Below are 56,323 nucleotides of genomic sequence, written 5' to 3' on the forward strand. Positions count from 1 at the left end.
ATCTCGGAGGTGGTGATGGCGCGGATGTTGATGTTGCGTGCCGCCAGCGCCGCGAGTGCCTAGGCGACGACGCGGGCATGTCTTACCCTCTCAGGCCGAACTCCCTTGTCTCGCCCGCCTTACTATTGTCCATTTTGGACTTTATAATGTCTAAATTGGACGACTAATAGTCTATTTTGGACATAAGGAAATTCTCACGATGATAAAATATGCTTTCTGGAACAATAAGGGCGGCACTGGTAAAACAAGTTTAGCATTTCAGGCAATAACCCTTTACGCACAAAAACATCCGAAGAAACGCATTCTTGCTATCGATGTCTGTCCACAAGCCAATCTGTCTGAACTGCTGCTGGGCGGCTTAAATAACAAGGGTAGTGACAAGCTATTGGCACGACAGGGGCTACTGCCGAGGTGCAGCGTCGGCGGATATTTTCAGCTTCGATTGCCTTCGCCCTACGTAGCCCCTGTGTTTAACGCCGCGGACTTCATCACGAAGCCGAGCACTATGAACAAGGCCATCCCTGAGAATATTGATTTGGTTTGCGGTGATCCTCTGCTCGAATTGCAGGCCAACGCTGTTAACACACTCGCGAACAACCAGATTCCCGGGTCGAATCCTTGGATCGCTGTAGTTGATTGGCTTTCTGATTTCCTGAAAAAGATCGAGAACGATTACGACACCGTCTTCATGGATTGTAACCCCAGCTTCTCACTCTATACGCAAATTGCGCTTGCCGCATGCGACCGCATCGTATTGCCGGTGATGGCGGATGATTCGTCTCGTCGCGCAATTCAAAACGCCTTCTCACTTGTCTATGGGCTTAAGCTTCCTTCCGAAATTTACGCAGCTTACGCCTTCGCCACCAAATTGAAGGCAGCAGAACGACCGCTGCCGAAGGTGCATCTGATCGTCAAGAACCGCCTCACCCAGTATATGGGAGCTGCATCAGCGTATGCAGCGGTATTGGATGCGATCGAAAAGGACGTTGGCAATCTGCTCAAGTCCAATCCAGAAATCTTCAACTTCAAGCAGATCAGCAAAGGGTTTGTTGAAGTGCGGGATTTCCAAACAACAGGCGTCGTGGCTTTTGCGAAGGGGCTACCATTCTCGAAAGTCCAAGTTGGGAAGCAAACGATCAACGGGCACCGAGTGCAGGTAAAGAAAGACTACCTCGACAACGCTAAGGAAGCGATGAAAGGCTTGGTAGACTGTCTCTGAGCTCGGGGCACGCTCCCCCTGCCCTGCGGCGGGAACGCGCCACCCCTTTAGCGATTCTAAACTTGGTCCAGCCCGTATAATGTATGCAGCGTCCGCACCGCCAGTTCGGTATAGGCGGCGTCAATCAGCACCGAAAACTTGATCTCGGAGGTGGTGATGGCGCGGATGTTGATGTTGCGTGCCGCCAGCGCCGCGAAGGCCTGCGCCGCGACGCCGGCATGGCTGCGCATGCCACTGCCGATCACCGAAACCTTGGCGACGTCGGTCTCGCTGTCGAATCGCGCATAGCCGATCTTGTCCTGCGCGCCGGTGATGGTCGCCTTGGCGCGGGCGAAATCCGACGCCGGCACCGTGAAGGTCAGATCGGTGGTCTTGCCGTCTTCGGAGACGTTCTGCACGATCATGTCGACGTTGATATTGGCCTCGGCCAGGGGGCCGAAGATCGAGGCCGCCACCCCCGGCTTGTCCTCGATCCGGCGCACCGAAATCTGCGCCTCGTCCTTCGAAAAGGCGATGCCGGTGACGACGTGGTTTTCCATGACTTCCTCCTCGCTGCAGATCAGCGTGCCGGGCGGGGTGCCGAAGGGATCGATATCCTCGGGCTTGTCGAAACTGGAGCGGACGAACACCGGCATGTTGTGCACCATACCGAGCTCCACCGAACGGACCTGCAGCACCTTGGCGCCCTGCGACGCCAGTTCCAGCATTTCCTCGAACGCGATTCTGTTCAGCCGACGCGCCTTCGGCACCACCCGCGGGTCGGTGGTGTAGACGCCATCGACGTCGGTGTAGATGTCGCAGCGGTCGGCGTGGATCGCGGCGGCGATCGCGACCGCCGAGGTGTCGGAACCGCCGCGGCCGAGCGTGGTGATTCGGCCGGTCGGCGCATGGATGCCTTGGAACCCGGCGATCACCGCGACTTCCTTGTGCTCGGCGAAGCGCTTGATGATCTCTCCGCCGTCGATCCCGACAATCCGCGCCGAAGCGTGGGCGTCGCTGGTCAGAATCGGGATCTGCCAGCCCTGCCAGGATCGGGCCGGAATCCCGAGCGATTGCAGCGCAATTGCAAGAAGCCCGGAGGTGACCTGCTCGCCGGAGGCCACCACCGCGTCGTATTCTCGCGCGTCATGCAGCGGCGATGCCTCGCGGCACCATTCGACCAGTTCGTTGGTCTTGCCGGACATCGCCGACACCACCACGGCGACCTCGTGGCCGGCGTCGACTTCACGCTTGACATGCCGCGCGACGTTGCGGATGCGCTCGATATTGGCGACGGACGTGCCGCCGAATTTCATCACCAGCCGGCCCATGACGAATAGTGCAATCCCTGAAAACAACGAGTAATGATATCGCGGATTCCGTGGACCGCGGGCGCCGATTGGCGCGTATACATAGCGGCGCGGTTCCGGGCAAGCAACCGGGCTTCCGCGAGGCCGCCGGGCAATTCCATTACCGCGCGATAGGAGCACGGCGCACCACATGGCAACACCACCGAATTCCGCCGGCGCACCGGCTTCCACCGTCGATCCCGCTGAAATCGCGAAATTCTCGCGGCTGTCGGCCGAGTGGTGGGACCCGAACGGCAAGATGGCGCCGCTGCACAAAATCAATCCGCTGCGGCTGGCCTATATTCGCGACGCCGCCTGCCGCAAGTTCGAGCGCAACGCCAAGAGCCTGAACTGCCTGTCCGGGCTGCGGATGCTCGACATCGGCTGCGGCGCCGGCCTGCTGTGCGAGCCGTTCACCCGGCTCGGTGCCCAGGTGATCGGGGTCGACCCCTCCGCCACCAACATTGCCGCGGCTAAGCTGCACGCCGACAAGTCGCAAGTCTCGATCGACTATCGCAACACCACGATCGAGCAGATCGACCCGCGCGAACGCTTCGATATCGTGTTGGCGATGGAGGTGATCGAGCACGTCACCGACGTCGGCGCGTTCCTCGGCCGCTGCGCGGCCATGCTGAAGCCGGGCGGACTGATGGTGGTCTCGACCCTGAACCGCAACTGGAAGAGCTTCGCGCTGGCCATCGTCGGCGCCGAATATGTGATGCGCTGGCTGCCGCGCGGCACCCATCAATGGGACAAGTTCGTTACCCCGGCTGAACTCGCCCGCCATTTGCACAACCACAAACTCACCATCACCGAGCAGGCCGGCGTGGTCTACAATCCGCTCGCCGACCGCTGGAGCATCTCGTCGGACATGGACGTGAACTACATGGTGGTGGCCGAGGGTGCCGGCTAGCAAGCCGTCTGCCGTCTAATCCGCTAGGCCGCTCCCGCCGTACGCCGATCACGCCGGGAAAACAGCTTGGCGATGTCCGCGGCAGGGATCGCCGGGCTGAAAAGATAGCCCTGCATTTCGGTGCAGCCGAGCCTGCGCAGCTCGATGCGCTGTTGCTCGGTCTCGACGCCTTCGGCCGTCGTCGTCATGTTGCGCGAGGCGGCGATGTTGACGACGGCCTGCACGATGCAGGACGACTCACCGGCCCCGGAAATGTCCTTGATGAAGCTCCGATCGATCTTGATTTTGTCGAACGGAAAGCGCTGCAGATAGCTCAGCGAGGAATAGCCGGTGCCGAAATCGTCAAGCGCAATGCCGACGCCCAGCCCGCGGAGCTGGTGCAGCATTTCGAGCGCCGCCTCGTCGTCGTGAATCAGAACCGCCTCGGTGATTTCCAGCTCCAGCCGTCGCGGCGGCAGGCCCGAGGCAGCGAGCGCGGCCGCGACCTTCAAGGCGAATGCCTGGCTGCGGAACTGCACCGGCGAGACGTTGACCGCCAGCTTGATATCATCCGGCCAGGTGACGGCTTCGGCACAGGCGGTCGTCAGCACCCATTCACCGAGCGGATTGATCAGGCCGGTCTCTTCGGCTACCGGAATGAAGTCCGCCGGCGAGATCATGCCGCGCTCCGGATGACGCCAGCGCAACAGCGCTTCGCAACTGTTGACCTCGTTGCTTTGCAGATTGACCAGCGGCTGATAATAGATCTCCAGGTCGCGACCCGCGATCGCGAGACGCAAATCCATTTCCAGCGCGCGGTGCGCCTTCGCGCACTCCTCCATCGACGCTTCGAAGAAGCGGTAGGTCCGCCGACCATCGGCCTTGGCCGCGTACATTGCCAGATCGGCGTTCTTCAGCAATTGATCGATGTCCCCGCCGTCGCGCGGCGCCACCGCAATTCCGATGCTGGCGTCAGTGGTCACCTGGTGACCATTGCATTCATAGGGCTCACGGATGGTTCGGTAGATTCGTCCGACCAGATCCGTCGTATCGGACGGCTCTCGCACACCGGTCTGGATGATGGCGAATTCATCGCCGCCGATCCGCGCGGCGAAATCGGCCGTGCCGAGACATCCGCGCAGCCGGCTGGCCACCGCCTTCAACAACTCGTCACCGATCGGATGCCCGAGCGAGTCGTTGATGCTCTTGAACTGATCGATGTCGATGTAGTGCACGGCCAGTTGCTCGTCGGGCTTCATCAACTGCAGTGCGAGATCGAGCCGCTCGCTGAACAGCGTCCGGTTCGGCAAATCCGTCAGCGCATCGTAATGCGCCATGTGGATGATCCGTTCTTCGTCGGCCTTGCGCTGGGTAATGTCCTCCATGGTCGTCATCCAGCCACCGCCCGGGAGCGGCTGATTCAGAACCTGGATCAGTCGACCGTCGGCGGCCTCGAGGTTGATGCGGCTCACCTTACCCAACGAGACCTTGTACCGGATCGATTCACAATGTTCATCGACGTCGCCCTTCAGCGATCCGACCGCCTTGCGATGCGCGATCAGCTCGCGGAAGCTGCAGCCTGGCTTGACGATATCAGGCGAGAGCCCAAACATTTCGATGTAGCGCTGATTGACGACGGCGAGCCGCTCGGTGCTGTCGAACAGCAACAGGCCCTGAACGATGTTGCTGACGGCGTAGTCGAGTCGCTCCCGCTCCTGCGCCTCCAACTCCTGCGCGCAACGCAGCTTCTGATTGAGATCTTCGATGGCCTGCCGCTGGGCCTCCAGCGATGCCGCCGTGCCGTTCAGCACGCTCATCAGCTTGCCGAGTTCGCCGCGCGGAAAGGGCGGCGGGATCCGCACGCCGAGATCGCCAGCACCAAGGCGTTCGGCCATCGCGGCGATCCGGCCAATCTGGAAACGGATGCTGAGCTCCGCCAGCAGCCAAATGCCGGACAGAAACAAAAGCAGCAGCGCGACCAGGATGGCAATTTCCTTGGCGAGGCGCTGGTTCGGCGCCGCCACCAGTTCCGATTTGGAGCGGCCCGCCAACACATGCAGACTGCCGCTGCCGACCTGGAGGGCGTGCGCCACCGCCCATACCTCGCCTTCGCCATTGGCATTCACCAGTTCCCTGGTTTCGCCATCCGTTTCGGTGGCAAAGCGCAGCAGCCCGGAATTCGCCAGTGTATGCCCCTGGCCAACGCCCCGGGGCTGCGGGGATGACCGACCCAGCACCCTGCCCTCGCTATCCGCAAGCACCACATCGACGCCATCCGGAAGATTTTTGGCCTGCGCTGCCATGAACCTAGCGAGATCGAGCGATGCCAGCAGAACGAACCGCAACTGCCCCAACTCGTCGCGGGCGGGATAGGCGATTTGCAGTACCGGCGCCCCGGTGAGGCGACCGAACACCGGCTCCACGATGACGGCGTTGGTCGTCTCAAGCGCACGCTTGAAATAGTAGCGGTCTCGCAGATCCAGGACCCGCCCGGTCTGCAGGGAATCGCAAAACAGCTTTCCATCCGGGTTGATCGTCAGGATCCCTGTGAACTGGGGATTTTTCGCCAGCACATCGGCAAGGAATGCGGAGCATTTCGCCTTGTCGCTGACGGCGAGGTCGTGGGCCTGCGCCAGGCCGAAATGAAGTTGGCTGGTTCCCTGGATCTTGGTGTCGAGGTTGGCGGCGATGATGCGCGCCATCGGCGCCAGGCTGCCGGTCGCGGCCGCGATGTCCCTGCCGCGATCCTGATAATAGTGCCAGCCGACGAAGAAGGCCGGCAACAAGGCTGAACCCAACACCAGCAACAGTAAGCGGAGGCGGATACTCACGTCTATTCTCGCATCGGGCCGAAACACACCAGCCGAAATTCCGCCGCACTCACGATGCCGCACCGCAAGACTAATCGTTAGCGACTTCCGGAACGTTAACCCGTTGCCCTGGTAAAAATACCTAGTCCGGCCGGTGGTCGGGCCGGACCGCGCCTCGAACCGAGCGGCGACCGGGACCCCATGCTGCGACGCAATCGTGGCCGGCGGCGATGCTGACGCACTGCAGCATCTGATTGATCGGCGTTGCTCCGATCCGCGGCCGACCGGCGGCCGAATTGATGTTGGCTGATATTCGCGGTCTGATTGGCGCAAGATTCGCCGACCGGCGCTAACCGAGGACATCATGGACAGCTTCGACTATGTGATCGTCGGCGCGGGCACCGCCGGTTGCGTGCTCGCCAGCCGCCTCGGCGAAGATGCCGGCGCCAGCATCTGCGTGCTCGAGGCCGGGCCCAGCGACTGGCATCCCTATATTCATCTGCCCGCCGGCTTCATCAAGACGTTCTACAATTCGAGCGTGAACTGGTGCTATTCGCAGGAGCCGGGTCCGTGGACGGCGGGCCGCCGCATCTATGCGCCGCGTGGCAAGACGCTGGGCGGATCGAGTTCGATCAACGGCCACATCTATAATCGCGGCCAGCGCCAGGACTTCGACACCTGGGCACAGCTCGGCAATCGCGGCTGGGGCTATGCCGACGTGCTGCCCTATTTCAAGCGGCTGGAACAGCGGATCGGCGACGCCGACGCGACCTTCCGTGGCCGCGACGGTGCCCTTGCGGTGACCGACATCGACTGGCAGGACCCGCTGTGCGAGGCGTTCATCGTCGGCGCCGTCAGTCTCGGCATCCCGCGCAATCCCGATTACAACGGCGCGCTGCAGGAAGGCGTCGCCTATGCCCAGCGCACCATCCACAACGGGCGGCGGGTGAGCGCGGCCACCGCCTTCCTGCATCCGGCGATCAAGCGCGGCAATGTCGACGTCCGCACCAACGCCCATGCGACGGAGATCGTGTTCGAAGGCAAGCGCGCGGTCGGCGTGCGCTACGCCAAGGGCGGCAAGGGCGGCGGGGCGATCGAGGTTCACGCCCGCAAGGAAGTGATCCTGGCCGGCGGCAGCTACAACTCACCGCAATTGTTGCAGCTGTCCGGCGTCGGTCCGCCGGCGCTGCTGCAAACGCTCGGAATCGAGGTGCACCATGGGCTGGCCGGCGTCGGCGAGGGATTGCAGGACCACTACGCGCCGCGTTCGGTCGCCCGCGTCAAAAACACCAAGACGATCAACGAGCGCGCGCGGGGCATCAGCTTGGCGATCGAGGCGCTCAAATGGGCGACGACGCGGCGCGGCATCCTGGCGCAGTCGCCGACCCTGGTCTATTGCTTCTGGCATTCGGGCGAGACTACCGAGAGCTCCGATCTGCAGCTGACCTTCACGCCGGCGAGCTACAAGGAGGGCGTCCAGGGCCAGCTCGAGGACGAGCCCGGCATGACCGTAGCGTCGTGGCAGCAGCGCCCCGAAAGTCGCGGCTATGTCCGTTGCCGTTCCGCCGATCCGTTCGCGCCGCCGCTGATCCAGACCAACTATCTGGCCGAGGAGCTCGACCGCCGCGTCGTCGTCGCCGGGATGCGGCTGGCGCGCCGGCTGCTGTCGTCGGCGCCGCTCGCCCACTACCATGAACGCGAGGACTTTCCCGGACCCGACGTGCAGACCGACGACGAATTCCTGGCCGCCGCAACCCAGCGCGCGACCACGACGTTTCATCCCGGCTGCACCTGCCGGATGGGTCCGGCGAACAGTTCCTGGGCGGTGGTCGACGATCAGCTGCGGGTGCACGGACTACAGAATCTGCGCGTGGTCGATGCCTCGATCATGCCGCGGATGATCTCCGCCAATCTTAATGCCGCGACTATGATGATCGCCGACAAGGCCTCCGACCTGATCCGCGGCCGCAGCGCGCCGGAGGCCGATCAACTTGTCAGCCGCATGACCGGCTGAGGCCGATCGTCCGGGGTCGCGAAACGCACCTCACACCCCGTCGAGAATGATCACCGTCGGGGTCCGCGGCAACTCACCCAGCGACATCGTCAGGCTGCGCTCGGGACGAACGTCGATCGCAAATTGCTGGCCGATCCGGCGCATGAAATCGTCGAGTGGCGTCATGAAGCGGTGCATCGGCAGCACCACCGAGGCGCGCAGCCGTTTGGTGATCTCGGAAACGCCGTCCAGCGACATCGTGTAGCCGCCGTCGATCGGCACCATCAGGATATCGAGCCGGCCGATCGCGGCGAAATGGCTGTCGTCGAGCTTGTGATGCAAATGGCCGAGATGGCCGATGCACAGCCCCGCGACCTCGAAGATGAAGATCGAGTTGCCGTCCTTGACCAGCGCGCCGGCGCCGTCGGCGCTAATATAGGGACGAATGTCGGTGGTGACGTTGCGGATCAGCACGTCGCCGACCCGTTCCCTGATTCGTGCCGGCTGGCCGTCCTCGCCCCAGCCGTGCAGCACATGCGGGATGCGCGGATCCGGAACCAGCGTGTAGTGGGTGCTGTGGGCGCGGTTCATGGTGGCGACGTCGGGCAGCCGGCCAAAATTATAGTGGCCGCTGTAGTCAGTGGCGATCCGGACCCCGCCGGGCGTGTCGATCAGATAGGTCGCATGCCCCGCATAGGTGATGGTGACCTGCTCGGCCCTGGCCGCGGTACGGCGCAAGCTGATCGGCGTGGCACGCGGCGGCGCTTGCGCCATCGCCAGACACTCGCTGCCATGCGGCGCATCCTGCGCCGCCGCTGCCCCGGTCAGCACCCCCAGAACGGCAATCACCGCGGTGAGATATCGCAGCATGGTAGCCCGTCTCCGGTTGACCAGAACCACATTGTACCGCCGAATCCCGCGCCCGTCATCGCGGCAATCCGCGCGGAGGGGCCCCGCAATCCTGTCATGAGGCGCCCTCGGTTGACCGCGGCGGCCGCGACGGTCACGGTGCCGCGCGTTCCTCCCCTCCGGTCCATTCCCCATCCCATGTTCAGCATCGCCTCGCTCTGGATTCCGTTCACGATCGTCGCCGCACTGGGGCAGGTCGCGCGCAATGCGATGCAGCGGCAATTGACCGGGCCGCTCGGCACCTGGGGCGCCACCAACATCCGTTTCCTGTTCGGGTTTCCGTTCTCGATTGTGTTCTTCGCCGTGGTGATCTTCGCCAGCGGCGACGCCGTGCCAACGCTAGGGCTGGTGTTCTGGCCATGGCTCTTGCTCGGCGCGCTATCGCAGATTCTCGCCACCGGGCTGATGCTGGCGGCGATGAACGACCGTTCCTTCGTGGTGACGACGGCCTATCTGAAGACCGAGGCGATCCAGACCGCGATCTTCGGCTTCGTATTTCTCGGCGACCATCTCACCACGCTGAAGGTGGTGGCGATCCTGATCGCCACCGTCGGCGTCGTGGTCACCGCGCTGCGGCCGGGTGCCGAGAAGGGATTCGTCAGCCTGAAACCGACCCTGCTCGGCCTGTTCGCCGCCGCCGCCTTCGCGTTGTCGGCGGTCGGGTTTCGCGGCGCCATCATCGTGGTGCCGGGGGTGAGTTTCGTCACCGCGGCATCGTTCACCCTGGTGCTGGCGCTCGGTGTGCAGACGCTGGTGCTGACGATCTACCTGCTGGCGCGGGCACCGCAGGTGTTGCGCGGCATCCTGCGGCTATGGAAGCCGTCGATGCTCGCCGGCTTCGTCGGCGCGTTCTCCTCGCAATTCTGGTTTCTCGCCTTCGCGCTGACCGCGGCCGCCAATGTCCGCACGCTGGCGCTGGTCGAGGTGCTGTTCGCGCAGGCGGTGTCCTACTATTCGTTCAAGCAGCCGTTGTCGGCGCGCGAATTGTTCGGCATCCTGCTGATCGTGATCGGCGTGGCGATGCTGGTCGCGGTGTAGCTATTTCTTCCACACGATCAGCACCGCGCCGGCAGCGATCAGCGCGATGCCGAGCCAGCCGTTGAGCGAGGGCCGTTCGCCGAGAAACACCACGGCGAACAGCGCCACGAACACCACGCTCAATTTGTCGATCGGCGCCACCAGCGTCGCCGGGCCGAGCTTCAGCGCGCGGAAATAGCACAGCCACGACGCCCCGGTGCCGAGCCCGGAAAGCACCAGAAACACCCAGCTCCGGGTCGAGATCGGCCCCGTCGACGCGAACTGGCCGGTCGCGAACAGCACCGCCGACAGCGCGATCAGCACAACGACGGTGCGAATGAAAGTGGCGAGATCAGAGTTGATATCGGCGACGCCGATCTTGGCGAAGATCGCGGTCAGCGCCGCGAATACCGCCGACAGCACCGCCCAGACCTGCCAAGACCACAGCGTTTCGGCGTTCATCGCTGAATGACCTTGCGACAACCACTGACCTCATCCTGAGGAGCCGCGCCTCTTGGCGCGGCGTCTCGAAGGATGATGCGTCCTGGCCTCATGGTTCGAGACGCCCGCGAAGACGCGGGCTCCTCACCATGAGGGACAACATCCGCGTCCGAAGCGGACGAATCAATTCCGGTCTTCCGGCAGCACCGGCAGCGGCGCGACTTCGACGCCTTCGTCGATCAGCGCGCGAGCCTCGGCCGGCGAGGCTTCGCCGTAGATCGGCCGGTGCTCGATGTCGCCGTAATGCATCTTGCGAGCCTCAGCGGGAAACTTCTCGCCGACATTGTCGGCGTTCTTGACGATGTGGTCGCGCAGCTCTTTCAGCTTGCTCCGCAGCTCGCGCTCCTGCGCCAGCATCAGCGGCATCGCCGACGGCGAGTCGGTGGCCTCGGCAGGGGCCGCGGGCGGAGTCGACGCATCGTGGCCCTTCTTGCGCGCAATCTGCGGCGCCATGATCGCCTTGTCGACCTTGACCGAGCCGCACACCGGGCAGCTCACCAGCTTGCGCCGCGCCTGCGAATCATAGGCCGACGAGCTCTGGAACCAGCTCTCGAAGCCATGACCGCGGTCGCAGCGCAAATTGTATCGGATCATACCGTGCCCCGTACCAGGTGCAGATGTTCCGGGCCGTTCTTCGGATCGGCGATGCCGAACCGCCGTCCGTGCTGCAGCGACGGGATTTTGCCCCGGACCTTGGCGACCTGCGCCGGATCGATCTTGGCGAGGATGAAGCCGGGCTCGATGCCGGCCTCGGCTAGAACCACGCCCCACGGATCGATGATCAGCGAGTGGCCGAAGGTCTCACGCTTGTTCTCATGCATGCCGCCTTGTGCCGCCGCGAACACGAAGCAGCCGGTTTCGATGGCGCGGGCGCGCAGCAGGATGTGCCAATGCGCCTCGCCGGTCGTCTTGGTGAAGGCGGCCGGCGCGGTGAGGAACGAGGCCCCGGCTTCGGCCAGCGCGCGGTACAGCGCCGGAAACCGCATGTCGTAGCAGATCGTCAGACCAATCCGGCCCCACGGCAGGTCGGAAATCACCGCGGTCTCGCCGGGCTGGTAATTGGCGGATTCACGGTAGCTCTCGCCATTGTCCAGATCGATATCGAACATATGGATCTTGTCGTAGCTGGCGAGGATCTGGCCCTCCGGGTCGATCAGGAACGAGCGGTTCACCGCGCGGTCCGGCGTCGCCCGCAGCGCCAGCGAGCCGATGTGAAGGTGGATCTTCAGCTCGCGCGCCAGCGCCCGATAGGCTTTCAGAGACAGGTCGTCGGCCTCATCGGCGAGCTGCTCGAACAGCCCCTTGCGATTCTCCTGCATCATGTTGCTCACCTCGGGCGTGAGCACGTAGTCGGCACCGGCCGCAGCGGCGTCGCGGATCAGCCTGGACGCCTGTTCGAGATTTGGCTCAGGCTTCAGTCCGCTGCGCAGCTGCACCATCGCCGCGGTGAAAGTCTGGTCATCGCTCATGAGGAGGCCTTTTCACCCGCGAGCAGGGCGTCAAGCTTGCCCTCGCGGTCCAGTGCGTAGAGTTCGTCGCAGCCGCCGACATGGTACGCGCCGATGAAGATCTGCGGATAAGTCGCGCCCGGCCCGACCCGCTCCGCCATCCGGTCCCGAAACGTCGGATCGACCGCGACATTGAATTCAGTGAACGCCGCGTTCTTGCGGGCCAGCAGCGACTTTGCGGCGCCGCAATAGCCGCAGCCGGGGCGCGTGAAGATCTCGATCGCAGCGGGCATCTCGCGGCCTCTGGTGAGAAGGATCGGGTGAGCAGGATCGGCTCAAGGAATGAACGGATTATATGGGAGATCGCAAGCTGTCCACAACCCGGGCGAAAACCAGCACATCGACCGAGGCGGCCTTGGCCCTCAATAGCGCCCGCGCGCAGGCATCCACCGTGGCCCCCGAGGTCAATACGTCGTCGACCAGCACGATCCGGCGGCCCTGGACTTGGGCCTTGTTATCGGGCGGAACCTGGAACGCGCCCTGCACATTGGCGGCGCGCTCGGCGCGCGACAGCCCGATCTGATGCGCGGTCGGCCGGATCCGCTTCAGCGCATTGGTCGCCACCGCGACGCCGCTGTGCTTGCCGATCGCCCGCGCCAGCGCGCCGGACTGGTTGTAGCGCCGTGAAAAGCCGCGCCGCCAATGCAGCGGCACCGGCACCAGCAGATCGGCGTCGTCGAGCAGCACCTGTCCGGCACGCGCCATCCAACGCCCCATCGTCGGCGCCAGATCGATACGGTCCTGGAACTTCAGCGCATGCACCAGCGTCCGCGCCACGTCGTCATAGCGCACCGCGGCGCGGGCGCGCTGATAGGCCGGCGGATCGGCGATCGCCTGCATCGACAGGATGCCGGGTCCCGGATCGTAGACAAAGGGAATGCCGAGTCGTTCGCAGTAAGGCGGTGCGATGAACGACAGCTTCGACCAGCACGCGGCGCAGCCCCCCTCGCCGTCGACCGGCTCGCGGCAGGCCACGCATAGCGTCGGCAGCGCAATATCGAGCGCAATGCGAGCGGTATACGCCAGCGCGCCGCGACACCGCTGCAGCGCGCCGCGCAAGCTGCCGGAGAAAGAATGCGAGGATGAGGCTTCGACATCCATGGTGAAAGGCTATCGCCGACTTTGCCACCGCTCAAGCGGCAAAGCTCCGCCTGCCCCGAATGCTGCATCGGCAGATTGCCTCCACCCCGCCATTCGGCGTACCAGATCGCATGGCCCAGAACGTCAGCACCGCGCCAAGACTTTTCGACCGAGCGCTGCTGCGCGCGCGGCAGGTGCGTGCGGGGAAGCAGGGTGCAGCGACCTTCCTGCTCGATCGCGTCACCGAGGAGATGCAGGACCGGCTTCACGCCGTCCTGCGCACTTTCACCAATGTCGCCGACATCTGGACGCCGGGCGCGGCGCTGCCGCCGAATCGCTACCCGTCGATCAGCCATATCGGCCTTGAAGCATCAGGCGACGAGGCGTTGCCGTTGCAGCCGGAATCGCTCGACCTTGTCGTCTCAGCGCTGGCGCTGCAATTCGTCAACGACCTGCCCGGCGTGCTGGCGCAGATCCGCCGCGCGTTGCGGCCGGACGGGCTGCTGCTGGCGGCGATGACCGGCGGCGATACGCTCACGGAGTTGCGCCAGGCGTTCGCGCAGGCCGAAGCCGAACTCGAGGGCGGCGTGTCGCCGCATGTCGCGCCGACCGCCGATCTGCGCGACCTCGGCGCGCTGTTGCAACGCGCCGGCTTCGCGCTGCCGGTCACCGATGTCGACCGCGTCGTGGTGCGCTACGATGACGCCTTCGCGCTGATGCAGGATCTGCGGCGGATGGGCGCCAGCAACGTGCTGGTCGAGCGCCGGCGCACGCCTGCGCGCCGCGCCACGCTGTTGCGGATGGCGCAAATCTATGCCGAGCGCTTCGCCGACCCCGACGGCCGCATCCGCGCCACTTTCGAGGTGATCTGGCTGTCCGGCTGGGCGCCGCACGAGAGCCAGCAACAGCCACTGAAGCCCGGCTCGGCGACTGCAAGTCTCGCGGATGCGGTAAAGCGGCGCCCACCTTCCCCTGAAAGGGAGGGTGAAGTACGCCGCCTCAGAGTAACAAATCGATCAGATGTGGGATCAGCGGCAGATCCGCCGGCGGCATCGGGTAGTCGCGTAGCTTGTTGGCGCGGACCCAGGCGAGTTGCTGGCCTTCGCGCGCGATCGCCTGGCCTTCCCAGCGCCGGCAGATATACAGCGGCATCAACAGGTGAAAATCCTCATAGGCGTGGCTGGCGAAGGTCAGCGGCGCGAGGCACGCCTCCTTCACTGTGATGCCGAGTTCCTCGTGCAATTCGCGGATCAAGGCCGCTTCCGGCCGCTCGCCGGGGTCGAGCTTGCCGCCGGGAAACTCCCACAAGCCGGCCAATTGCTTGCCTTCCGGCCGCTGCGCGATCAGCACCCGATCGTCGGCGTCGATCAGCGCCACCGCGACGACGAGCAGGAGTTTCATGACGCTTGCCCGAAGCGACGCACCGCCGTCGCACCAATCTCGGCGTCATGCCCCGCGAAAGCGGGGCACCCAGTATTGCAGAGCGCCAACGATCCTCTACGAACGACACGGCGTACTGGATCGCCCGCTTTCGCGGGCGATGACGGCAATGGGTGTGGCGAGGTCGAAGGCATTACGACCGGTAGTCGCCGTTGATGGCGATGTATTCCTTTGTGAGGTCGCAGGTCAGCACCCGGTCGCGGCCCTTGCCGAGGCCGAGCGCGACCTTGATCTGGATTTCCGGATGCTTCATCGCCGCCGAGACTTCGGCCTCGTTGTAGGACGGATCGCGGGCGCCGGATTTGGCGACGCGGATGCCGTTGAACGAGATCGACAATTTATCGCGGTCCGCGGGCTCGCCGGCCTTGCCGACCGCCATCACCACGCGGCCCCAATTGGCGTCCTCGCCGGCGATCGCGGTCTTCACCAGCGGCGAATTGGCGATCGACATCGCGATCCTGCGCGCACTCGCCTTCGAGGTCGCGCCCTCGACGATGATCTCGACAAGTTTTCGCGCGCCTTCGCCGTCACGCGCCACCTGCTCGGAGAGGTTCGCCAGCACGGCGTTGAACGCTTTCACGAACGGCTTCAGCCGCGGATCGGCGGCGCGGGAAATCCTCGGCGCGCCTTGCGCTGCCGCCGCTCCGGTCGCGAACGCCAGCAGCGTGTCCGAGGTCGAGGTGTCGCCGTCGATGGTAACGGCGTTGAAGGTGTCGGTGACGCCGGCCTTCAGCAGCGCCTGCAGCGCCGCCGCCGAGATCGGCGCGTCAGTGAACACGAAGGCCAGCATGGTCGCCATGTCCGGCGCGATCATGCCGGCGCCCTTGGCCATGCCGCTGATGGTGACCTTGGCCTTGCCGAGTTTCACCGTGGCGGTGGCGACCTTGGGGAAGGTGTCGGTGGTCATGATCGCCTTTGCGGCGTCCATCCAGCCGTCCGGCGCGGCACTTTCCGACAGCTTGCCGAGCACGCCGTCGAACTTGGTCGCATCGAGCGGCTCGCCGATCACCCCCGTGGAGGCGAGGAAAATCTCGTCCGGCTTGCAGCCTACGGCCTTCGCGGCGATGTCGCCGGTGAGCTTGGTGGAGGCCTTGCCGGTCTTGCCGGTGAAGGCGTTGGCGTTGCCGGAATTTACCACTAGCGCCCGGGCGGTGCCGCCCCTGAGCTTCGCGCGGCACCATTCGACCGGCGCCGACGGACATTTCGACTTGGTGAACACGCCTGCGACCGTCGTGCCCTTGTCCAGCGCGACCAGCAGCACATCGGTGCGGCCCTTGTAGCGAATGCCGGCGGCGGCGGTGGCGAGCCTGACGCCGGCGATCGCCGGCATCTGCGGAACATTGGCGGGCGCGAGCGGAGAGACGGCGGTGGACATGGGCGGCCTTCGGATTTCCAGCTCTCGCCGCGGGCGAGAGAACCAGCACCCTCTCCCACACCGCGCGGAGGAAGAAAAGTGGAGAAATGCCCGCTGTCGCTGGCCTACACCCGGTGCATCGACACCGAGACCTTGGGGCCGTTCTTGATGGTCTGATACACCACGCAATAGCGTTCGGTGAGCTTCAGCAGCAGATCGAGCTTGTCTTGCGGCGCGTCGGTGCCGACGTCGAAACGCAGCCGGATCTCCGAAAAGCCGACCGGCGCCTCCTTGTCGACGCCGAGCGTGCCGCGAAAATCCAGATCGCCCTCGACGGTGACATGGCCAACGCTCAGCGGCAGTTCGATCGCGGTGGAGACTGATTTCAGCGTCACGCCGGCGCAGGCCACCAACGCCTCCAGCAGCATGTCGCCGGAACACAGTTCGAGCCCGGAACCACCGGTCGCCGGATGCAACCCCGCCATCGCCAAGGCACGGCCGGTCTCGAGCTTGCAGGCAATGCCCTCAGCGTCGATCGAGCCTTTGGCCTTCAGAGTGATGAAGGCAGCCTTTGGATCCGACTTGAAGCGTTCCTTGATCGGGGCTTGGGTGGCGCGTAGCGTGGCGGCGTCCATGGTGCTCTCCCTGATTTGGTTGAAGGTATTAAGGCACGGGATGGGCCGATGTTGCCAACAAATCGTCTGGCCGATTTCTGCGTCTTGGCCGAGCCGCCTCAGCCGACGCCCCGAAAAAACTAAAACAACCATCTTTTTCAAATGGTTACGCAACTCCACCGGGGCGAGCAAAGCCGCCGCCAAAGTCCGCTCGCAACAAGATGATTTCGCCATAACGCTAAAATGCGGCATCGACCGGCCGTTGCCCAACAATGGCCCGTGACAGCGCGGGCGCCGTCCGATATCCGGATAGTTGATGGATACAATCGTGAACCCTGCCCGCCCCACCGTCGACGATCGTTTCGATACAGCCCGGATCACCGGCGAGATCGACGCGCTGGCCGTCAAACATGTCGGGCACGAGGACACCTTCCGCGCCGCCCTGGCGCAGCTGATGAAGGCCGAGCTGCTGAAGGCGCGCGACAGCACCCAGGCGTTGCTGCTGACCGACCGGCACGGGCGACGTTGCGCGGAGCGGCTGTGCTTCGTCCAGGACGAAATCATCCGCATGCTGTTCTCGGCAGCGACGCGGCATCTCTATCCGTCGCCGACCCCCTCCAGTGCCGAACGCATGGCGGTGGTCGCCACCGGTGGCTACGGCCGCGGCCTGATGGCGCCGGAGTCCGACATCGATCTGCTTTTCATCCTGCCCTACAAGCAGACCGCCTGGGGCGAGCAGGTCGCCGAAGCCATCCTGTATTGCTTGTGGGATATCGGCCTGAAGGTCGGTCACGCCACCCGCTCGGTCGACGAATCGATCCGGCAGGCGCGCGGTGACATGACGATCCGCACCGCGATTCTCGAAACCCGGTTCCTGACCGGCGACAAGGCGCTGTATCAGGAACTCGTCGACCGTTTCGACAAGGAAGTGGTCGAAGGCACCGCCGCCGAATTCGTCACCGCGAAGCTCGCCGAACGCGAGGAGCGTCACCGCCGCGCCGGGCAGTCGCGCTATCTGGTCGAGCCCAACGTCAAGGACGGCAAGGGCGGCTTGCGCGACCTGCATACGCTGTTCTGGATCGCCAAATACGTCTATCGGGTGCGCGAAAGCAGCGAGTTGGTGGCGTGCGGCGTGTTCGACGCCCAGGAGTTCCGCACCTTCCGCCGCTGCGAGGATTTCCTCTGGTCGGTCCGCTGCAACATCCATTTCGTCACCGGCCGCCCCGAGGAGCGTTTGTCGTTCGACCTGCAGCGCGAGATCGCGGTCCGGCTCGGCTACACCTCGCATCCCGGGATGCAGGACGTCGAACGCTTCATGAAGCACTACTTCCTGATCGCCAAGGAGGTCGGCGACCTCACCGCGATCCTGTGCGCCAAGCTCGAGGACCAGCAGGCCAAGCCAGCGCCGGCGTTGTCGCGGATGATGGCACGGCTACGGCCGAGCACGACCCGGCGGCGGGTGCCGGACAGCGACGATTTCGTGATCGACAACAACCGCATCAATCTCGCTGCGCCGGACGTATTCAAGCACGACCCGGTCAACCTGCTGCGGCTGTTTCGCCTCGCCCAGAAGAACAATCTGGCGTTCCATCCCGATGCGATGCGCAGCGTCACGCGCTCGCTGCGGCTGATCAACGCGCAGCTGCGCGACAACCCGGAAGCCAACCGGCTGTTTCTCGAGATCCTGACCTCGGACAATGCCGAGCCGGTGCTGCGACGGATGAACGAGACCGGCGTGCTCGGCCATTTCATCCGCGCCTTCGGCCGCATCGTCTCGATGATGCAATTCAACATGTATCATCACTACACCGTCGACGAGCACCTGTTGCGCTGTGTCGGCAACCTCCAGGAGATCGAACGCGGCGGCAACGACGAATTCATCGTCGCCTCCGACCTGATGCGCAAGATCCGCCCGGAACACCGCAGCGTGATCTATGTGGCGGTGCTGCTGCACGACATCGCCAAGGGCCAGCCGGAGGACCACTCGGTCGCCGGCGCCAGGGTGGCGCGCCGGCTGTGCCCGCGGCTCGGCTTCAATGCCGCCGACACCGAACTGATCGCCTGGTTGATCGACAAGCACCTGGTGATGTCGACGGTGGCGCAGTCGCGCGACCTGTCGGACCGCAAGACCATCGAGAATTTCGCCGCGGTGGTGCAATCGGTCGAACAGATGAAGCTGCTCACCATCCTGACCACCGCCGACATTCGCGGGGTCGGCCCCGGGGTGTGGAACGGCTGGAAAGCGCAGCTGTTGCGTACGCTGTATTACGAGACCGAGCCGGTGCTGACCGGTGGTTTCTCCGAGGTCAATCGTGCCGAACGCATCAGGGCCGCCCAGACCGAGTTTCGCAACGCCTTCACCGAATGGCCGGAGGCCGAACTCAACGCCTATGTGGCGCGGCACTATCCGGCGTATTGGCTCAAGGTCGAACTGGCCCGCAAGATCCGCCATGCCCGGTTCCTGCGCGCCTCCGAGCAGGCCGGCCACAAGCTCGCGATCAATGTCGGCTTCGACGAGGCGCGCGGCGTCACCGAGCTGACAATTCTCGCGGTCGACCACCCCTGGCTGCTGTCGATCATTGCCGGCGCCTGCGCCTCGGCCGGCGCCAACATCGTCGACGCCCAGATCTACACCACCACCGACGGACGCGCGCTCGACACCGTCGCCATCACCCGCGAATACGACCGCGACGAGGACGAGGGCCGCCGCGCCACGAGAATCGGCGAGATGATCGAGGACGTGCTGGAAGGCAAATTGCGGCTGCCCGAAGTGGTGGCGCGGCGCGCCGCCGGCCGCGGCAAGCTGAAGCCGTTCGTGGTCGAGCCGGAAGTGATCATTAACAACCAGTGGTCGGACCGCTACACCGTGATAGAGGTCACCGGCCTCGACCGCACTGGACTGCTGTACCAGCTCACCACCGCGATCTCGAAGCTCAACCTCAACATCGCTTCGGCCCACGTCGCCACCTTTGGCGAGCGCGCCCGCGACGTGTTCTACGTTACCGATCTGCTCGGCGCCCAGATCACCGCGCCGACCCGGCAGGCCGCGATCAAGCGCGCGCTAATCCATTTGCTCGCCAACGGCGACGCCGAACAGAAGCCGGCGGCGTAGCGGCGGCGGCTATTTCGCCGCGACCGCGACCTCGCCGTCGAGCACCAGTCGCAGCATCCGGGCCAGTTCGGCGCGGCGATACGGCTTCACCAACAGGTGGACGCCGGCGTCGAGGCGACCGTGATGCACGATCGCGTTCTCGGTATAGCCGGAGGTGAACAGCACCTTGAGCCCCGGCCGGCATTTGCGCAGCGTGTCGGCGAGTTGCCGGCCGTCGATGCCGCCCGACAGGATCACGTCGGTGAACAGCAGGTCGAATTCGAGGTCGTCATACACCATGGCCATCGCCTCGGCCGCCGTCGTGGCCGCGTAGGCGGTGTAGCCGAGCGCCGCCAGATGGGTCATCACGTAGTTGCGCACCAGCAGGTCGTCTTCCACCACCAGCAGCCGTTCGTGGCCACCTTGCCCCTGCGGCGCAGCCGCATTGGCCGCCTCCGGATCCCGCACCGAGGCGCACGGCAAATACAACCGGATCGTGGTGCCGTGGCCTTCCTCGCTGTAGACCTCGATATGGCCGCCAGACTGTTTGACGAAGCCGTACACCATACTGAGACCGAGCCCGGTACCTTCGCCAATCGCCTTGGTGGTGAAGAACGGCTCGAACACCCGATCGCGAATCGCCGCCGGGATGCCGGAGCCGGTATCGCTCACCGCCAGCATCACGTAGCGCCCGGCGGTGACCTCATTGTGATGATCCGCATAGGACTCGTCGAGGTCAACGTTGCCGGTTTCGAGCAGCAGCTTGCCGCCGCCGCGCATCGCGTCGCGCGCGTTGATGGCGAGGTTGATCAGGGCGTTGCTGAGCTGCGACGGATCGGCGAGCGCCGGCCGCAGATCCGGGGCCGGGTCGATAACGATCTCGATCTGCTCGCCGAGGGTGGCGTGCAGCAGTTTCGCGGTGTCGGCGATCAGCGCGTTGACGTCGATGCTGCGCGGCCGCAGCGGCTGCTTGCGCGAGAACGACAGCAGCCCGTTAGTCAGATCGCTGGCGCGCCCGACTGCCTGGTCGAGCATCGCGGCGACCTCCTCGAGTGCCGGCTGACCGGCGACGGCATCGGCCAGCATTTCGATGCAGCCGGTGATCACGGTGAGGGTGTTGTTGAGATCGTGCGCGACGCCGCCGGTGAGCTGACCGATCGCTTCCATTTTCTGGGACTGGCGAAGCTGCCGCTCGGTCTCCCGGAGCGCGGTAACGTCGCGATAGACGATCACCGCGCCGGCGAACGTCCCGTCGGCGTTCTCGATCGGCCGACCGCTGGCGGCGAGCTGCACCAACACCTGGTCGCCACGCCTGATTCCCAGCTCGACATTGTCGAAGCTCTCGCCGCGACGGGCCCGCGAAGCCGGGCTTTCCTCATCCGGCATCGGCGTTACGCCGTCGCCCAGATAGCGCTTGTACTTGTTCTTCCAGCGCTCGGAACCTATCTCGGCGGGCTCGCCAAACAGCGCAATGCAGGTCGGGTTGGCGAATACCCGCCGTCCTTCCGCGTCGATCACCACGACCGCGTCGGCCATGCTGGCAATGGTCTTGTCGAGCAGCTCCGACTTGCTGCGCAGCGCCGCGCTCGTCTCCTCGATCTTACCGACCACTCGGGCGAAGGCGGAGGCGAGGGTCCTGGTCTCGCCGCTGAGGCCCGACGGCACCGCGAGCTGCCCGGTCCTGGAGAAATCGTCGACCGCCGCGGTAATTCGCACGAGAGGCCTCGCCAGCGAGCGCGACAACAGCACCGCCAGCAGCACAGCGCCGATCGCGGCGAACAGCGCGACGATCAGGCCGGAGCTCTGCAGCGCGGTCGCCGGCGCGATGATCCTGTCGAACGGTTCGGTTTCGATCACGCCGGCGCGCAGGCCGCTCGTCAGAGGCGCGACCACGATCGCCGCGGCGGTGCGCCGGCCGTCCGGCGCGGTGAACACCGTCGCGGTGCCCTGCTTGTCGCCGAGCGAGGCGGCCAACTGCGGAAAATCGTCCTGCCAGCGGCGGCCCTGTTCGGCCGGCAGAATTCGTCCTTCCACCAGATTCATCAGATAGGGACCGCTGGCGTCGACGTAATACACCTCGGTATCGTGGCCCAGCGCCGCGCGAATTCGCCCGAAGGTCGGGCGCAGATCGAAATCGAGCACCAGCACGCCGAACGCTTCCCCGGACGGGCCGCGGACCGGCGCGGCGACCGACATCTGCGGCACATCGGAACCATCGCCGCCTCCGGCGGCCTTCATGAACCGGATCGGCGAAAAATACACTTCCTCGTCAGGCAATGCGAAGGCGCCGCGAACAAGTTCCAGGTCGTCCTGGCGTGTCGGCTCGACATCCGACGCCACGCGGATATGGCCATCGGGACCGCCGCGATCGACCCTGATCAGCTCGCGGCCGCCATCGGCGGCGGCGATCAGGCGATAAGCCGTGACGCCGGATTTGGATCCCATCACCGCCGTGTAGTCGGCCGCCAGATGACGCAGCCATGTGGCCGCTGACAGCCCGTCCTGCGGATCGACGCCGCCGTTCAGCTGCGCCCGAATCAACCCTTGATGCGCCGACAGGCCGCGCGCGGACAGAATTTCGTTGCGCACGATTCGCAGGATCGATTCGAACCCGCTGAGCCGAGCCTTGGCCTCGCCGGCTAGTTGCATCAGGCCGGTCGGCACCACCGCGCGCCCGACATTGTAGTAAGCGAGTACGCCGACCGCGGCCACCGCACTCAGCACAAGCGCGGTCATCGCCAACGACAGACGCACCGACAATCGCATGGCTTCAACTCCCCGACCGGGTGGATGCGAGCTGAGCGTCCAAGGCTATCCGATGGCCATCCGATGCGCCACTGCACCGCCCTTGATCCGAGCCGCCTGTGGGCAGCCGGCGACACGGATCAGGCTCTGCCGGAGCGGTCATGCCGGAATTTCCCCAAAGCCCTTGCCGACCGGCAGCGGTCTGGTGCGGATCAGCCGCGAATCCTCGACCGCGGCCTGGCGATGTTTAACCGCCTCGCGATACAGCGGATCGCGGATCATCTCGACGAAGGCGCCGACGCTGGGATATTCCGCGATGAAGCAATGGTCCCAGCGCTCCTCCGCGGGCCCGATCAGCATCAACTCGAACTGGCCCTGCCACACCACCTTGCCGCCAAGCCGGATGAACACCGGAGCGGATTCGCGGCCGTAGGCGGCGTAGGCCTCGGCACCGCTGGCCTCGCGGCCGTCTGGATAGCTTGCGCGCTGTTTCAGCCGCACCAGGTTGAGCATCTGGATCGGACCTGCGCGGTTGTTGTCGCGAAACTGCGCGAACACGTCCTTGGTCGGATCGATATGGCCGGTCATGCTGGCTCCCTGTCTCGATTGTTTGCCCGGCCGCCGCATATTCTGCATATGCTAGTGTCGCGCAGTCGACCAGTCTGGCTTTTGTCTTCAGAGGAAAACGCGATGAATGCAATCGCCAACGGTCTGGTCGCGCTGGTCGCCGCACTCCATGTCTATTTTCTGGTGCTGGAGATGTTTCTCTGGACCAAGCCGCTGGGCCTCAAGACCTTTCGCAATACGCCGGAAAAGGCGCGGGATTCTGCGGTGCTCGCCGCCAATCAGGGGCTCTATAACGGCTTCCTCGCCGCCGGCCTGCTCTGGGGCCTGATCCATCCCGACCCTTACGTCGCGCTGCAGATCAAGGCGTTCTTTCTGCTCTGCGTGATCGTCGCCGGCGTCTATGGGGCGAAAAGCGTCAGTCGCAGAATCCTCTATATCCAGGCGGCGCCCGCGGCGTTGGCGCTGATCCTGGTTTGGCTGGCGTAAGCCGCTGTCGAGCTGCTCGTTACGAGCGGCTGGTGCGATAAGGCAATCCCCATTGCCTTCACAAAACGGCTGATCCACACTCCTCACAACGGCGGCTTCCGTATCGACGGATAAGACCGCCGGCCGATCACATTGGAGGAAACGACCTGATGAAAACCATGTTCCAAGCGACCGCCGCGGCTGTGACCGCGATCGCGCTGTCGGCCGCTCCAGCATTCGCGCAAAAGAAATACGATACCGGCGCCACCGACACCGAAATCAAGATCGGCCAGACCACGCCGCTGTCCGGCCCGGCGTCCGCCTATGCGACGATCGGCAAAGCCCAGGCCGCCTATTTCAAGATGATCAACGAGCAGGGCGGCGTGAACGGCCGCAAGATCAATTTCATCCAGTACGACGACGCCTATTCGCCGCCGAAGGCGGTCGAGCAGGTCCGCAAGCTGGTCGAGAGCGACGAGGTGTTGCTGACTTTCCAGATCATCGGCACGCCGTCAAACGCCGCGGTGCAGAAATATCTCAACCAGAAGCAGGTGCCGCAGCTATTCGCCGCCACCGGCGCCACCCGCTTCACCGACCCAAAGAATTTTCCCTGGACCATGGGCTTCAATCCGAACTACCAGACCGAGGGACGGATCTATGGCCGCTACATCCTGCAGAACTACCCAAATGCCAAGATCGGCATCCTGTACCAGAACGACGATCTCGGTCGCGACTACATCACCGGGCTGAAGGCCGCGCTTGGCGACAAGGCGGCGAAGATGATCGTCTCGGAATCCTCTTATGAACTGGCTGACCCTACGATCGATTCACAGATCGTGAAGATGAAGTCGCTCGGCGCCGACCTGGTGTTCAACGCCTCGACCCCGAAATTCGCCGCCCAAGCGATCAAGAAGATCGCTGACCTCGACTGGAAGCCGGTTCACATCCTCGATATCAACGCAACCTCGGTTGGCGCGGTGATGAAGCCCGCCGGCCTGGAGAACTCCAAGGGAGTGATCAGCGTAACTTATGGCAAGGATCCGCTCGATCCGACCTGGAAGGACGACGCCGGCATGAAGAAATATTTCGACTTCATGGCGAAGTATTATCCCGAGGGCGACAAGGATTCCTCGTTCAATGCCTACGGCTATTCGACCTCGCAGCTTCTGATCCATGTGCTGCAAGCGTGCGGCGACAATCTGACCCGCGAAAACGTGATGAAGCAGGCGACCTCGTTGAAGGCCGTGCAACTCGACCTGTCGTTGCCGGGAATCGTCGGCTCGACTTCGCCCACCGACTATCGCGTCAACAAGCAGTTGCAGATGATGAAGTTCAACGGCGAACGCTGGGAGATGTTCGGCCCGATCATCGAAGACGACGCAGCGGGTTAGCTGGCGGCGTTTGTCTCCGACGGATGCCTTCGGGCCATGACCTTGCCGCCGCTGGTCTTCAAGACCGGCGGCGTAGCCACTCCTCCCGTTGCGGATAGGGGGTCGTGCGTGGCGGCACATCGCGGTACCGGTCGGTTGGTCTGCTCAAGGCAGTTCAGGATACCGCGCCACTAACCCGCAACCGTCGGTTTGGGCAGCGACGCAACCACTCGCTTCTCAAGTTTCCACCATCCGTTCAATATTGAGCAGACGCGAAAACTATCCGTGAAATACTGGCCAGTGATCGCCAGCTAGGTGGCTGAAGCGCGATCAATTGGAAGGCGTCGCGGCGCGGCGAATACACGATGAAGGCAGAACCCAGGCCGTATTTCACCGTCGAGCAATTGGAAGAGCTTGCGGTCGCCAAATACATCGAGGCGGCATTGACCCCGGAGGGGCCCGAGCGCAGCGGTTTGCTGGAAGAAGCCAAGGGCTTCGCAAGCCGTGCCAAAATGAAGAGCTGGCTAATGGGCGAACTGGAATTGCCCGACCGCTCTTATCATTGACAGTACGCGGTTTCACATCCCGCGCGGTAGTGGCGCGGCAATCTTGAGCCACGCGCCGGCCTGTGCCGCGGCTTTGCTCATTCCCAAGGAATCGCGTCGACTTCGCGCTGCAGTCGGTCCATCGCGATGACAACAGCTGCGCTGGTGAATTCCCGGCTGGCCTGCCCGCAATCGACCGACGCCACGGTCCAGTTCGCCCGGTTGTTGTCTTCGTCCGGCGGACAGCGCCGGATCCGGATGCCCTCGACCTTGTCGCAATGACGTTGCTGGCGGACATCCTCCAGCAGCAGGGCTTCGATTTCTTCGGCGGACTTGAGGGCGCGCGGCATCCGGATGTCCTTGGGAGCAGATGGGTTGGTGTCGGCCAGACTTAGCGCAGCCGATCGGTCGGCGCTTGCGGTGCCTCAATTGTGGACGGATCGGCCGCGCTGCAAAGCGCGCGGGAACCCGGCCTTAACCATCGCTTAACCCGACTTTAAACCCGCTTCGCTAAAGTCTGCCATCAGTCGGCGTGGGCGTTGCGGATGGCGTTGGGCAAGAAGAAGACCGCCGTGAGACGGGAGCCGCAGTTCGGCCTTTCGGCATCGCTGGCCGGACTGCGCCTCAGTCCGCAGGATCGTGTCGCGGTCGCCGACGACGACAAGCCGAAGCGGCCGAAACCCGCGCGCAAGTCTAGTGGGGCGGCCCCGCGCGACCAGAAGCCCCGCGGCGGCAAGGCCAAATCCAGACGCAAGACCGGCGGCTGGCTATACCGGCTGTTCTACTGGGGCGCAGTCGCCGGGATCTGGGCGGTGCTCGCCGTGGTCGGCGTCATGATCTGGGTCGGCGCGCATCTGCCCGCGATCCAGGCGCTGGAAATCCCGAAACGACCGCCAACGATCACCATCGTCGGGATCGACGGTAGTCAACTCGCGACCCGCGGCGAAATGGCCGGCACCAACGTCGCGCTGAAGGATCTCCCGCCCTTCCTGCCGAAGGCCTTCATCGCGATCGAGGACCGCCGCTTCTATCAGCATTTCGGCGTCGATCCGCTCGGGATCGCGCGCGCGATCGGCGCCAACATCGCGCATCGCGGGGTCTCGCAGGGCGGCTCGACGCTGACCCAGCAGTTGGCGAAGAACCTGTTCCTGACCCAGGAACGCACCATGGCGCGCAAGCTGCAAGAGGTCGAGCTGGCGCTGTGGCTGGAGCGCAAGCATTCCAAGGACCAGATCCTGGAGCTCTACCTCAACCGGGTGTATTTCGGCTCCGGCGCCTATGGGGTGGAAGCGGCGGCGCAGCGCTATTTCGGTAAATCGGCGAAGAACGTCTCACTGGCGGAAGCCGCGATGCTGGCCGGCCTGGTGAAATCGCCGTCGCGGCTGGCGCCGAACCGTAATCCGGACGGCGCGGAAAAGCGCGCGCAAACCGTGCTCGGCGCGATGGCGGAGGCCGGCTTCATCACCGACAAGCAGGCCCAGGTGGCGATCGCCAATCCGCTCTATGTGGTGAAGCCGACCGGCGCCGGCACCATCAACTACGTCGCCGACTGGATCGGCGAGGAGCTCGACGATCTGATCGGCCAGATCGACCAGAGCATCATGGTCGAAACCTCGATCGATCCGAAGCTGCAGGCGGTCGCGGAAGCCGCGGTGATCGACGAGCTGGCGGCCAAGAGCGTCAAGTTCAACGTTTCGCAGGGCGCGCTGGTGGCGATGACCCCGGACGGGGCGGTGCGCGCGATGGTCGGCGGCCGCAACTACGCCGATAGCCAGTTCAATCGCGCCGTCACCGCCAAGCGGCAGCCCGGCTCGGCGTTCAAGCCGTTCGTCTACCTCACCGCGATCGAGGCTGGCCTCACGCCGGAGACGATCCGGCAGGACGCGCCGCTCGACGTCAAGGGCTGGAAGCCGGAGAACTACACCCACGAATATTTCGGCGCGGTGACGCTGACCCAGGCGCTGGCGATGTCGCTGAACACCGTGGCGGTACGGCTCGGGCTGGAAGTCGGCGCCAAGAACGTGGTGCGCACCGCGCACCGCCTCGGCATCTCATCTAAGCTCGAAGCTAACGCCTCGATCGCACTCGGCACCTCGGAAGTATCGCTGACCGAACTGGTCGGCGCCTATGCGCCGTTCGCCAATGGCGGGTTCGGCGTGTCACCCCACGTGGTCGACAAGATCCGCACCGTAGACGGCAACAAGGTGCTTTATGCGCGGTCGGCCGATCAATCCAACCAGGTGATCGACCCGCGCAGCGTTGCGATGATGAACACCATGATGCAGGAAACGCTGCTGTCAGGCACCGCGCGAAAAGCCGAGATCCCGGGCTGGTCGGCGGCCGGCAAAACCGGCACCAGCCAGGATTTCCGCGACGCTTGGTTCATCGGCTATACCGCCAACCTCGTCACCGGGGTGTGGCTCGGCAATGACGACAATTCGCCGACCAAGAAGGCCACCGGCGGCGGACTGCCGGTCGAAGTCTGGAGCCGCTTCATGCGGACTGCGCATCAGGGCATCACCATCGCGGCGTTACCGGGCGGTGCAAGGGGCGGATCATTCTCAACCGTCACCCAGGCGGCGGCGCGCGGCGAGACTTCGGGCGAAGATTTCGCGATCTCGCAACGCGCCGGACCGCCGACGACCCGCGCTTCGGTGCGCCCGGAACCGGCCAGCGGTATCGACGGCTGGCTGATGGACCGATTGTTCGGGCGTTAGGTGACGGCGCGCTGGCGCGCCTTCAGTCGGTGATGCCGTAGCGGTGCAGGTCGTTACCGTGGGTGTCGAGCCAGCTCTTGGCGCGCTCGGTATGCGGGCAGGCCTTGGCGACCACTTTCCAGAACCGCGCCGAATGGTTCATCTCGACCAGATGTCCGACTTCGTGCGCGGCGAGATAATCCAGCACATAGGGCGGCGACAGGATCAGCCGCCACGAAAATGACAGCGAGCCGGCCGAGGTGCAGGAGCCCCAACGGCTGGACTGATCGCGGATCGAGATCCGCTTCACCTTGACGCCGAGTTCCAGGGCGTAATGCCCAGCCGCCTTCTGCAGATCCTTGCGCGCTTCGCGCTTCAGGAAGTCATGCACCCTGCGATCGATATGTTCGTGCTCGCCGGCGACGCAGATGATGCGCTCACCGGAGTCGCGGATCTCGGTCCACACCGTGCCGCGGGTCGCGGCGCGATGCACGATCTTGTGGTCGGTGCCGCGCAGCGGCACCAGGGTTCCGGGATGGAACGGCGCCGCCTTCGGCAACCGGCCGAGGCGGGCGGCGATCCAGGCGCCGTGACGCTGCGCGAAATCCTTGGCGTCGGCGAGCGTGCCGCGCGGCGGCATCGTCAGGATCGCTTCGCGATCGCTCGGGTGAATTCGCAGCGTGTAGCGTCGCGCGCGCCGGTGCCGGCGCAGGCGAATGGCGAAAATTTGCGAGCCAAATTTGACTGCGAGGGTTTGCGGTTCGGTGGGGCGTCGATAGAGGAGTGCGCGAAAGGCCATATCTGCAGATCCGGACATCAGGAATTCGCCGGGATTCTGCCATATCCGCCGCCAGGGAAACCGCTCGGCGCAAAAACAAATCATTTGCCCAATATACAGGGTGATCAGCGAATCACGCCCCTATGGGATGGGCCTCGGAACACAATTTTTTAGCGAATAGAGATTCAATCCTATTCTTCAAAGAATGAAATAATACTCATTTTTTTAAATAGTTCTGAATCGCGATTTCCATCGGCCAATTCAGGGGCTTACGCCGAACTCCGATCCCAATCAGAACTCCGCATTCCCAACAGCGGTCGCGCCGCGCGCGCGAAATTTCGCACGCGGCGGATCGCAGAGCGCGCGGAATTATTCCGCGGCGTTCGCCGGCCGCGCATGCGCCGCCGTCTGCATGAAGTCCGAGATGCGAGGCACGATCTCAGAGCGGAAACGCGAGCCGTTGAACACGCCGTAATGTCCGACGCCCTTCTGCACATAGTGCACCCGGCGATCGTCCGGGATCGAGGTGCAGATCGTATGCGACGCCTGGGTCTGGCCAAGACCGGAGATATCGTCGTTCTCGCCTTCGACCGTCATCAGCGCCACGCGCTTGATCTTGGAGGGATCGACCAGCTTGCCGCGATGCATCATCTCGCCCTTCGGCAGCGCGTGCTTGACGAACACCACGTCCACGGTCTGCAGATAATATTCGGCGGTCAGATCCATCACCGCGAGATATTCGTCGTAGAATTCGCGGTGCTTGTCGGCGAGGTCGCCGTCGCCCTGCACCAGATGATTGAACAGGTTCTTGTGCGCATCGACATGGCGGTCGAGATTCATGCTGATGAAGCCGTTCAGCTGCAGGAATCCCGGATAGACGTCACGCATCACGCCCGGATGCGGAAACGGCACCTTGGTGATGACGTGGGCGCGGAACCAGTCGATGCCCTTTTCGGCGGCGAGATTGTTCACCGAGGTCGGATTGCACCTGGTGTCGATCGGGCCGCCCATCAGCGTCATCGACAACGGCACGAACGGATCTTCGTTGGCCTCCATCACCGAAACCGCAGCGAGCACCGGCACCGAGGGCTGACAAACGGCGATGACGTGGACGTTGCCGCCCAGCATCTGCAGCATTTCGATAACGTAATCGACGTAATCGTCGAGATCGAACCGGCCTTCGGTCAACGGCACCATGCGGGCGTCGGTCCAGTCGGTAATGTAGACCTCGTGGGTCGGCAGGAACGCCTCGACGGTGCCGCGCAGCAGCGTCGCATAATGGCCCGACATCGGCGCCACGATCAGCACGCGCTGCGCCGGCGCCCGCAACGGCCGTTCCAGCTTGCGTTCGAAATACAGCAGCCGGCAGAATGGCCGCTCCCAGACATTGTGGATTTCGATCGGCACCCGCATGCCGTTGACTTCGGTGTCGTCAAGACCCCATTCCGGCTTGCCGTAGCGGCGCGTGGTACGCTCGAACAATTCGCAGGCGGCAGCGATGGACTTACCGAGTTCGGTCCGCGACCACGGATTGAGCGGGTTCTTCAACATCAGCCTGGTCGTGTCCGTCAACACCCGAGCCGGGTTGAGCGACGCATGGGCCATTTCGTAGAACCAGTACATCGGCGTGGTCATCGCCGGACTGACTTCGGACGGCAACTCCGGCGGGCGGCCAAATTCACCAATAACGACTGGCATCGCGTCCCTCAAATCTTGCTTGTTTGCAGCGCAGCATAGTGACCGCAGCGTAGTAAAGCGTCAATGCACAGATGCAATTTTGAGCAGGATCAATTCGTATTAGCTGCCCAAAACAGAACTATTCACCACTCTGAATTAACGATCCGTGCTGGCGGGCGCTGGTCAAAAGCAGCAAAAACGACGCGAAACTGGCTGCAAACAGCCCGATATTGATCGCCAGTGCCTCGATCATCAGGTCGGCGCGGAAAATTTGCTGGATCAGCAGCGCCCGCATGCCCTCGAAAACATAGGTCGGCGGCAACGCCCATGCCACATATTGAAGCCACCCCGGCAGCACGCTCACCGGGTAATACACGCAGGCCAGCGGCATCACCCCGAACATCAGGGTCCACACGATGCTCTCGGCGCCGAGCCCGTTGCGCAGCACCAGGCCGGACACGAAGATGCCGAGCGACCAGCTGGTGAAGATCAAATTGCAGAAGAACGCAATCAGCGGGAGCCCGAAGCCGAGCAAATTGAAGTCGAACAACAGCATCGCCAGCAGCATCATCGGAATCACGCCGATCGCTAGCCGGATCAGGCTCATGATCATCAGCGAGATCAGAAACTCGATCGGCTTCAGCGGGCTCATCATCAGGTTGCCCAGGTTGCGGGCCCACATCTCCTCCAGGAACGAGATCGAAAAGCCGAGCTGGCCGCGAAACAGGATGTCCCACAGGATCACCGCGCCGATCAGCGTGCCGCCGGCCTGGGCGAAGAATCCCGCGTTCGACGAGATGTACTTCTGCAGAAAGCCCCAGGTGATGATCTGCAGCGCCGGCCAGTACACCAGCTCCAGCAACCGCGGCCACGACGACATCAACAGGTACCAATAGCGCAGGATCATCGCGTTGATGCGATGCAGCGCGATGCCACGGTGAAGGTCAACGTTGCTCATGCGCTCTCTCCCGCGGGACCGTGGGCGGCGGCACCTTCCGCCGCTGCACCGATCGGCGCGGAGCCTTCGTGGACCCGGCCGCGCGCGACGTCGAGAAACACCTCCTCCAACGTACTGCGGTTGTAACGCGCCATGATCCCGGCCGGACTGTCGTCGTCCTCGATCCGGCCGCGCTTCATGATGATGACGCGGTCGCACAGCCGCTCCACCTCCAGCATGTTGTGCGATGCCAGCAGGATGGTCGCGCCATGGGTCTTGCGGTAGGCCTCGAGATGCGACCTGATCCAGTCGGCGGTATCGGGGTCGAGCGACGCGGTCGGCTCGTCCAGCAACAGCAGATCGGGACGGTTGATCAGCGCCTTGGCCAGCGCCACCCGGGTCTTCTGGCCAGCCGACAGCTTGCCATTGGCACGATCGAGGAATTCGCCGAGATCGAGATCGGCGGCGAGCTGACTGATCCGCTCCCGCAGATCCGGCACCGCATAGAGTTTTCCGAACACGGTAAGATTCTGCCGCACCGTGAGCCGCATCGGCATGTCGACATAGGGGCTTTCGAAATTCATCCGGCCGAGCACACGGTCGCTCTGCTCCGGCATCGGATAGCCCAGCACCTGGACCCGGCCCGAGGTCGGCAGCACCAGCCCCATGATCATCGCGATGGTGGTGGTCTTGCCGGCGCCGTTGCCGCCGAGCAGCCCGGTGATGCTGCCGCGCGGGATTTTGAACGAAACGTCGTCGACCGCGCGCGTGGCCTTGTAGAACTTGACCAGATGCGCCACGTCGATCGCCGCGGAACCGGACGGATCGGGCTGCGGCAGGCCGGGCAGTGCTGCGGTCTCGATGCTCATGAAGGCCGTTCATTGACGATCGCAGCGGCGAGCGCAAGCGTCTGACGAATGGTGGCGCGACCGCCGGTCGAATTGTGATCGGCCCGCCACGCGGCTAGAGTCGGCGGATGACCGATACGATGTCCTCCGATTTCCGGCACCCGCGCCGCCATGTCCGCCTCGATACCATCCTGCGGCTGCGCTGGCTCGCCGCGATTGGTCAGATCGCGGCGATTTTCGTGGTCGCGCAGGGACTTGAATTCGAATTCCCGGTGCTACCCTGCATCGCCATTGTCGGGCTTTCCGCGCTCGTCAACATCGCCCTGCAGGTCGCCTTCAATCCGATGCAGCGGATGGAGCCGATCCATGCAGCGGCGCTGTTGGCGCTGAACATCGGAGAACTGGCCGGGCTGCTGTTTCTGACCGGCGGCTTGCAGAATCCGTTTTCGTTTCTGTTTCTCGGCCCGGTGCTGATCGCCGCCACCGCGCTGCCGACCCGGATGACAATCTGGCTCGGCATCTTTGCCGCGGCCTGCGCCGCCTTGCTCGGCTACTACCATTTGCCGCTGCCGTGGGACGGCGCCGAGCCGCTGGAGCTGCCGCCGGTCTATCTGCTCGGCGTCTGGCTCTCGATCCTGCTCGCGATCGGCGTCACCAGCCTCTATACGTTCCAGGTCACCGAGGAGGCGCGCAAGCTCGCCGATGCGCTCGCCGCCACCGAGCTGGTGCTGACGCGCGAACAGCATCTCACCCAGATCGACGGCCTCGCCGCCGCCGCCGCGCATGAACTCGGCACCCCGCTGTCGACCATCTTCCTGATCGCGCGCGAGCTGGAGAAGACCTCGACTGACAGCGCGATTGCGAGCGATCTGAAAATGCTGCGCGAGCAGGCGCAGCGCTGCCGGGAAATTCTCAGCAAGATCACCCAGCTATCGGCATCTGGCGCGCCGTTCGACCGCATGCCGCTGTCGACGCTGATCGAGGAGGCGGTGGCACCGCACCGGGATTTCGGCATCACCATCAAGGTGCGGATCGCGGTTGCCGGGGTGCCGGAGCCGGTCGGGATGCGCAATCCGGCGATCCTCTATGGCGTCGGCAACATTCTGGAAAATGCCGTGGATTTTGCCCGCGACACCGTCGAGGTGAATGCCTGGTGGAATGCCGACACGGTGCAGATCGTGATTTCCGACGATGGTCCCGGCATCGCCCCGGACATGCTGCGGCGGATTGGCGAGCCCTATGTGTCGCGCCGGCGCAGTTCGGACGACCCGCAGGGTGCGCATTCCGGGCTCGGGCTCGGGGTGTTCATCGCGCGGACACTGCTGGAGCGCACCGGCGCCAAGGTGTCGTTTCGGAACAAGGTATTTCCGGACCATGGCGCCGTGGTTCAGGTCACGTGGCCCCGCGACCGTTTCGAGACCGCGGAAACCCCCATTGAAGCAGATGCTTGACGTCGGGCGTGCGCACCTGTCGCAGGCTCGGCCCTTGGCAGGCGGAGGTTGTCGCGCCATATCTGAAGCAACTGCCATGAGGATTACCCGCCGTGAATGTCATCCCCGAACTTTCCGGCCATGCTGATCGGTCGCTGCTGATCGTGGAGGACGACAAGCCGTTCCTGGAGCGGCTGTCGCGCGCGATGGAAACCCGCGGCTTCACGGTGACAGCCTGCGACAGCGTGTCCAGCGGTCTGGCGCAGATCGGCAAGGCCGCGCCGGCCTTCGCGGTGGTCGATTTGCGGCTCGGCGACGGCAACGGGCTCGACGTGGTCTCGGCGCTGAAGCGCGAGCGCCCGGATGCACGGGCGATTGTGCTGACCGGCTATGGCAATATCGCCACCGCGGTGACCGCGGTGAAGATGGGCGCGGTGGACTACCTCTCCAAGCCGGCCGACGCCGACGACGTGGTCGCGGCATTGCTCGCCAGCGGCACCGAAAAATCCGAGTTGCCGAGCAATCCGATGTCGGCCGACCGGGTGCGCTGGGAGCACATCCAGCGGATCTACGAGATGTGCAACCGCAACGTCTCGGAAACTGCGCGCCGGCTCAACATGCACCGCCGCACTCTGCAGCGGATTTTGGCCAAGCGCGCGCCGCGCTGAGCACTGAATTCAAATCTGTCATTCCGGGGCGCGAGCCCATCGAGCGAGCTAACTTTCCGCAAACCCCTGCGGGTCGTTCAGCCGGTTCAACCGCTGCGCGGCGGCCAGCGCGAAGCGCAGCATCATGACCTTGCGGGTCGGCGCCGCCAGGCGATGTTCCGGCGCCTCGCAATGCAGATGCGCGCTGTAGCCGTCGGCCACGATCAGCCCGGTGTCAGGCGGAAAAATCTCGCACGGCAGATCCTGGGTGACGGCAAAGAACAGCCGGTCGCAATGGGCGCGATAGTCAGGCCATTTCTGGTCGGCGCGCAAATCTTCCAGCGATGACTTGATCTCGATGATCCAGATCTCGCCGCGCTCATTCAGCGCGACCAGATCGGCCCGCCGGCCGGACGGCAATGGCAGCTCCGCCACACAGGCAAAGCCGAGCGAACGCAGCAGCCGCGAGGTGCCGCGCGCGATTTTCAGCGCGGTCTCGGACTGCCGACGATCCGGCAGCAGCATGGCGATGTGAACGGCTTCCGATTCCATTGCGACCAAGCTTAGCCGGATTCGAGGCCGCGGCCCAATGCGCCGCCGACTTGGATTCGGCCGCAAATTTGTACCTCGGCCGCCCAGATTTCGACCTCACGGCAACGTGAAGGCAGCCTATCCTTGGCTCCGAGGGACGCCACTCTGGAGGAGAACTTCATGAAGCCGGTCAAAATGCTACGCGCCCTCGTGCTCGCGGCCACCACCCTGCCGTTCGCCGCCGCGATGTCGCAGGCGGTCGCAAGACCCGTCGTCGAAGTCGCGTTCGTGCTCGACACCACCGGATCGATGAGCGGACTGATCGAAGGCGCCAAGCGGAAGATCTGGTCGATCGCCACCTCGATCCTCGACAACAATCCCGACGCCGAGATCCGGATGGGCCTGGTCGCCTATCGCGACATCGGCGACGACTACGTCACCCGGACCATTGAACTCACCACTGACATCCAGGATCTTTACGCCAACCTGCTGGAGCTGCGCGCCCGCGGCGGCGGCGACTGGCCGGAGAGCGTCAATGAGGCGCTCGACGTCGCGGTCAACAAGCTGCACTGGACCCAGAGCGGCGACACCAGGCGGATCGTGTTCCTGGTCGGTGACGCGCCGCCGCATATGGACTACGTGCAGGACACCAAATATCCGAAGACACTGGCGGTCGCCCGGCAGAAGGACATCATCGTAAACGCGGTGCTGGCCGGCACTGCGCGCGACACCGAGCGGGTGTGGCGCGAGATCGCCCAGGCCGGCGACGGCCGGTTCATCGCGATTCCGCAGGACGGCGGTCAGGTCGTGGTGATCGAAACGCCGTATGACGGCGACATCATCATCCTGCAGAACGAGATCAACCGTACCGTGATCCCGTACGGGCCGGCGCCGATGCAGAAGCGCACCGAGGACCAGACCCGGCAATTGTCGAAGGTCGCAGCCGCCGCGCCGGCTTCCGCCTCCGACATGGCAAGTTACATCAACAAGCGCGCCAAGGTCTCCTCCGAAGCGGTCACCGGTGGCGGCGACCTGGTCAGCGACGTCGCAGCCGGCCGGCAGAAGCTCGAGGCCGTCAAGGAGGATGAACTGCCGGTCGCCCTGCGCGAGCTGGCACCGGAGCAGCGCATGGCCAAACTCGAAAGCGAAATGAAGCAGCGCAAAGCGCTGAACGAGAAGCTCGCGGCGCTGGTCAAGAAACGCGATGCGTATGTTGCCGCCCAGCACGACACCGCGAAGCCTGCGGCATCGTCATTCGACCGCGAGGTCGAAGCGACGCTAAAGGCGCAGCTGAAGCGGTAGCTCGCCTCAAATTGCGACGTCATATGAGGGCTTGCCCCGCGTAGCATGGATGGCTGGGCCTTCGCCCCGCCGACGGGGCTTCGGCCCCGCAGGCGGGTCAAGTGCGGCCAGGGCGCGGAGCCGATCCGCGCCAATTCCCTCTTGGCGGGCACGCAAAAATCGGCATTGTGCGGGCATGACAAACCAGACCGAGAGCAAAGCCAAAGCCGGCGCGGCGATCATTCCCGTCACGCTGTTCCAGCAGAACTGCACGCTGCTGTGGTGCGAGACCACCAAGAAGGCGGTGGTGGTCGATCCCGGCGGTGACGTGCCGGAGATTCTGGCGGCGATCGAGCACGCCGGCGTCAGCGTCGAACAGATCTGGCTGACCCACGGCCACATCGATCATGTCGGCGGCGCCGCCGACTTGCGCGACGCGCTGAAGGTGCCGATCGAGGGCCCGCACATCGCCGACAAATTCCTGCTCGACAATGTCGTCAACAGCGGGCGAACCTTCGGCATGACCGGGGTGCGCGATTTCACGCCGGATCGCTGGCTCGCAGACGGCGACACCGTCAGGATCGGCGAACTGAGCTTTGCGATCCTGCATTGCCCCGGCCATTCGCCGGGCAGCGTGGTGTTCTTCAACGACGACATGCGCTTTGCGCTGGTCGGCGACGTGCTGTTCGCCGGCTCGGTCGGGCGCACCGATCTGCCGGGCGGCAGTCACGCCACGCTGATTGAATCGATCACTCAAAAGCTATTGCCGCTCGGCGACGATGTCGGCTTCATCTGCGGGCACGGCCCGGGCTCGAGCATCGGCCATGAACGCATCACCAATCCATTTTTGACCGGCGGCATGTAACGCACGCGAATTCGGCGCCGCCGGCAACATTCGCCGCGACGCCGCGGTCGAATCCGTTTTGCCGCAGACGCCTGCGCAATTACTGAAGCAGCACGGTGAAACTGCGCTGGATCAACCTCTCGACATTCGCCGCCGTTGCGAAGCGGGGGGCCGGGTCGCCATCCCGGTCCAACAACGAACACACCCTCTTCACTTTTGCGAGATTGGTCGACAGCCGCACCGCCGTCATCCGCGCCGCGGACAACTCCGCAGCGATCCGCATCCGATCCTGTCGCAGCTCCGGCGCATCGGGACTCCCTCGCAGCGTGCGTTCGTTCCGATCCAAGATCGATTCGATCAGATCGATGGCGGTGAACACCGTCTGCAAGGTCTGGCCGTACAATTCTGCCAGCAGGCCGAGCAGTCGGCGCGGTTCACACGCGTGCGGCGTGTACAGTGAGCAAATTTGATCAGGATTGGGTGGGCTGAACGCGGCGATAGGGAAAACAGTATCCATCTTCGACATTGCAAGCATTCTCCAGCGTGAGCCCTGTCTGCAACTGCCAATCAAAAGCATTTCTTTACACGAGCATTGTGGCTCCAACTTCTCGAAAGAAGTGTTAGTCCATTAAATGTACCGCCTGCTCAAGATTGACCTTCGGCTTCGTTTGTCGAGAGACGTCTTCGGTATCCGGCAATTTGTAGTTGTCTATCAGGTTGTCATTGCAAGCTTCACCGGCACGCATCAAGATGAGTCGGGGAAACGACTCAATGATGAAAACTGAAATATATGAGACTTGAGCTTCTCGGTGAGCCGCTCAATCGGTTTCCTGCGGTCAATACATTTGACCCAGAAGAGTTCGGACACGCACTCAAGACGATCTATGGCGCGATCCGTTGTGAAATTTCAGTGCGCGATGACTTTGAGGCGCGTGGAAACTTGGTCCAGATGCAGGACCTTACACTTGGCTTTAACTCATGCGTGGCGCCGGCGACTGTGGCGTATGGCGAATCCGACTTCGCCAGACTGCAGATCGCGGTTACCGGCTCAGCCGCCACAACTGTCAATGGTGTAACGACCGCAATCGATATCCGACAGTCCTGCATCACCTCGCCAGGGCAAGCGGCGACGATGGAGTACGGCGCGGGCTATCAGCAGTTGTTGCTTCGAATCAAGACGCGGGCGCTGGAGGAAAAACTCATCGCGCTGATGGGAAGCAAGCCGAAGGGATCGCTTGAATTCGTCGCGGCGGCGAGCAACGAAAATCCCCAGGCAACGAACCTTCGCCAATTGGTCACGTTTCTGAGCGGCCAGCTCAACTCGTCGCCGGTCGCGCTGCCGTCGCTGGTGCTGGGCGAACTGCAACAGGCGGTCACCTTGTCGTTCTTGAGCGCTTACCAGCACAGCTTCAGCCGCTTTATGGAAAGCGAGGTTCCCGCCGCCGCGCCGCGGCACGTGCGCCAGGTCGAGGAATACATCGAAGCCAACTGGAAGCAGCCGATCACCATCGAAAAGCTGATGGCGGTCACCGATATCAGCGCACGCGGCATCTTCAAGGCGTTTCAGCGTAGCCGCGGCTATTCGCCGATGGCCTTCGCAAAACGAATCCGACTTCAGCATGCGCGCAAAATGCTTGCCGAGCCCGGCATCGGCGTCACCGTCACTGCCGTGGCGTTCGCCTGCGGGTTCTCTAACCTCGGTCACTTCGCCAAGGATTACCGGGAGATGTTTGGCGAGAAGCCGTCCGACACGCTAGAGCGCGCACGACGCTCGCGCGACGCCTGACACTGCTTGGCGCTCGGACGGCCCGGCACATTGCTTGATCTGCATCGCGAATAGCTTGGCGTCTGTTTCCGACTCGAAGGTCTCGGTCGAGCAAACCACACGTGAAGCCTGTTCGTTGGACTTCACAGCCATGCGTGCCGCGACCGACCTCATATCCGAGGCGACCCGCCTCTCACAACTTAAACGCGATAATATGAGCAACATCATCTTTTTCGGAGGGGTGAGCGCGCTCCTACGTCACTTTGGATTGTAGCTGCGCAATGAAAGTAGTTACTTGAGCCAATGAGTTGTCGGTACACCTCGTAGAAATACTAGTCCGATGGCTGCACCGGCTGTCCGACAACGGACTGATGTCGTTCAGTATTCGGCCAATTGCAGGTTGGTCATCAGGTTATGTTTGCAAGTGCTGGGGACTCACCTAAAAGTCAGAGTGGAAGTGGGGACATGACTGATGCGAGTTGGACTAGATGACACCTGAGCTTCTCGGTGAGCCGCTCAAACGGTTTCCCATATTCCGCACCTCCAATCGCGACGAATTTGGAAACGCCGCCACATCGGTCTATGGCGCCAAGCGTTTCGATATCCCCGAGCCGGAGAATTTTTTTGCATTCGGAAACTTCGTGCAACTTCGGGAGATCGCTATCGGCTTCAGTTCGCTGGGCGGTCGAGTCACGATCGATTTTCCGGAGGCCGATTTTGCGCGCCTGCAGATGTCTCTCTCGGGCGCCGGCACGACAACGATCAACGGCATCACCACCGAGATCAACGCCGAGCAATCTTGCGTCACCTCTCCCGGACGCGCCGCGCTGCTGAGTTATGCGCAAGGCTATCAACAACTGCATCTGCGGGTCGGACTCAGTGCGATGGAGCGAACGCTGACCGCGTTGCTGGGTCTCAGGCCGAAGGGGCTGCTCGAATTTGACGCCGCGGCCCCAGCCAGCAAACCCTACGCCCAGAATGTTAAGGGCTTGGTGCTGTTCGTCAGCACACAGCTGGATAGCTCGCCCCCTCAATTGCCGCCGCTGGTGCTCGTCGAACTGGAGCACGCCATCACCCTGTCGTTTCTTTACGCTTACCGGCACAGCTTCAGCCGCCTTCTCGAAGGCGAGACGCCCGGCGCGGCGCCGCGGAACGTGCGGCAGGTCGAGGAATATATCGAAGCCAACTGGGATCGGCCGATCACCATCGAACAGCTGATGGCGGTCACCGACATCAGCGCACGCGGCATCTTCAAGGCGTTTCAGCGCAGCCGCGGCTATTCGCCGATGGCGTTCGCCAAGCGGGTCCGCCTTCAGCATGCGCGCAAGATGCTTACCGAATCCCGCATCGACACCACCGTCACTGCCGTGGCGCTGGCCTGCGGGTTCGCCAATCTGGGACACTTCGCCAAGGATTACCGGGAGATGTTCGGCGAGAAGCCGTCCGACACGTTGGATCGATCACGCCGCTCGCGCAAAGCCTGACACGGCTCAGCGCTCGGAAGGCGCGGCCCATTGCTCGATCTGCGAAGCCGGCACCATCCGTTTCGGCTGATGCGGATTGAGCGTACCCGCATTGGCCGACCAGCCCTTGGCCAGAATCTGCGCCGCGAACACTTTGGCGTCCATTTCCGACTTGAAGGTTTTGGTCGAGCGCACGACGCCCGAGGCTCGATCGTCGGATTTCACCGTCTTGTCCGGGCCGAAGGCCACATACCAAATATCAGGCTGGGTCATGTCGCTTTAACCGCGATCGGAGAGATAGGTTCCATCGGGGTTGCGTTCTGGATGCCCGTTGCACGAACGGGGCCGCCCGATCGAGCGGCCCCGTTTGCGCAACGACCGGGAATCCGGAGCGGGACTTTGGATTATTCGACGATCTCGACAATCCGGCGGGTGCGCGGATCGACCAGAACGGTGCGACCGTTGACGACAGTGTAGCGATACTCGCGCGCGCGACCGTATTCTTCCGGCACATCGTAATAGGTGACACCATCATCCGGCAGCACGACGCCGACGCGAACTTCATCGCGATATTGATAGGACGGACGGCGCTGGTCGACCACATAACTGCGGAAGCGCGGACGCTCGTCGACGCCCAGGACGCCGGCAACGCCGCCGAGCACGCCACCGACGGTGCCGCCAACGATCGCGCCGATAGGACCGGCGGCGCGTTCGCCGTCGCGTGCGCCGCGTTCAATACCGCCGGGAACGCCCTGGGCTTGAACTATAGCGGGAGTGGCGAGGGCCATAATCACGGCGGCGGTTCCGATCAGGCGACGAATCATCTTGAACTCCGGGAGTTGTTGAAAGGCACAGGACAAGCCCCAGCCCGCCGCGGAGTTCCGGCACCACAACCAGCGACGGCGATTAGATGCCGGTCGCGGCTGCCGCTTGCGTACGACTTAGTTCGCCACCATGTCGCGAACGCGCCGCGCAAGATCGTCCAGATCGAACGGCTTGGTGATCATGTCCATCCCGGGCTGTAGGAAGCCCTTCGCGATCGCCGCGCTCTCGGCATAACCGGTCATGAACAGCACCTTCATCGCAGGTCGGGATTCCAGCGCCTGATCGGCGAGCTGGCGCCCATTCATCCCGGGAAGTCCGACATCGGTGAGCAGCAGATCGATCCGCTCGCCGAGCCGCAGGACCGCAAGCCCGGCCGGACCATCGACCGCTTCGAGGACGCGGTAGCCCTGATCCCGCAGCATTTCGACCACGATGCCGCGGACCACCGGTTCATCCTCGACCACCAGCACGGTTTCTCCGGTCGCCGCATGATCCGCGGCGACCACGGCCGGCGCTGCTTCGTCGGCAATCAGGCCGAGCTGACGCGGCAAATAGAGCCTGACCGACGTTCCCTGCCCGACCTTGCTGTCGATCATGACATGGCCGTTCGATTGCTGCGCAAAGCCGTAGATCATCGACAACCCGAGCCCGGTGCCCTGGCCGAGCGGCTTGGTCGTGAAGAACGGATCGAACGCGCGCGCGGCGATCTCCGCGCTCATCCCGGTGCCGGTGTCGGTGACGACGATGCAGACATAGTCGCCGGGCAGCAGGGCGGGGGTGTCGGCGGTGACGGCGTCGAACCGTGCGTTCTGCGTACTGATGGTAATCCTGCCGCCATCCGGCATCGCATCGCGGGCATTGATCACCAGATTGAGCAGCGCGCTTTCGAGCTGGTTCGGATCGCACAGCGTGAACCAGAGGTTCTCGGCGGCGACAATGTCCAGATCGATGGATTCGCCGATCGTCCGGCGCAGCAGATCTTCCAGCGACACCACCAGCAGATTGACGTCGACCTGTTTCGGAATCAGCGGTTGGCGCCGCGCGAACGCCAGCAGCCGATGGGTCAAAGCCGCCGCGCGATTGGCCGACGTCATCGCCGCAGTAATATAGCGGGAGATATTTTCGGTGCGGCCCTGATCGAGCCGGATCTGCATCAAATCCAGCGAGCCGACGATGCCGGTCAGCAGATTGTTGAAATCATGGGCGATGCCGCCGGTCAGCTGGCCGACGGCCTCCATCTTCTGCGACTGACGCAGCGCCTCCTCGGCGGATTTGAGCCGCTCCGCCGCGGCCTTCTCGGCAGTGATATCGCGAGCCACCGCATAGATGGCCGTGGCGTCGGACACGCCGACCCAGGACAGCCATCGATAAGAGCCATCCTTGTGTCGAAACCGGCTTTCGAATTTAACGCTTGTTTCCCCGGTACTGAGCGCTTTCGATTGGCTGCGGGTCAATTCGGCGTCATCGGGATGATCCAGCCATCCCGAGGTGCGGTTCAGCAATTCCGCCTCGCTCCAGCCGAGCGTCTTTGTCCACGCCGGATTGACCGTGCGCCAGACGCCATCGCGGTCGGCAACCAGCAGCAAGTCCTGCGAGACGTTCCAGATCCGGTCGCGCTCGCGGGTCTTGTCCTGAACCCGCTGCTCCAGCGTTTCGTTCAACTGCACCAGCTGATCGGCGAGTTTGCGGTAGGCCTCCTCGCTTTGCCGCAGCGCCTGTTCAGCCAGAACCTGCTCGGTGACATCGGTGTGAGCGCCGACCAGCCGGATCGCCCGGCCGTCGTCGTCGCGCTCGATCACCGATCGGACCGAGATCCAGCGAACCTCGCCGTCGCTCGGACGAATAATTCGGTATTTCGCGCGATAGTCACGGACGTCGCCGCGCACCGCGTCGCGGAACTGCCGTTCGGTCGCCTCACGATCCTCCGGATGGATCCGCCGCACCCAGTCTTCGTGGGTCTCGTTGGCCGCCTCCGGCGGCAGGCCGTGCACCAGCAGATATTCCGGTGAACGCCGGTTGCGGAAGCCCACCCGAAGATCGACCTCGAGCCCGCCGATCCGGCCGATCTGCTGCACCCGCGCCAGTTCCGCCTCGCGTTCGCGCAACGCCGCCGCCGCGAGATACTCCTTGGTGACGTCGCGGCAGACCACAAGTACCCCGCCGATCGCGTCGTCCTGATCGATCGGGCTGTAGCCGTAGGTCCAGTACACCTGCTCGAGCCGGCCGTGACGGGTCACCGGAACCAGCTGGTTTTCATGCCAGGTCGCGCCTCCGCCGCTCATCACCTGGTCGATCTGCGGCCCGATGATGTCCCAGATCTCCGCCCAGCATTCGCGGCCGCGCTGGCCGAGCGCGCCGGGGTGGCGCTCCGGTCCCATGGTCTGGCGATAGGCGTCGTTGTAAAATTGAATGTGTTCCGGACCCCAGAAGATGAACATCGGGTGATTGGTGTTGAGCAATATGCGTAGCACCGTCCGCAGGCTCTGCGGCCAGCGCTCCGGTGGCCCAATCGGACTCGACGACCAGTCGAAAGCGCGCGTCAGCTCACCCATCTCGCCGCCACCGGCGAGAAAGTCTTCAGACGGCGATCTATTGGGATCCAGCATTCGGCAACGATCTAGCACGCCACAGTCTGCCAGCGGCAGAGTGCTTCAGCCTAACATCGGTGATCGCCCCGGCAAACACGCGGCACGAGTTCCATCGCGACGCCAGCCAGTCCCAAGACCGCCAAAAAGGAAAGGACAATCCCCCAGGCGCGGGGGCGCTGGCCCCGGGGGATCGTGACCATCACCGCACCTCGAAAAGAGGCGCGGTGATGAAGCATCAATTGGTCAGATGGGACTCGGGATTTGCTGCCTTTTGGCCGCCACAGTCTGTTCGACGACCAGAAGACGAAGCAAGAGCGTCAGCACCCGTTGCTGTTCTGCATCGGTGCTGGAAGCCAGCGCCCTGCGGTACAGCTTGAGGTTCTCGTCGCGGATGAAATCCTGCATCACACAGTTCCCCCGTTGGATCAGGCGGGAGCGTTACCGAACTCTCAGTTACCCGAAATGGCCGATAGCAACAGCGCGATTATTCGTAAGTATACGAGCGTCTAACCGCTGTCTGAGCAATAAAGCTCACTCTTGCCTCCCGAAACCATTGCGATAGCGGAGTGCCCGACAGTTTCGCGACGCGACGCTATTTCATCAGCCCAGCGGCGGTCAGCGCGCGGGTGATTACGGCGTTGACGTCGATGCCTCGGCGTCCGGGCTGATCGCGCGGCTCGGCGCGGCGGTCGCCCTTGCCGCGGGCCTTGTAGGCCTGCGCGACCTCCTCGACCTGCTCCAGCCGCGGCGCGGTCAGATCCGGCATCGCGATCGCGGTGGAGGCGCTACGCCCCGGCGACGGCTGATGAATTCGTCCAGTGAGGCCAAAGAAATTCGCGATGTGGTAGGATGACGAGATCCCGGCCTCGATCAGGAACGCGCCTTCGACGCCGTAGCGCTCGTCGTTCGCCGCGACGCCCAGCGGGGTGCCGTGCGGCATCCGGGTGATGGTGTAGGATTCGACCACGGTCTCGCCATCGGCGTTCCACCAGATCTGCCGCGGATAGCCGTCGACCTTGCCTAGCGCCATCGGCGTCTCCGGCAATTGATGCAGATCGAGCCATTGCTTGACGATTTCATCGGCGTTCGACGGATGCACGGTGCGGTCGGCGCTGCCATGCCACACCGACAGTTTCGGCCACGGGCCGCGGTGCGGCGAAGCCTTGCGGACCAGATCGCCGAGTTCGCGCGCCGAGCGTGGCGGCGACTGCATCATGCCGTTCAACGCCTGCTGCACATTGTTGGCGATGCCATAGGGCAGCCCGGCGATGATCGCCCCGGCGGCGAAGACCTCCGGATAGGTCGCGAGCATCACCGCGGTCATCGCGCCGCCGGCCGACAGGCCGGTGACGAAGATCCGCTGGCGATCGATGTTCTTGGCGCCCGCGATCTGCTCGATCATCTGCCGGATCGACGCCGCTTCGCCGCCGCCGCGCCTGGTATCCTCCGGCACGAACCAGTTGAAGCAGCCGTTCGGATTGTTCGAGGACTTCTGTTCCGGCATCAGCAGGGCGAAGCCGTAGCGTTGCGCCAGCGTCGACCAGCCCGCGCCGATCTCGTAGCCGGCGGCGCTTTGGCCGCATCCGTGCAGCACGACCACAAGCGGCATCTTCTGAAGCAGGCCGGCGGGCACGAAGGAAAACATCCGCAAATCGCCGGGATTCGGCCCGAAGCTCGCGGTCTCAACCAGCCTGCTGCCGGCGCCCGGCGCTTTCCCGCCCCACAGCGACGGATCCAGCCCGTTGATCCCGTTCATTTTTCGCAAGCGATTCAGGAATTCGATGTTGTTGCTCAGCGACACGGCGGCTCCTGGTCCAGGCTCTTAAGGCAATCCCGTCAGACCGATATAGTTGCTGCACTGCAAAATAGAAATGATTCGATCGATTTATTGGCCGCTGGCGTGGCCGCCCGTGCACCGCGAATGTTCGAACGCTGATCACACCCGCCCCAGCGCATGCAGCGCCAGACCCGCCGCCGCGCAGGCGATCAGCGTCTGCAGCATTCCGACCTTGAAGCGGAACACCGCGATGATTGCCGCCGCCGACAACAGCGCGGCCCAGGGATTGATGCTGGCCAGCACCGGCGCATCAAAACCGATGCCCAAGGCGCGCAGCGGCCTCACTTCGCGGAACACGGTGTGGATCGCAAACCAGATCGCCAGATTGAGGATGACGCCGACCACCGCGGCGGTGATGGCGGCGAGCGCCGCCGACAGCGCCTTGTTGCCGCGCAGGCGCTCGACATAGGGCGCGCCGAGAAAGATCCACAGAAAGCACGGCGTGAAGGTGACCCAGGTCGCGAGCAATCCGCCGAGCGTGCCGGCAAGCAACGGCGGCAATGCGCCGGGACTGCGGAACGCGGCCATGAAGCCGACGAACTGCAGCACCATGATCAGCGGCCCCGGCGTGGTCTCCGCCATGCCGAGACCGTCGAGCATTTCGCCGGGCTTCAGCCAGCCGTAGTTCTCCACCGCCTGCTGCGCCACATAGGCCAGCACCGCATAGGCGCCGCCGAACGTCACCATCGCCATTTTGGAAAAGAACACCGCAATCTGGCTGAATACATTGGCGCTGCCGAACGTCAACAGCAGCGCGGCCACCGGGGTCAGCCACAACAGCAGCCAGACTGCCGCCACGCCCAGCGACTGTCGCCATGGCGGGCGCGTGTGCGCGCCAAGTTCATCGCCGAGCAGGCTGTCGGCATCGTCATTGCTCGCGGCCCCGTGTCCGCCGCCGACGTTGAACGCGGCGATCCCGGCCTTGCCACCGAGATAGCCGAGCAGCCCGGCGCTGAACACGATCGCCGGGAACGGCACGTCGCAAAAGAAGATCGCAAGAAACGCGATTGCCGCCAGCGCGCGCATCACGTTGTTCTTCAGGGCGCGGTGGCCGACCCGAACCACCGCCTGCAGCACGATCGCCAGCACCGCGGCCTTCAGCCCAAAGAACAAAGCGGCGACGAAGCCGACATTGCCGAACGACGCATAGATCAGGCTCAAGGCCATGATGGCGACGGCGCCCGGCAGGATGAACAACCCGCCGGCGACCAACCCGCCCCTGGTCCCGTGCATCAGCCAGCCAAGATAAGTGGCGAGCTGTTGCGCCTCCGGTCCCGGCAGCAGCATGCAATAGTTCAGCGCGTGCAGAAACCGGCCCTCCGAGACCCAGCGCTTCTCGTCGACCACGATCCTGTGCATCACCGCGATCTGTCCGGCCGGTCCGCCGAACGACAGCAGCGCGATGCGCAGCCAGACCGCGAACGCCTCGCTCGGCGAGACGCCGTGGGACGTCGGCGCGCCGAGCTCGCGCGTCAGCGGCAACGCGTCGGTCATGCGACGCCCTCGCGCTTGCTGACCGGCCAGTTGTGGGTTTCTCCGGCGTCGTCGCGGCACCAGCGATACAGCGCGTCGTACAGCAGCATCCCGGCCTCGAGCTGCGCGAGGTCGTCGTCATGCATCCGCGACAGCCCCAATGAGACCGCCAGCAGTCCGGTGGCTTCCGGCGCAAGGTCGAGCCGTCCGGTGTCGGCGCCGCGGACGATGGTGGCGAGCCGCAGCAGCGGCTGGCCGCCGAGTCCCCACTCCTCGATCAGGGTGTCGAAGCTGCAGGTGTCGCCGCGATGACTCCAGAACACGCCTTCGATATCGAACGGCGTCGCGCCGAACTTCTCAGCAACCGCCGGGACTTCGCCAGGCGCGACGAACAGGAACACCGCATCGGGATCGACAAAGCGACGGATCAGCCACGGACAGGCGATGCGGTCGATCTTCGGTCGCTCCCGCGTCACCCAGATTGTGCGTCCTTGCAGGTCGCGCGCCGGCAGCTTGGCGACAGGAACGCGCGGCAACGCTGCCTGCTCGCAGGCCGAATAGCCGCCCTCGAGAACCGAGGCGGCGACGCCGTCGGCGCGCAGCCATGCGGCGACGCCCTGACTGAGCTTGAGCCCGCGCTGGCAGATCACGATCGCCGCGACACCGCGATAGTCCGAACTCCAGGCGGCCACGTCGTCATGGCACTGCCGGCGCGAACCGGGCAACAGACAAGGCGCAAGTGCGAAATCGTCGTCGGTCCGCACATCGATCAGCGCCGGACAATCCGGCATGCCGATCAGGCCGGCCAGATTTTCGACGCTGATGCTGTTGAAGGATGAAAAAGTCTTGAAAGATGACATGCCGCGTCCTTGCATGACAGCGGACGCGATACTTGGGCAACACGGATGGTGCCGCCTGATGGGGAGATCGCACGTCCCCATCGCCTATCTCAGGATATCGCGACCCGCCTGTCAAGGCGAGCTGGCTTCGGCGGGCGGATCAATCGCCCTGTCCGGCGAGCGCCTGGTCGACCGTGCTCACGCCGATCTCGCACATCACGTCCGATACGGTGTCACCGGACTTCCTGAACTCCTTCGCCAATGATTCGAACTGCGCCCGGAGCGACAGCAAGGTCGAGACCGGGACAACCGTATGGGTGTCGCCGACGGAGGCGAACTTGGCCTGCATCTGTTGCAGTTCGTCGGATACTTCCACCAGCTCCGCCTCGGCGCGTTGGTACCGTTCGGTCAAGAACCGTCTCTCCGCTGCGAGACTTTCCGCAGCGGATTTCAGCTTCATTGCGTCCTCGGCCCGTAGCGCCTGCAGCTTACCGATTTCCAGCTTGACGGTTTGAAGTTCGGCCTCCGCCATGCGGCGGCGCGCGATATGCTCGGCACCGATCATCTGCTCGTCTTGCAGAAGCTCCTCGGTCTGCTTCAGGCGGCCGACCAGCTCGTCGATCAGACCGGCGGCATGGCGCAGATAGCTGGCGCTTTGCCCGACCGAGATCAGCTCCGAAAATCGTCGCAGAAACCGTGCGGTGTCTCGCTCATCCGGAGATTCGGGTAACAATTGGGGATGGTTCATCGAGGTCGCTGTGGTTCAACGCGGTGGGCATGCAACCAACACGTACGCCATTCCAACGACAGAAATCTAACGAACGCAAACCCAGCCCTCAATTCCGGGCCGAACCGAACCGACGCGCCCACCGCTTGGATTGGCGCTATTCGGCGTGCCGGATCTCCGTAATCCAGCGCGCCAATCTTGCCAGTGAAATTGATTCGCCGCCAGCAAAGCAAGCGGGCGGCAGCGCGGCTCGCCTCAGTCGCAGCCGCGACGTTGCTCCATCGCCCTGATATCGGCGATCCGCTCGCGAATTCCCCGCGACAGCGGCACGTCCGCCTCATATTCGTAGCTGCAGCCGCGATTGCCGAAATACGAGATCGCGCGCCTGGTCTTGAAGCAGTAGCCAGCGTCCTTGTAGTAGCTGTTGCGCTCGACCCACAACTCCTGGCAGCTCTGGGCCCGGGCGGCCGACGCCGACAGCCCTGCCGTGGCGATCAATATGCTCGCGCCAGCCATCAGGCGGCGGAGACCGAAATAGCGACCGACGATTACTGGATACGGGGACTTACGCTTAGACGCCATTTTACTCATCCTTGCGAATAATCCGCCATGCAGCGGCGGGTTTGCAGAAAGATCAAATGCTGAATCGGCCGGCGGCCAAGGCATCGATGCTCAAGCGGATGAGTCGCCGATCAAATCGCGGGGCGCAGCCAAGAGTTGACTGCGCCCATGGCCATTACCAAACTTTAGTCTCGATAGTACCGGCGTTGATTGCGACGGTAGCGTTGCTCCTCCCGGTATTCACGTTCGGCCTGCTCACGGGCGCTTTGTTCAGCGGCCATGCCGACGATGCCGCCAATGATGCCGACCGCTGCTGCCGCGCCAGGATCGAAACCGCCTCCGCCGCCGCCACGGCGACCGTTACCGCCTCCGCCAAAGCGCTGACCGCCGCCGCCGCGATTGACACCCGCACCGCCGCCGCCACCGCCACGATTGACGACCGCGCCACCCCCGCCGCGACGAGCGACGCCCGCGCCACCGCCGCCAGACCCGAGCGGCTTGTCTAATTGGACCCGCTCGATCGGCAGCACGGAATCCAATTGCAGGCTGGTGCTACCGGCGAAAGCGGCTCGGCTTGATCCGCCGAGCGGCGTGGCTCCAGCGCTGTTCATTGGAAATACGGCGACTGCGCTCATCAGCAGCACCCCAAAAGGGGCCGCACAAGACATCTTCATTCCTTCACTCCAGCTAAGATCCCCATTGCTCTGCGCGCATTATCGCCCCCGCGGCAGAACCGGCATTGTAGCCTCCAATATTCGCCACCCGCTAGACCTGATCTGGGGCAAGCGAGCACTCTGGCTCGACGCCGTGGTATCGCACCCGGTGCGATTTCCCGGCTGGTGCGACCCGCTGGCGGCGGCCCCCGGCGGCGGATGGCGCCGCCTTGCGCATTTGACATTTGCGGCTAAAACCCCGAGCAAATCTGGCCGGCCCCGCCCGGTTTCCAGGCCCTCTTACCTGCCTGCAAGCTCGCCAAGCTGCATGCGTGGATCAGCGCGAATGTACGACGTGTTCAAGGTTCTCCACGTGATCGGCGTGGTCGTTCTGGTTGGAAATGTGACGATCACCGCGTATTGGAAAGTCCTCTCCGACATGACGGACGATCCGCGCATCATCGCGCATGCTCAGCGCGGCGTGACATTGGCGGATTTCATTTTCACGCTGGTCGGCATCGCGCTGATCATGATCGGCGGCTACGGCGCCGCGATCGTTAAGGAGTTGCCGCTGTTCACGGCGCCATGGCTGATCGCCGGGCAGATCCTGTTTGGAATCTCAGGCGTGATCTGGCTCGGGATTCTGGTACCGCTGCAAATCAGGCAGGCACGGGTGGCGCGCTCCTTCGCGCAGGGCGGCGTGATCCCGCCCGGCTATCGGCGCGACGCCCGGCTCTGGATCATCTGGGGCGTGATCGCGACGGTGCCGCTGGTCGCCGCGATTTATGCCATGGTCGTCAAGTTCTAGCCCTTGCCGGGATCGCCGCCATTCGCGGCCGGAGCACCACGCATGCAAGTCGAAGCGGTCGAACCCAACGTCGACGCCGACACACTGTTGCCCGGCTCGCAATTCATCGACGCCTACAGCGTGGCGAGCCATGATGCGACACTCGACGCCCGCCACGCCGCGATCCGGATGATCGAGCACGGGCCGCCCTGGATCGACGCGCTGATGGCATTGCGCAACGTCATCGTGGCGCCGTTCGGCCTGAAAACGCCGGGGCCGGGCAATTCCATCGCCAGCAACAACATCGGGGTGTTTCCGGTACTGAGCGAAACGCCGGACCGAATCGTCGCCGGCTTCGACGACATCCATCTGGATTTCCGCATCGTGGTCGACGTCGGCGCGCCGGGCCGCCGCGTCACCGCGACCACATTGGTGCGGACCCATAATTGGCTCGGCCGCAGCTATCTTGCGACCATCATCCCGTTCCATCGCCTGGTGGTGCGGTCGATGCTGCGGCGGCTGGCGGATTGAGGCAAGGCCGCGCGGAACTTCGGACCGCTTTGGCGGTTGGCAGCGGTGGACAATGATAGCAACCAGATTGGCGAGTTTCTCCCCGTCGACGACACCAAGGCCACTTTGGCCCGGGCGTTCGACAGTGCGTGGGACCGATTCCTCGAGCGCGAAGGTACCAAGGCCGGCACCGAGCTCAATCGCAGGCGGCTCGCAAGCCGGATCGTCGCGGCGGCCAAATCGGGCGAGGCCGACCAGGACGTCCTGGCCGAAGCCGGCCTGATTTATCTGTGCGTGCTGGCCGAAACCGTCCGGCTCGGCGCAGAGCCGCGTGAGCCGGACGCGCAGCCGTTCGGTCTGGAAGCGCAAGGAACCCATGCGTTCGGACCGCAGACCGTCGCGGCGATGTCGGCCGCGCTCGACAAATGCATGCAGGAGCTGCCGCTACAGGCGCCGTCGAGCGCGCTGCAGTTTCTCTCCGCCAGCATTCTCGGCGAGGCATCGCGAGGCGAACACGATCCGGAGCGGCTGAGCCGTCATGCACTGGAAGCGCTGCGGAATCGCTGACATCGAGACGGCAATGTTCAGGCGGCCGGGCTGGTTTCGGCGATCTCGCCGGATTTCGCCCACTCGGTCACCCGCATCTCCAGATCGCGAAAATTCTGGTGCATCTGCTCCAACGCGAAGCCGAGTGCGAAGAACCGTTCCGCCAACTCGCCCGGCAGCGTCCGGGTCAGGCCGTCGCCACGCACCGCGGCGACCTCGGCGGCGTAGTCATCGAGCGCGGACTGCAATGGCGCGAGTGACGGCGGCGCGCCGCGTCCGCGCAGCGCCACGCCGCTGACCGCCAGATAGTCGGTCGCTGCAAGACGAAAGCTTTGCAGCGACGGGCCGAGCCGATCCTGAAATTCCTTCGGCAGCGGCGCGGCGGCGGCGCGCCCGACCATCACCAGATCGTGGCGCAGCCGCAGCAGCGTGCGCAGCAGCGGTGCGGTGTCCGGCCCTCGCGACAGGCCGGCGGCGCGTTCCCGTTCCGCCTCGCCGCTGATGTCCTTCAGCGTCATCAGCGCTTCACCGATGCCGTCCTGCAGCCGGTGCAGCGCGTCGGTATCGAGGCCCTCGGTGAGGCCGGCGAGCAAGGCGTCGAGCGCCGCCGCCATCAGGTCGAGCGCGCGCGCGGAGGCGGCGATGGCGAGGCCCTGCGCCCGCGACGGCAGCACGACAAACGATACCGACAGCCCGACGATCGAACCAACCGCGACCTCCAGGACCCGGTCGATCGCCGAATCCAGCGGATCGACCGGGGTCATGGTCGGCACCAGCAGCACGATGATCGCGGTCACGGTGGCGACATTCAGGCTGGGCTTGATCGCCGCGAGCAGCGCCATCGGCGCCACCGCGAGCACCAGCACCCCGAGTAGCGCCAACTCGCTGTGATGCGGCACAAAAATGGTGATCGCGCCGCCATAGATCGCGCCGCCGACCGTGCCCAGGAGATAATCCCCGGCCACCTTCAGCGAGCGACCGACGCTAAGCTGCGTCACGATGATCGCGGTCAGCACCGCCCACAGCGGCAACCGCAGATGCAGCCCCTGCGCCAGCGCGAGCGCCAGCAGCGACGCCAGCGTCACCCGCAGCGCTAGGCCCCATTGCGCCCGACGCGGCCGCAATTGCGCAAGATATCGCGCCCAGAATTGTTTCATCGGATCATGCCAAATCGGCGCTCGCTGCGAATCTGGCGTGGTATGGCAGCTTGAACGCGGTCCGGCCAGCGCCTAACCTGCAGGAAAACAGGAGCCCCAATGGCCAACGAAACTGCGACCCTGGCCGGCTACGTCGCCGCGCTGAAATTCGACGACATTCCCCCACAAGTCCTGGCGCGCGCGAAGGTGCTGACGCTGGATTTCCTCGGCAGCGCGATCCGGGCGCGACGCGACGCCGAATCCACCCCGTCATTGCTGAAGATGCTGAAGGCGCTGTCGCTCGACGGCGACGGCGAGGCCACCGTGTTCGGCGACGCCAAGAGCTGGACCCCGGCGGTGGCGGCCTTGTTGAACGGCGCGCTCGGCCATTCGCTGGATTTCGATGATACCCATGCGGATTCCTCGCTGCATCCGTCGGCGCCGGTGGTGCCCGCCGCCTTCGCGGTGGGCGAAATGGTCGGCGCCTCGGGCCGCGAGGTGCTGACCGCGATCGTCGCCGGCTATGAAGTGTGCTGCCGGCTCGGCAATGCGCTCGATCCGACCTCGCATTACGCCCGCGGCTTTCACCCCACCGCGACCGCCGGCACCTATGGCGCCGCCGCCGCCGCCGCGAAGCTGTTCGGCCTGTCACAGGAGCAGATCGTTTCGGCGTTCGGCGTGTCCGGCAGTCAGGCGGCGGGTTCGCTGCAATTCCTGGTCAACGGCGCCTGGAACAAGCGCTACCAGGTCGGCGCCGCGGCGATGAACGGCGTGATCGCCGCGACGCTGGCGCGCAATGACTTTCTTGGCGCGACGGAGTCGGTCGAAGGCATTCATGGCCTCTTGGTCGGCTACAGCGACAACGCCCATCCGGAAAAGGCCGTGGCCGGGCTGGGCTCGGTGTACGAGACCATGAAGATCGGAGTGAAGCCCTATCCGAGCTGCCGCTACACCCACGCCGCGCTCGACGCGCTGATCGCGATGCGCCGCGAGCACAATCTGACGCCGGAGCAGGTCAAACGGGTCGAGATCGGGCTGCACCGCAACGGCATCACGCTAACCGGGGACGCCGCCACCAAGCGGCATCCGACCTCGATCGTCGGCGGCCAGTTCTCGATGTTCTTCACCGGCGCGGTGGCGCTGGACCAGGGCCGGTTCGGCTGGGACGACTACGCGCGGCTCGGCGATGCGGCGATCGACGCGCTGGCCGACAAGTTCGAGGTGGTGCAGGACGACCGGCTCGAGGGTAAGACCCATCCGTTCGGCGCGCGGATCTCGATCACCACCGACGACGGCGTGCATGAGCGGCTCTATGCCGATCCGTCCGGCGAGCCGGACTCGTTTCCAAGCGATGAGGCGATGGCGCAGAAATTCCTGCTGCTCACGCGTCCTGTGCTGGATGGCCGCGCGGAGAAATTCGCCGACGCGATCCTGGCGCTGGAGAGTCTGGCGCGGGTCGGCGAAGCGACGAGACTGGGGCGCTAATAGCGACTGTTCAGCTAGCCGAGAACACCGCGAACCCGGGTAAGTCAAGACCTAGCAAACGGCAGTCCTCCGGCCTGTCGGCTGGGTCGTAACGTCCATGGCAGAATCCGACGGGGGTGTAGTCGGAGTCCCTTCCTTGGGCGCCCTGATTGAAATGCGTCGCGAGATTCCAGTCTCGCCGACTTTTCCTCAAAGGTAGTCTGCATCCATGTAATCGTGCCGTCTGAGCAATTTTGAACGACGCATTGAAGTTTTTCGGCGCGGCCGTGGTCACTATCCGGGTTCGGATTGCCAGCTACTTCGCCGCGTCACCCATAGATCGGCTGGATGCCCGAACAGGTCGATCTGCCCTTGAATCTGCGCGCCAAGCCGTCGCGCCACCGCCTGCGACGCGACGTTCTCGCAATCGATGCAATGCGCGATCTGGTCGAGCTCGAAAGTCGCGAACACCCAGTCGATCGACGCCCGCGCCGCCTCGACTGCGTAGCCCTTTCCGCGCACGTGGTTCACAATGCCCCAGCCGACCTCGAAGCCGGGCCAGTTCGGCGGGTACCACGGCCCGACCCGACCGAGAAAGGCGCCGCTGGATTTTTCCTCGACCACGAACATGCCAAAGCCGTGCAGCGCCCAGTGCCCGGACATCACCGCCGCATTGCGCCAGCCAAGCAACGGATCGGTCACCGCCTTGCCATCGGCGGTGATGAATCGCGCAGTGCCGGGATCGGAAAGCATCGCGGTGTTCGGCGCGATATCGGCCTCGCGCCAGGGCCGCAGAATCAGACGCGCGGTCTCGAGCACAGGACCGTTCAGCTGCGCCAGATTGGACCCTGCCCCGATCGGCGCAAGCATCGGTTTTCTCCCCGGGATCATCATGCGCGCGCATTGGTCGCGCCAGCGTCGTCACGGAGGCGATGCTAGCGCATCGAGCGAAGGTTGCAATCGCGCGGGGCGATCACGGCCGCCCGAAAGCGGCGCGGCTCAGGCCGCGCTCGGCGGCTGCATCGCGCACCGGTCGCGCATCGACGCCTCCGGTTCTACCGCGGACGACAGCACCGTGGATTCCGCAGCTAGCGCGCTGCGGATCATCCGCGCCAAGTCGCCCTTGCGATAGGGCTTCGCCAGCAGCAAGACGCCGGGATCGAGCCGTCCATAATGGATGATGGTTTCGTCGGAATAGCCGGAGGTGAACAGCACCTTGAGCGACGGCCTGCACTGCAGCGCCCGATCGGCGAGCTGACGACCGTTCAGCGCGCCCGGCATGATCATGTCGGTGAACAACAGATCGATATGCTGCGAGCTGTTGACGACAACGAGGGCTTCTTCGGCGTTGGCCGCTGCCAGCGTCAGATAACCTAGGTTCTGTATTTGCGCGATCACGAAGTTTCGTACCAGTTCATCGTCTTCGACCACAAGGATCGTCTCGCGCGCGCCCTCGACCGATGCAGGACTCGTTACCACCGCGGCGGATTGAGCAACACCAGTCGCTTGCGGCAAATAGATTCGGATCGTCGTGCCCAGTCCCTCGTCGCTTTCAATCCGGATATGCCCGCCGGATTGCTTGACGAAGCCCAGCACCATGCTGAGACCGAGGCCGGAGCCTTTGCCGACCTCCTTGGTCGTGAAGAACGGCTCGCAGACCAGGTCGAGAATCGCGGCGGGTATGCCATGGCCGGTATCGGTCACCGCGATCAGCACGTAGGGACCTGGCTTGACGCCGTCGTTGCAAATTTCGCAACCGTCTTCGAGAACAACATTGCTGGTTTCGATCGAGAGTTTGCCGCCCTTCCCCATCGCGTCGCGGGCGTTAAGCGCCAGATTGAGGAGGGCGTTGGAGAGCTGGCTGGGGTCGATCAGCGCGCGAGGCATGTCTCTGGCCAGCACCATCGCGATCTCGACGTGATCGCCTAGCGTCGGCCGCAGCAAATTGGTCGCCTCGAACACCAGCGCATTGACGTCGACTTCGCGCGGCTGCAACGGCTGCTTGCGGGCGAATGCCAACAGCCGCTGGGTC

Annotated in this window: 53 protein-coding genes and 1 pseudogene (1 of these 54 cut by a window edge); 21 read left to right on the forward strand and 33 right to left on the reverse strand. The window is 64.1% G+C overall.

Going from position 1 to position 56,323, the window contains the following annotated elements; genetic code table 11:
* Positions 1–199 precede the first annotated feature (199 nt).
* Complete coding sequence (locus tag HXX15_RS05740; RefSeq protein ID WP_296513561.1) at positions 200–1,219, forward strand: ParA family protein; 1,020 nt, start codon at positions 200–202, stop codon at positions 1,217–1,219.
* Between the two features lie 56 nt (positions 1,220–1,275).
* On the opposite strand, the gene HXX15_RS05745 is transcribed toward HXX15_RS05740, so the two are convergent.
* Positions 1,276–2,529, reverse strand: a complete 1,254-nt coding sequence (locus tag HXX15_RS05745) for an aspartate kinase (RefSeq protein WP_296513563.1) — start codon at positions 2,527–2,529, stop codon at positions 1,276–1,278.
* 169 nt (positions 2,530–2,698) lie between these two features.
* On the opposite strand from HXX15_RS05745, the gene ubiG reads away from it, so the two are divergent.
* Positions 2,699–3,460, forward strand: a complete 762-nt coding sequence (ubiG, locus tag HXX15_RS05750; RefSeq protein WP_296513566.1) for a bifunctional 2-polyprenyl-6-hydroxyphenol methylase/3-demethylubiquinol 3-O-methyltransferase UbiG — start codon at positions 2,699–2,701, stop codon at positions 3,458–3,460.
* 23 nt (positions 3,461–3,483) lie between these two features.
* On the opposite strand, the gene HXX15_RS05755 is transcribed toward ubiG, so the two are convergent.
* The gene (locus tag HXX15_RS05755) at positions 3,484–6,270 is read right to left on the reverse strand and encodes an EAL domain-containing protein (protein WP_296513570.1); all 2,787 of its coding nucleotides are present in this window, start codon (positions 6,268–6,270) and stop codon (positions 3,484–3,486) included.
* 343 nt (positions 6,271–6,613) lie between these two features.
* Here HXX15_RS05755 and HXX15_RS05760 point away from each other — a divergent pair, with 343 nt between their 5' ends.
* On the forward strand, positions 6,614–8,263 hold the full coding sequence (locus HXX15_RS05760; protein WP_296513573.1) for a GMC family oxidoreductase N-terminal domain-containing protein: 1,650 nt from the start codon (positions 6,614–6,616) through the stop codon (positions 8,261–8,263).
* Positions 8,264–8,293: 30 nt separating this feature from the next.
* Here the strand turns inward: HXX15_RS05760 and HXX15_RS05765 are convergent, their stop codons facing one another.
* Positions 8,294–9,112 (reverse strand): MBL fold metallo-hydrolase, encoded by an 819-nt coding sequence (locus HXX15_RS05765; protein ID WP_296513575.1) that lies wholly within the window; start codon positions 9,110–9,112, stop codon positions 8,294–8,296.
* 177 nt (positions 9,113–9,289) lie between these two features.
* Between HXX15_RS05765 and HXX15_RS05770 the strand changes: the two genes are divergently transcribed.
* Positions 9,290–10,189: an EamA family transporter gene (locus HXX15_RS05770; RefSeq protein WP_296513577.1), complete on the forward strand. Its 900-nt coding sequence runs from the start codon at positions 9,290–9,292 to the stop codon at positions 10,187–10,189.
* On the opposite strand, the gene HXX15_RS05775 is transcribed toward HXX15_RS05770, so the two are convergent.
* The 5 genes from HXX15_RS05775 to HXX15_RS05795 all read right to left on the reverse strand — a co-directional run bounded on the left by HXX15_RS05775 (position 10,190) and on the right by HXX15_RS05795 (position 13,278).
* The gene (locus tag HXX15_RS05775; protein WP_296513580.1) at positions 10,190–10,630 is read right to left on the reverse strand and encodes an EamA family transporter; all 441 of its coding nucleotides are present in this window, start codon (positions 10,628–10,630) and stop codon (positions 10,190–10,192) included.
* Positions 10,631–10,792: 162 nt separating this feature from the next.
* Entirely contained in the window at positions 10,793–11,263 is a 471-nt protein-coding gene (locus HXX15_RS05780; RefSeq protein WP_296513582.1) for a DUF1178 family protein, read from the reverse strand.
* Positions 11,260–12,138: a carbon-nitrogen hydrolase family protein gene (locus tag HXX15_RS05785; protein WP_296513584.1), complete on the reverse strand. Its 879-nt coding sequence runs from the start codon at positions 12,136–12,138 to the stop codon at positions 11,260–11,262. Before HXX15_RS05785 ends, HXX15_RS05780 begins: the two co-directional genes overlap by 4 nt.
* Entirely contained in the window at positions 12,135–12,410 is a 276-nt protein-coding gene (gene grxC / locus HXX15_RS05790) for a glutaredoxin 3 (RefSeq protein ID WP_296513585.1), read from the reverse strand. The genes HXX15_RS05785 and grxC overlap by 4 nt, the downstream gene beginning before the upstream one ends.
* Before the next feature lie 58 nt (positions 12,411–12,468).
* On the reverse strand, positions 12,469–13,278 hold the full coding sequence (locus tag HXX15_RS05795) for a ComF family protein (RefSeq protein ID WP_296513587.1): 810 nt from the start codon (positions 13,276–13,278) through the stop codon (positions 12,469–12,471).
* Between the two features lie 110 nt (positions 13,279–13,388).
* Here HXX15_RS05795 and HXX15_RS05800 point away from each other — a divergent pair.
* Positions 13,389–14,216, forward strand: a pseudogene (locus HXX15_RS05800) (methyltransferase domain-containing protein); the annotation flags it as partial.
* A 40-nt stretch (positions 14,217–14,256) separates the two neighbouring features.
* Here HXX15_RS05800 and mutT read toward each other — a convergent pair.
* The 3 genes from mutT to HXX15_RS05815 all read right to left on the reverse strand — a co-directional run bounded on the left by mutT (position 14,257) and on the right by HXX15_RS05815 (position 16,686).
* Entirely contained in the window at positions 14,257–14,658 is a 402-nt protein-coding gene (gene mutT / locus HXX15_RS05805; protein WP_296513589.1) for an 8-oxo-dGTP diphosphatase MutT, read from the reverse strand.
* Between the two features lie 172 nt (positions 14,659–14,830).
* Positions 14,831–16,072 carry a bifunctional glutamate N-acetyltransferase/amino-acid acetyltransferase ArgJ gene (gene argJ / locus HXX15_RS05810; RefSeq protein WP_296513591.1) on the reverse strand — a complete coding sequence of 414 codons (1,242 nt, stop codon included), beginning with the start codon at positions 16,070–16,072 and terminating at the stop codon, positions 14,831–14,833.
* A 104-nt stretch (positions 16,073–16,176) separates the two neighbouring features.
* Entirely contained in the window at positions 16,177–16,686 is a 510-nt protein-coding gene (locus HXX15_RS05815) for an OsmC family protein (RefSeq protein ID WP_296513593.1), read from the reverse strand.
* Between HXX15_RS05815 and HXX15_RS05820 the strand changes: the two genes are divergently transcribed.
* Together HXX15_RS05820 and HXX15_RS05825 are read left to right on the forward strand one after the other, a co-directional pair.
* Positions 16,685–16,948, forward strand: coding sequence for a hypothetical protein (locus HXX15_RS05820; RefSeq protein WP_296513595.1), 264 nt, complete (start codon positions 16,685–16,687; stop codon positions 16,946–16,948). The two genes, HXX15_RS05815 and HXX15_RS05820, sit on opposite strands and share 2 nt — an antisense overlap.
* Positions 16,949–16,981: 33 nt before the next feature.
* A complete protein-coding gene (locus HXX15_RS05825) occupies positions 16,982–19,777 on the forward strand; it encodes a [protein-PII] uridylyltransferase (protein ID WP_296513597.1) in 2,796 nt (931 codons plus the stop codon).
* A gap of 9 nt (positions 19,778–19,786) precedes the next feature.
* On the opposite strand, the gene HXX15_RS05830 is transcribed toward HXX15_RS05825, so the two are convergent.
* Both HXX15_RS05830 and HXX15_RS05835 read right to left on the reverse strand, forming a co-directional pair.
* A complete protein-coding gene (locus tag HXX15_RS05830) occupies positions 19,787–22,522 on the reverse strand; it encodes an ATP-binding protein (RefSeq protein WP_296513599.1) in 2,736 nt (911 codons plus the stop codon).
* Between the two features lie 138 nt (positions 22,523–22,660).
* Entirely contained in the window at positions 22,661–23,089 is a 429-nt protein-coding gene (locus HXX15_RS05835; RefSeq protein ID WP_296513601.1) for a DUF1330 domain-containing protein, read from the reverse strand.
* Positions 23,090–23,191: 102 nt separating this feature from the next.
* On the opposite strand from HXX15_RS05835, the gene HXX15_RS05840 reads away from it, so the two are divergent.
* The 3 genes from HXX15_RS05840 (at position 23,192) to HXX15_RS05850 (ending at position 25,469) form a co-directional block, all read left to right on the forward strand.
* On the forward strand, positions 23,192–23,554 hold the full coding sequence (locus tag HXX15_RS05840) for a DUF1304 domain-containing protein (protein WP_296513603.1): 363 nt from the start codon (positions 23,192–23,194) through the stop codon (positions 23,552–23,554).
* A gap of 149 nt (positions 23,555–23,703) precedes the next feature.
* Positions 23,704–24,924, forward strand: coding sequence for an ABC transporter substrate-binding protein (locus HXX15_RS05845; RefSeq protein WP_296513605.1), 1,221 nt, complete (start codon positions 23,704–23,706; stop codon positions 24,922–24,924).
* A 344-nt stretch (positions 24,925–25,268) separates the two neighbouring features.
* Entirely contained in the window at positions 25,269–25,469 is a 201-nt protein-coding gene (locus tag HXX15_RS05850; protein ID WP_296513607.1) for a hypothetical protein, read from the forward strand.
* 77 nt (positions 25,470–25,546) lie between these two features.
* Here HXX15_RS05850 and HXX15_RS05855 read toward each other — a convergent pair whose 3' ends face one another.
* Positions 25,547–25,798, reverse strand: a complete 252-nt coding sequence (locus tag HXX15_RS05855) for a hypothetical protein (protein WP_296513609.1) — start codon at positions 25,796–25,798, stop codon at positions 25,547–25,549.
* A gap of 195 nt (positions 25,799–25,993) precedes the next feature.
* Here HXX15_RS05855 and HXX15_RS05860 point away from each other — a divergent pair, with 195 nt between their 5' ends.
* Complete coding sequence (locus HXX15_RS05860; RefSeq protein WP_296513611.1) at positions 25,994–28,165, forward strand: transglycosylase domain-containing protein; 2,172 nt, start codon at positions 25,994–25,996, stop codon at positions 28,163–28,165.
* 22 nt (positions 28,166–28,187) lie between these two features.
* Here HXX15_RS05860 and HXX15_RS05865 read toward each other — a convergent pair whose 3' ends face one another.
* The 4 genes from HXX15_RS05865 to HXX15_RS05880 all read right to left on the reverse strand — a co-directional run bounded on the left by HXX15_RS05865 (position 28,188) and on the right by HXX15_RS05880 (position 32,405).
* Positions 28,188–29,027 carry a SprT family zinc-dependent metalloprotease gene (locus tag HXX15_RS05865; protein WP_296513613.1) on the reverse strand — a complete coding sequence of 280 codons (840 nt, stop codon included), beginning with the start codon at positions 29,025–29,027 and terminating at the stop codon, positions 28,188–28,190.
* A gap of 264 nt (positions 29,028–29,291) precedes the next feature.
* Positions 29,292–30,620: a polyhydroxyalkanoate depolymerase gene (gene phaZ / locus HXX15_RS05870; RefSeq protein ID WP_296513615.1), complete on the reverse strand. Its 1,329-nt coding sequence runs from the start codon at positions 30,618–30,620 to the stop codon at positions 29,292–29,294.
* 118 nt (positions 30,621–30,738) lie between these two features.
* Positions 30,739–31,557: an ABC transporter permease gene (locus HXX15_RS05875; protein ID WP_296513618.1), complete on the reverse strand. Its 819-nt coding sequence runs from the start codon at positions 31,555–31,557 to the stop codon at positions 30,739–30,741.
* Complete coding sequence (locus HXX15_RS05880; RefSeq protein ID WP_296513620.1) at positions 31,554–32,405, reverse strand: ABC transporter ATP-binding protein; 852 nt, start codon at positions 32,403–32,405, stop codon at positions 31,554–31,556. Before HXX15_RS05880 ends, HXX15_RS05875 begins: the two co-directional genes overlap by 4 nt.
* 107 nt (positions 32,406–32,512) lie before the next feature.
* Here HXX15_RS05880 and HXX15_RS05885 point away from each other — a divergent pair, with 107 nt between their 5' ends.
* Entirely contained in the window at positions 32,513–33,835 is a 1,323-nt protein-coding gene (locus HXX15_RS05885; protein ID WP_296513621.1) for an ActS/PrrB/RegB family redox-sensitive histidine kinase, read from the forward strand.
* Between the two features lie 92 nt (positions 33,836–33,927).
* Entirely contained in the window at positions 33,928–34,482 is a 555-nt protein-coding gene (locus tag HXX15_RS05890; protein WP_296513624.1) for an ActR/PrrA/RegA family redox response regulator transcription factor, read from the forward strand.
* A gap of 48 nt (positions 34,483–34,530) precedes the next feature.
* Here the strand turns inward: HXX15_RS05890 and HXX15_RS05895 are convergent, their stop codons facing one another.
* The gene (locus HXX15_RS05895) at positions 34,531–35,013 is read right to left on the reverse strand and encodes an MmcB family DNA repair protein (protein WP_296513626.1); all 483 of its coding nucleotides are present in this window, start codon (positions 35,011–35,013) and stop codon (positions 34,531–34,533) included.
* Between the two features lie 159 nt (positions 35,014–35,172).
* On the opposite strand from HXX15_RS05895, the gene HXX15_RS05900 reads away from it, so the two are divergent.
* Both HXX15_RS05900 and HXX15_RS05905 read left to right on the forward strand, forming a co-directional pair.
* Entirely contained in the window at positions 35,173–36,294 is a 1,122-nt protein-coding gene (locus tag HXX15_RS05900) for a vWA domain-containing protein (protein ID WP_296513628.1), read from the forward strand.
* 175 nt (positions 36,295–36,469) lie between these two features.
* Positions 36,470–37,138 (forward strand): MBL fold metallo-hydrolase, encoded by a 669-nt coding sequence (locus tag HXX15_RS05905; protein WP_296513630.1) that lies wholly within the window; start codon positions 36,470–36,472, stop codon positions 37,136–37,138.
* Positions 37,139–37,217: 79 nt separating this feature from the next.
* Here HXX15_RS05905 and HXX15_RS05910 read toward each other — a convergent pair whose 3' ends face one another.
* On the reverse strand, positions 37,218–37,643 hold the full coding sequence (locus tag HXX15_RS05910) for a hypothetical protein (RefSeq protein WP_296513632.1): 426 nt from the start codon (positions 37,641–37,643) through the stop codon (positions 37,218–37,220).
* A 264-nt stretch (positions 37,644–37,907) separates the two neighbouring features.
* Between HXX15_RS05910 and HXX15_RS05915 the strand changes: the two genes are divergently transcribed.
* The gene (locus HXX15_RS05915) at positions 37,908–38,903 is read left to right on the forward strand and encodes an AraC family transcriptional regulator (RefSeq protein ID WP_296513633.1); all 996 of its coding nucleotides are present in this window, start codon (positions 37,908–37,910) and stop codon (positions 38,901–38,903) included.
* 467 nt (positions 38,904–39,370) lie between these two features.
* On the forward strand, positions 39,371–40,366 hold the full coding sequence (locus tag HXX15_RS05920; RefSeq protein ID WP_296513636.1) for an AraC family transcriptional regulator: 996 nt from the start codon (positions 39,371–39,373) through the stop codon (positions 40,364–40,366).
* A gap of 6 nt (positions 40,367–40,372) precedes the next feature.
* Here the strand turns inward: HXX15_RS05920 and HXX15_RS05925 are convergent, their stop codons facing one another.
* From HXX15_RS05925 to HXX15_RS05970, 10 genes are all read right to left on the reverse strand, one after another.
* On the reverse strand, positions 40,373–40,618 hold the full coding sequence (locus HXX15_RS05925; protein WP_296513638.1) for a hypothetical protein: 246 nt from the start codon (positions 40,616–40,618) through the stop codon (positions 40,373–40,375).
* Between the two features lie 131 nt (positions 40,619–40,749).
* Entirely contained in the window at positions 40,750–41,169 is a 420-nt protein-coding gene (locus HXX15_RS05930) for a DUF1236 domain-containing protein (RefSeq protein ID WP_296513640.1), read from the reverse strand.
* Positions 41,170–41,286: 117 nt separating this feature from the next.
* Positions 41,287–43,776, reverse strand: a complete 2,490-nt coding sequence (locus tag HXX15_RS05935; RefSeq protein ID WP_296513642.1) for a hybrid sensor histidine kinase/response regulator — start codon at positions 43,774–43,776, stop codon at positions 41,287–41,289.
* A 225-nt stretch (positions 43,777–44,001) separates the two neighbouring features.
* Positions 44,002–44,163, reverse strand: coding sequence for a hypothetical protein (locus HXX15_RS05940; RefSeq protein WP_296513644.1), 162 nt, complete (start codon positions 44,161–44,163; stop codon positions 44,002–44,004).
* 187 nt (positions 44,164–44,350) lie between these two features.
* The gene (locus tag HXX15_RS05945; RefSeq protein WP_296513646.1) at positions 44,351–45,559 is read right to left on the reverse strand and encodes a PHB depolymerase family esterase; all 1,209 of its coding nucleotides are present in this window, start codon (positions 45,557–45,559) and stop codon (positions 44,351–44,353) included.
* Positions 45,560–45,694: 135 nt separating this feature from the next.
* Complete coding sequence (gene chrA, locus HXX15_RS05950) at positions 45,695–47,089, reverse strand: chromate efflux transporter (protein ID WP_296513648.1); 1,395 nt, start codon at positions 47,087–47,089, stop codon at positions 45,695–45,697.
* Entirely contained in the window at positions 47,086–47,928 is an 843-nt protein-coding gene (locus tag HXX15_RS05955) for a sulfurtransferase/chromate resistance protein (RefSeq protein ID WP_296513650.1), read from the reverse strand. Before HXX15_RS05955 ends, chrA begins: the two co-directional genes overlap by 4 nt.
* Before the next feature lie 139 nt (positions 47,929–48,067).
* A complete protein-coding gene (locus HXX15_RS05960; RefSeq protein ID WP_296513652.1) occupies positions 48,068–48,655 on the reverse strand; it encodes a hypothetical protein in 588 nt (195 codons plus the stop codon).
* A 234-nt stretch (positions 48,656–48,889) separates the two neighbouring features.
* Positions 48,890–49,132 carry a YARHG domain-containing protein gene (locus HXX15_RS05965; RefSeq protein WP_296513654.1) on the reverse strand — a complete coding sequence of 81 codons (243 nt, stop codon included), beginning with the start codon at positions 49,130–49,132 and terminating at the stop codon, positions 48,890–48,892.
* Between the two features lie 248 nt (positions 49,133–49,380).
* Positions 49,381–49,830 carry a hypothetical protein gene (locus tag HXX15_RS05970; RefSeq protein WP_296513656.1) on the reverse strand — a complete coding sequence of 150 codons (450 nt, stop codon included), beginning with the start codon at positions 49,828–49,830 and terminating at the stop codon, positions 49,381–49,383.
* 364 nt (positions 49,831–50,194) lie between these two features.
* Between HXX15_RS05970 and HXX15_RS05975 the strand changes: the two genes are divergently transcribed.
* From HXX15_RS05975 to HXX15_RS05985, 3 genes are read left to right on the forward strand one after another with little or no spacing between them, the layout of a single operon-like run.
* Positions 50,195–50,656, forward strand: coding sequence for a DUF2269 family protein (locus HXX15_RS05975; protein WP_296513658.1), 462 nt, complete (start codon positions 50,195–50,197; stop codon positions 50,654–50,656).
* 42 nt (positions 50,657–50,698) lie between these two features.
* Entirely contained in the window at positions 50,699–51,166 is a 468-nt protein-coding gene (locus tag HXX15_RS05980; RefSeq protein WP_296513660.1) for a DUF2867 domain-containing protein, read from the forward strand.
* Between the two features lie 45 nt (positions 51,167–51,211).
* Positions 51,212–51,712: a hypothetical protein gene (locus HXX15_RS05985; protein WP_296513662.1), complete on the forward strand. Its 501-nt coding sequence runs from the start codon at positions 51,212–51,214 to the stop codon at positions 51,710–51,712.
* Between the two features lie 17 nt (positions 51,713–51,729).
* Here the strand turns inward: HXX15_RS05985 and HXX15_RS05990 are convergent, their stop codons facing one another.
* Positions 51,730–52,848: an FUSC family protein gene (locus tag HXX15_RS05990; protein WP_296513663.1), complete on the reverse strand. Its 1,119-nt coding sequence runs from the start codon at positions 52,846–52,848 to the stop codon at positions 51,730–51,732.
* Between the two features lie 99 nt (positions 52,849–52,947).
* Here HXX15_RS05990 and HXX15_RS05995 point away from each other — a divergent pair, with 99 nt between their 5' ends.
* Entirely contained in the window at positions 52,948–54,312 is a 1,365-nt protein-coding gene (locus HXX15_RS05995; RefSeq protein WP_296513665.1) for an MmgE/PrpD family protein, read from the forward strand.
* 273 nt (positions 54,313–54,585) lie between these two features.
* On the opposite strand, the gene HXX15_RS06000 is transcribed toward HXX15_RS05995, so the two are convergent.
* Both HXX15_RS06000 and HXX15_RS06005 read right to left on the reverse strand, forming a co-directional pair.
* Positions 54,586–55,161: a GNAT family N-acetyltransferase gene (locus HXX15_RS06000; RefSeq protein ID WP_296513667.1), complete on the reverse strand. Its 576-nt coding sequence runs from the start codon at positions 55,159–55,161 to the stop codon at positions 54,586–54,588.
* 129 nt (positions 55,162–55,290) lie between these two features.
* Positions 55,291–56,323: the 3' portion of an ATP-binding protein gene (locus HXX15_RS06005; protein ID WP_296513669.1), read on the reverse strand. It continues 794 nt past the right edge of the window; 1,033 of the gene's 1,827 nt are visible here — the last part of the coding sequence; its start codon lies beyond the right edge, outside the window; its stop codon occupies positions 55,291–55,293.

Source organism: Rhodopseudomonas sp. (assembly GCF_013377015.1).
GTDB lineage: Bacteria > Pseudomonadota > Alphaproteobacteria > Rhizobiales > Xanthobacteraceae > JARJEH01.

What these genes read in the sequence shown, in the direction of transcription:
- HXX15_RS05740 (WP_296513561.1), top strand. Translation starts at nt 200, where the DNA reads ATGATAAAATATGCTTTCTGGAACAATAAGGGCGGCACTGGTAAAACA.
- HXX15_RS05745 (WP_296513563.1), bottom strand. Translation starts at nt 2,529, where the DNA reads ATGGGCCGGCTGGTGATGAAATTCGGCGGCACGTCCGTCGCCAATATC.
- ubiG (WP_296513566.1), top strand. Translation starts at nt 2,699, where the DNA reads ATGGCAACACCACCGAATTCCGCCGGCGCACCGGCTTCCACCGTCGAT.
- HXX15_RS05760 (WP_296513573.1), top strand. Translation starts at nt 6,614, where the DNA reads ATGGACAGCTTCGACTATGTGATCGTCGGCGCGGGCACCGCCGGTTGC.
- HXX15_RS05765 (WP_296513575.1), bottom strand. Translation starts at nt 9,112, where the DNA reads ATGCTGCGATATCTCACCGCGGTGATTGCCGTTCTGGGGGTGCTGACC.
- HXX15_RS05770 (WP_296513577.1), top strand. Translation starts at nt 9,290, where the DNA reads ATGTTCAGCATCGCCTCGCTCTGGATTCCGTTCACGATCGTCGCCGCA.
- HXX15_RS05775 (WP_296513580.1), bottom strand. Translation starts at nt 10,630, where the DNA reads ATGAACGCCGAAACGCTGTGGTCTTGGCAGGTCTGGGCGGTGCTGTCG.
- HXX15_RS05780 (WP_296513582.1), bottom strand. Translation starts at nt 11,263, where the DNA reads ATGATCCGATACAATTTGCGCTGCGACCGCGGTCATGGCTTCGAGAGC.
- HXX15_RS05785 (WP_296513584.1), bottom strand. Translation starts at nt 12,138, where the DNA reads ATGAGCGATGACCAGACTTTCACCGCGGCGATGGTGCAGCTGCGCAGC.
- grxC (WP_296513585.1), bottom strand. Translation starts at nt 12,410, where the DNA reads ATGCCCGCTGCGATCGAGATCTTCACGCGCCCCGGCTGCGGCTATTGC.
- HXX15_RS05795 (WP_296513587.1), bottom strand. Translation starts at nt 13,278, where the DNA reads ATGGATGTCGAAGCCTCATCCTCGCATTCTTTCTCCGGCAGCTTGCGC.
- mutT (WP_296513589.1), bottom strand. Translation starts at nt 14,658, where the DNA reads ATGAAACTCCTGCTCGTCGTCGCGGTGGCGCTGATCGACGCCGACGAT.
- argJ (WP_296513591.1), bottom strand. Translation starts at nt 16,072, where the DNA reads ATGTCCACCGCCGTCTCTCCGCTCGCGCCCGCCAATGTTCCGCAGATG.
- HXX15_RS05820 (WP_296513595.1), top strand. Translation starts at nt 16,685, where the DNA reads ATGGTGCTCTCCCTGATTTGGTTGAAGGTATTAAGGCACGGGATGGGC.
- HXX15_RS05815 (WP_296513593.1), bottom strand. Translation starts at nt 16,686, where the DNA reads ATGGACGCCGCCACGCTACGCGCCACCCAAGCCCCGATCAAGGAACGC.
- HXX15_RS05825 (WP_296513597.1), top strand. Translation starts at nt 16,982, where the DNA reads ATGGATACAATCGTGAACCCTGCCCGCCCCACCGTCGACGATCGTTTC.
- HXX15_RS05830 (WP_296513599.1), bottom strand. Translation starts at nt 22,522, where the DNA reads ATGCGATTGTCGGTGCGTCTGTCGTTGGCGATGACCGCGCTTGTGCTG.
- HXX15_RS05835 (WP_296513601.1), bottom strand. Translation starts at nt 23,089, where the DNA reads ATGACCGGCCATATCGATCCGACCAAGGACGTGTTCGCGCAGTTTCGC.
- HXX15_RS05840 (WP_296513603.1), top strand. Translation starts at nt 23,192, where the DNA reads ATGAATGCAATCGCCAACGGTCTGGTCGCGCTGGTCGCCGCACTCCAT.
- HXX15_RS05845 (WP_296513605.1), top strand. Translation starts at nt 23,704, where the DNA reads ATGAAAACCATGTTCCAAGCGACCGCCGCGGCTGTGACCGCGATCGCG.
- HXX15_RS05850 (WP_296513607.1), top strand. Translation starts at nt 25,269, where the DNA reads ATGAAGGCAGAACCCAGGCCGTATTTCACCGTCGAGCAATTGGAAGAG.
- HXX15_RS05855 (WP_296513609.1), bottom strand. Translation starts at nt 25,798, where the DNA reads ATGCCGCGCGCCCTCAAGTCCGCCGAAGAAATCGAAGCCCTGCTGCTG.
- HXX15_RS05860 (WP_296513611.1), top strand. Translation starts at nt 25,994, where the DNA reads ATGGCGTTGGGCAAGAAGAAGACCGCCGTGAGACGGGAGCCGCAGTTC.
- HXX15_RS05865 (WP_296513613.1), bottom strand. Translation starts at nt 29,027, where the DNA reads ATGATTTGTTTTTGCGCCGAGCGGTTTCCCTGGCGGCGGATATGGCAG.
- phaZ (WP_296513615.1), bottom strand. Translation starts at nt 30,620, where the DNA reads ATGCCAGTCGTTATTGGTGAATTTGGCCGCCCGCCGGAGTTGCCGTCC.
- HXX15_RS05875 (WP_296513618.1), bottom strand. Translation starts at nt 31,557, where the DNA reads ATGAGCAACGTTGACCTTCACCGTGGCATCGCGCTGCATCGCATCAAC.
- HXX15_RS05880 (WP_296513620.1), bottom strand. Translation starts at nt 32,405, where the DNA reads ATGAGCATCGAGACCGCAGCACTGCCCGGCCTGCCGCAGCCCGATCCG.
- HXX15_RS05885 (WP_296513621.1), top strand. Translation starts at nt 32,513, where the DNA reads ATGACCGATACGATGTCCTCCGATTTCCGGCACCCGCGCCGCCATGTC.
- HXX15_RS05895 (WP_296513626.1), bottom strand. Translation starts at nt 35,013, where the DNA reads ATGGAATCGGAAGCCGTTCACATCGCCATGCTGCTGCCGGATCGTCGG.
- HXX15_RS05900 (WP_296513628.1), top strand. Translation starts at nt 35,173, where the DNA reads ATGAAGCCGGTCAAAATGCTACGCGCCCTCGTGCTCGCGGCCACCACC.
- HXX15_RS05905 (WP_296513630.1), top strand. Translation starts at nt 36,470, where the DNA reads ATGACAAACCAGACCGAGAGCAAAGCCAAAGCCGGCGCGGCGATCATT.
- HXX15_RS05910 (WP_296513632.1), bottom strand. Translation starts at nt 37,643, where the DNA reads ATGTCGAAGATGGATACTGTTTTCCCTATCGCCGCGTTCAGCCCACCC.
- HXX15_RS05915 (WP_296513633.1), top strand. Translation starts at nt 37,908, where the DNA reads ATGAGACTTGAGCTTCTCGGTGAGCCGCTCAATCGGTTTCCTGCGGTC.
- HXX15_RS05920 (WP_296513636.1), top strand. Translation starts at nt 39,371, where the DNA reads ATGACACCTGAGCTTCTCGGTGAGCCGCTCAAACGGTTTCCCATATTC.
- HXX15_RS05925 (WP_296513638.1), bottom strand. Translation starts at nt 40,618, where the DNA reads ATGACCCAGCCTGATATTTGGTATGTGGCCTTCGGCCCGGACAAGACG.
- HXX15_RS05930 (WP_296513640.1), bottom strand. Translation starts at nt 41,169, where the DNA reads ATGATTCGTCGCCTGATCGGAACCGCCGCCGTGATTATGGCCCTCGCC.
- HXX15_RS05935 (WP_296513642.1), bottom strand. Translation starts at nt 43,776, where the DNA reads ATGCTGGATCCCAATAGATCGCCGTCTGAAGACTTTCTCGCCGGTGGC.
- HXX15_RS05940 (WP_296513644.1), bottom strand. Translation starts at nt 44,163, where the DNA reads ATGCAGGATTTCATCCGCGACGAGAACCTCAAGCTGTACCGCAGGGCG.
- chrA (WP_296513648.1), bottom strand. Translation starts at nt 47,089, where the DNA reads ATGACCGACGCGTTGCCGCTGACGCGCGAGCTCGGCGCGCCGACGTCC.
- HXX15_RS05955 (WP_296513650.1), bottom strand. Translation starts at nt 47,928, where the DNA reads ATGTCATCTTTCAAGACTTTTTCATCCTTCAACAGCATCAGCGTCGAA.
- HXX15_RS05960 (WP_296513652.1), bottom strand. Translation starts at nt 48,655, where the DNA reads ATGAACCATCCCCAATTGTTACCCGAATCTCCGGATGAGCGAGACACC.
- HXX15_RS05970 (WP_296513656.1), bottom strand. Translation starts at nt 49,830, where the DNA reads ATGAGCGCAGTCGCCGTATTTCCAATGAACAGCGCTGGAGCCACGCCG.
- HXX15_RS05975 (WP_296513658.1), top strand. Translation starts at nt 50,195, where the DNA reads ATGTACGACGTGTTCAAGGTTCTCCACGTGATCGGCGTGGTCGTTCTG.
- HXX15_RS05980 (WP_296513660.1), top strand. Translation starts at nt 50,699, where the DNA reads ATGCAAGTCGAAGCGGTCGAACCCAACGTCGACGCCGACACACTGTTG.
- HXX15_RS05990 (WP_296513663.1), bottom strand. Translation starts at nt 52,848, where the DNA reads ATGAAACAATTCTGGGCGCGATATCTTGCGCAATTGCGGCCGCGTCGG.
- HXX15_RS05995 (WP_296513665.1), top strand. Translation starts at nt 52,948, where the DNA reads ATGGCCAACGAAACTGCGACCCTGGCCGGCTACGTCGCCGCGCTGAAA.
- HXX15_RS06000 (WP_296513667.1), bottom strand. Translation starts at nt 55,161, where the DNA reads ATGCTTGCGCCGATCGGGGCAGGGTCCAATCTGGCGCAGCTGAACGGT.